Origin of the sequence: Paraburkholderia sediminicola, assembly GCF_046026855.1 — a bacterium.
Lineage (GTDB): Bacteria > Pseudomonadota > Gammaproteobacteria > Burkholderiales > Burkholderiaceae > Paraburkholderia > Paraburkholderia sediminicola_A.
This window is the reverse complement of sequence record NZ_JAQQET010000020.1, coordinates 1-55,955: the sequence shown is the minus strand read 5'-3', so window position 1 is coordinate 55,955 and position 55,955 is coordinate 1. Positions and strand designations below refer to the sequence as shown.

55 protein-coding genes and 1 tRNA gene (1 of these 56 running past the window's edge) are annotated in these 55,955 nt (G+C 61.6%); 21 read left to right on the top strand and 35 right to left on the bottom strand.

Going from position 1 to position 55,955, the window contains the following annotated elements:
- The 4 genes from PQR40_RS22120 to PQR40_RS22105 form a co-directional block, all read left to right on the top strand.
- Positions 1–219 carry the end of a glutathione S-transferase N-terminal domain-containing protein gene (locus PQR40_RS22120; protein WP_006052302.1) on the top strand. Its footprint begins 393 nt before the window's first position, so the window shows 219 of its 612 coding nt (coding positions 394–612); its start codon lies beyond the left edge, outside the window; its stop codon occupies positions 217–219.
- Positions 220–293: 74 nt separating this feature from the next.
- Entirely contained in the window at positions 294–821 is a 528-nt protein-coding gene (locus PQR40_RS22115) for a ClpXP protease specificity-enhancing factor (RefSeq protein WP_408235979.1), read from the top strand.
- A gap of 19 nt (positions 822–840) precedes the next feature.
- A tRNA-Thr gene (locus tag PQR40_RS22110) sits at positions 841–916 on the top strand.
- A 596-nt stretch (positions 917–1,512) separates the two neighbouring features.
- Positions 1,513–2,637 carry a methyltransferase gene (locus PQR40_RS22105; protein WP_408235976.1) on the top strand — a complete coding sequence of 375 codons (1,125 nt, stop codon included), beginning with the start codon at positions 1,513–1,515 and terminating at the stop codon, positions 2,635–2,637.
- A gap of 52 nt (positions 2,638–2,689) precedes the next feature.
- On the opposite strand, the gene PQR40_RS22100 is transcribed toward PQR40_RS22105, so the two are convergent.
- Positions 2,690–3,961 carry a TIGR03862 family flavoprotein gene (locus PQR40_RS22100; RefSeq protein ID WP_408509882.1) on the bottom strand — a complete coding sequence of 424 codons (1,272 nt, stop codon included), beginning with the start codon at positions 3,959–3,961 and terminating at the stop codon, positions 2,690–2,692.
- Between the two features lie 415 nt (positions 3,962–4,376).
- Between PQR40_RS22100 and PQR40_RS22095 the strand changes: the two genes are divergently transcribed.
- Positions 4,377–4,586, top strand: a complete 210-nt coding sequence (locus PQR40_RS22095; RefSeq protein WP_201079526.1) for a DUF1059 domain-containing protein — start codon at positions 4,377–4,379, stop codon at positions 4,584–4,586.
- A 92-nt stretch (positions 4,587–4,678) separates the two neighbouring features.
- On the opposite strand, the gene PQR40_RS22090 is transcribed toward PQR40_RS22095, so the two are convergent.
- Positions 4,679–4,999: a type II toxin-antitoxin system HicA family toxin gene (locus PQR40_RS22090; protein WP_074282059.1), complete on the bottom strand. Its 321-nt coding sequence runs from the start codon at positions 4,997–4,999 to the stop codon at positions 4,679–4,681.
- 384 nt (positions 5,000–5,383) lie between these two features.
- On the opposite strand from PQR40_RS22090, the gene PQR40_RS22085 reads away from it, so the two are divergent.
- Positions 5,384–6,226, top strand: coding sequence for a class I SAM-dependent methyltransferase (locus PQR40_RS22085; protein WP_408235970.1), 843 nt, complete (start codon positions 5,384–5,386; stop codon positions 6,224–6,226).
- A gap of 41 nt (positions 6,227–6,267) precedes the next feature.
- Here PQR40_RS22085 and PQR40_RS22080 read toward each other — a convergent pair whose 3' ends face one another.
- Positions 6,268–6,822 (bottom strand): DUF1415 domain-containing protein, encoded by a 555-nt coding sequence (locus PQR40_RS22080; RefSeq protein ID WP_408235967.1) that lies wholly within the window; start codon positions 6,820–6,822, stop codon positions 6,268–6,270.
- A gap of 84 nt (positions 6,823–6,906) precedes the next feature.
- Positions 6,907–7,548, bottom strand: a complete 642-nt coding sequence (locus PQR40_RS22075) for a TetR/AcrR family transcriptional regulator (RefSeq protein ID WP_408235964.1) — start codon at positions 7,546–7,548, stop codon at positions 6,907–6,909.
- 154 nt (positions 7,549–7,702) lie between these two features.
- Between PQR40_RS22075 and PQR40_RS22070 the strand changes: the two genes are divergently transcribed.
- Positions 7,703–8,986, top strand: coding sequence for an MFS transporter (locus PQR40_RS22070; RefSeq protein ID WP_408235961.1), 1,284 nt, complete (start codon positions 7,703–7,705; stop codon positions 8,984–8,986).
- A 185-nt stretch (positions 8,987–9,171) separates the two neighbouring features.
- Complete coding sequence (locus tag PQR40_RS22065) at positions 9,172–9,765, top strand: nitroreductase family protein (RefSeq protein ID WP_408235958.1); 594 nt, start codon at positions 9,172–9,174, stop codon at positions 9,763–9,765.
- A gap of 135 nt (positions 9,766–9,900) precedes the next feature.
- On the opposite strand, the gene PQR40_RS22060 is transcribed toward PQR40_RS22065, so the two are convergent.
- Entirely contained in the window at positions 9,901–11,376 is a 1,476-nt protein-coding gene (locus PQR40_RS22060; RefSeq protein ID WP_408509881.1) for an MFS transporter, read from the bottom strand.
- A 190-nt stretch (positions 11,377–11,566) separates the two neighbouring features.
- Here PQR40_RS22060 and PQR40_RS22055 point away from each other — a divergent pair, with 190 nt between their 5' ends.
- A complete protein-coding gene (locus PQR40_RS22055) occupies positions 11,567–12,817 on the top strand; it encodes an Hsp70 family protein (protein WP_408509880.1) in 1,251 nt (416 codons plus the stop codon).
- 111 nt (positions 12,818–12,928) lie between these two features.
- Here the strand turns inward: PQR40_RS22055 and PQR40_RS22050 are convergent, their stop codons facing one another.
- Positions 12,929–13,132, bottom strand: a complete 204-nt coding sequence (locus PQR40_RS22050) for a cold-shock protein (protein WP_035554962.1) — start codon at positions 13,130–13,132, stop codon at positions 12,929–12,931.
- 482 nt (positions 13,133–13,614) lie between these two features.
- Between PQR40_RS22050 and PQR40_RS22045 the strand changes: the two genes are divergently transcribed.
- Positions 13,615–15,210, top strand: a complete 1,596-nt coding sequence (locus tag PQR40_RS22045; protein ID WP_408235949.1) for an APC family permease — start codon at positions 13,615–13,617, stop codon at positions 15,208–15,210.
- A 146-nt stretch (positions 15,211–15,356) separates the two neighbouring features.
- Here PQR40_RS22045 and PQR40_RS22040 read toward each other — a convergent pair whose 3' ends face one another.
- From PQR40_RS22040 to PQR40_RS22010, 7 genes are all read right to left on the bottom strand, one after another.
- Complete coding sequence (locus PQR40_RS22040; protein ID WP_408509879.1) at positions 15,357–16,142, bottom strand: DODA-type extradiol aromatic ring-opening family dioxygenase; 786 nt, start codon at positions 16,140–16,142, stop codon at positions 15,357–15,359.
- 137 nt (positions 16,143–16,279) lie between these two features.
- Positions 16,280–16,879 (bottom strand): UbiX family flavin prenyltransferase, encoded by a 600-nt coding sequence (locus PQR40_RS22035; protein WP_408338252.1) that lies wholly within the window; start codon positions 16,877–16,879, stop codon positions 16,280–16,282.
- A 49-nt stretch (positions 16,880–16,928) separates the two neighbouring features.
- A complete protein-coding gene (gene grxD, locus PQR40_RS22030; RefSeq protein WP_012434475.1) occupies positions 16,929–17,240 on the bottom strand; it encodes a Grx4 family monothiol glutaredoxin in 312 nt (103 codons plus the stop codon).
- A 115-nt stretch (positions 17,241–17,355) separates the two neighbouring features.
- A complete protein-coding gene (gene prmC, locus PQR40_RS22025) occupies positions 17,356–18,198 on the bottom strand; it encodes a peptide chain release factor N(5)-glutamine methyltransferase (protein WP_408509878.1) in 843 nt (280 codons plus the stop codon).
- A gap of 6 nt (positions 18,199–18,204) precedes the next feature.
- The gene (prfA, locus tag PQR40_RS22020; RefSeq protein WP_408235937.1) at positions 18,205–19,287 is read right to left on the bottom strand and encodes a peptide chain release factor 1; all 1,083 of its coding nucleotides are present in this window, start codon (positions 19,285–19,287) and stop codon (positions 18,205–18,207) included.
- 120 nt (positions 19,288–19,407) lie between these two features.
- A complete protein-coding gene (gene hemA / locus PQR40_RS22015; protein WP_408509877.1) occupies positions 19,408–20,694 on the bottom strand; it encodes a glutamyl-tRNA reductase in 1,287 nt (428 codons plus the stop codon).
- A 62-nt stretch (positions 20,695–20,756) separates the two neighbouring features.
- Positions 20,757–21,467: a response regulator transcription factor gene (locus PQR40_RS22010; protein ID WP_408509876.1), complete on the bottom strand. Its 711-nt coding sequence runs from the start codon at positions 21,465–21,467 to the stop codon at positions 20,757–20,759.
- Positions 21,468–21,692: 225 nt separating this feature from the next.
- Between PQR40_RS22010 and PQR40_RS22005 the strand changes: the two genes are divergently transcribed.
- From PQR40_RS22005 to PQR40_RS21995, 3 genes are read left to right on the top strand one after another with little or no spacing between them, the layout of a single operon-like run.
- Positions 21,693–21,947, top strand: a complete 255-nt coding sequence (locus PQR40_RS22005) for a hypothetical protein (RefSeq protein WP_408235928.1) — start codon at positions 21,693–21,695, stop codon at positions 21,945–21,947.
- A 19-nt stretch (positions 21,948–21,966) separates the two neighbouring features.
- Positions 21,967–23,781, top strand: coding sequence for an aminopeptidase P family protein (locus tag PQR40_RS22000; protein WP_408509875.1), 1,815 nt, complete (start codon positions 21,967–21,969; stop codon positions 23,779–23,781).
- Between the two features lie 33 nt (positions 23,782–23,814).
- The gene (locus PQR40_RS21995; RefSeq protein WP_408338260.1) at positions 23,815–24,438 is read left to right on the top strand and encodes an HAD family hydrolase; all 624 of its coding nucleotides are present in this window, start codon (positions 23,815–23,817) and stop codon (positions 24,436–24,438) included.
- 70 nt (positions 24,439–24,508) lie between these two features.
- On the opposite strand, the gene PQR40_RS21990 is transcribed toward PQR40_RS21995, so the two are convergent.
- From PQR40_RS21990 to ychF, 8 genes are all read right to left on the bottom strand, one after another.
- Positions 24,509–25,630, bottom strand: a complete 1,122-nt coding sequence (locus PQR40_RS21990) for a DUF748 domain-containing protein (RefSeq protein WP_408509874.1) — start codon at positions 25,628–25,630, stop codon at positions 24,509–24,511.
- A 351-nt stretch (positions 25,631–25,981) separates the two neighbouring features.
- Positions 25,982–27,646, bottom strand: a complete 1,665-nt coding sequence (ettA, locus tag PQR40_RS21985) for an energy-dependent translational throttle protein EttA (RefSeq protein ID WP_408235916.1) — start codon at positions 27,644–27,646, stop codon at positions 25,982–25,984.
- A gap of 234 nt (positions 27,647–27,880) precedes the next feature.
- The gene (locus PQR40_RS21980) at positions 27,881–28,180 is read right to left on the bottom strand and encodes a DUF3761 domain-containing protein (protein WP_408509873.1); all 300 of its coding nucleotides are present in this window, start codon (positions 28,178–28,180) and stop codon (positions 27,881–27,883) included.
- Between the two features lie 55 nt (positions 28,181–28,235).
- Positions 28,236–29,324: a sn-glycerol-3-phosphate import ATP-binding protein UgpC gene (locus PQR40_RS21975; protein WP_408338266.1), complete on the bottom strand. Its 1,089-nt coding sequence runs from the start codon at positions 29,322–29,324 to the stop codon at positions 28,236–28,238.
- Between the two features lie 91 nt (positions 29,325–29,415).
- Positions 29,416–30,261, bottom strand: a complete 846-nt coding sequence (ugpE, locus tag PQR40_RS21970; protein ID WP_408509872.1) for a sn-glycerol-3-phosphate ABC transporter permease UgpE — start codon at positions 30,259–30,261, stop codon at positions 29,416–29,418.
- Positions 30,258–31,142 (bottom strand): sn-glycerol-3-phosphate ABC transporter permease UgpA, encoded by an 885-nt coding sequence (ugpA, locus tag PQR40_RS21965; protein ID WP_408338268.1) that lies wholly within the window; start codon positions 31,140–31,142, stop codon positions 30,258–30,260. The genes ugpE and ugpA overlap by 4 nt, the downstream gene beginning before the upstream one ends.
- 71 nt (positions 31,143–31,213) lie before the next feature.
- Positions 31,214–32,539: a sn-glycerol-3-phosphate ABC transporter substrate-binding protein UgpB gene (ugpB, locus tag PQR40_RS21960; protein ID WP_408235902.1), complete on the bottom strand. Its 1,326-nt coding sequence runs from the start codon at positions 32,537–32,539 to the stop codon at positions 31,214–31,216.
- Positions 32,540–32,833: 294 nt separating this feature from the next.
- On the bottom strand, positions 32,834–33,928 hold the full coding sequence (gene ychF / locus PQR40_RS21955; RefSeq protein WP_408235899.1) for a redox-regulated ATPase YchF: 1,095 nt from the start codon (positions 33,926–33,928) through the stop codon (positions 32,834–32,836).
- Between the two features lie 294 nt (positions 33,929–34,222).
- On the opposite strand from ychF, the gene PQR40_RS21950 reads away from it, so the two are divergent.
- The 5 genes from PQR40_RS21950 (at position 34,223) to PQR40_RS21930 (ending at position 39,308) form a co-directional block, all read left to right on the top strand.
- Positions 34,223–34,585: a hypothetical protein gene (locus PQR40_RS21950; protein WP_408235896.1), complete on the top strand. Its 363-nt coding sequence runs from the start codon at positions 34,223–34,225 to the stop codon at positions 34,583–34,585.
- Positions 34,586–34,650: 65 nt separating this feature from the next.
- Positions 34,651–35,823 carry a UbiH/UbiF family hydroxylase gene (locus PQR40_RS21945; protein ID WP_408509871.1) on the top strand — a complete coding sequence of 391 codons (1,173 nt, stop codon included), beginning with the start codon at positions 34,651–34,653 and terminating at the stop codon, positions 35,821–35,823.
- A 122-nt stretch (positions 35,824–35,945) separates the two neighbouring features.
- Positions 35,946–36,671: a DsbC family protein gene (locus PQR40_RS21940; RefSeq protein WP_408216649.1), complete on the top strand. Its 726-nt coding sequence runs from the start codon at positions 35,946–35,948 to the stop codon at positions 36,669–36,671.
- Positions 36,672–36,766: 95 nt separating this feature from the next.
- Complete coding sequence (locus PQR40_RS21935) at positions 36,767–38,557, top strand: M61 family metallopeptidase (protein WP_408509870.1); 1,791 nt, start codon at positions 36,767–36,769, stop codon at positions 38,555–38,557.
- Between the two features lie 154 nt (positions 38,558–38,711).
- Positions 38,712–39,308, top strand: a complete 597-nt coding sequence (locus PQR40_RS21930) for an FMN-dependent NADH-azoreductase (protein WP_408338274.1) — start codon at positions 38,712–38,714, stop codon at positions 39,306–39,308.
- Positions 39,309–39,505: 197 nt separating this feature from the next.
- Here the strand turns inward: PQR40_RS21930 and PQR40_RS21925 are convergent, their stop codons facing one another.
- From PQR40_RS21925 to rpe, 8 genes are all read right to left on the bottom strand, one after another.
- Positions 39,506–40,345 carry a uracil-DNA glycosylase gene (locus PQR40_RS21925; protein ID WP_408235884.1) on the bottom strand — a complete coding sequence of 280 codons (840 nt, stop codon included), beginning with the start codon at positions 40,343–40,345 and terminating at the stop codon, positions 39,506–39,508.
- A gap of 173 nt (positions 40,346–40,518) precedes the next feature.
- The gene (locus PQR40_RS21920; protein ID WP_408509869.1) at positions 40,519–41,145 is read right to left on the bottom strand and encodes a CYTH domain-containing protein; all 627 of its coding nucleotides are present in this window, start codon (positions 41,143–41,145) and stop codon (positions 40,519–40,521) included.
- Positions 41,146–41,184: 39 nt separating this feature from the next.
- A complete protein-coding gene (gene trpC / locus PQR40_RS21915; RefSeq protein WP_408338278.1) occupies positions 41,185–41,970 on the bottom strand; it encodes an indole-3-glycerol phosphate synthase TrpC in 786 nt (261 codons plus the stop codon).
- An 18-nt stretch (positions 41,971–41,988) separates the two neighbouring features.
- On the bottom strand, positions 41,989–43,020 hold the full coding sequence (gene trpD, locus PQR40_RS21910) for an anthranilate phosphoribosyltransferase (protein ID WP_408390960.1): 1,032 nt from the start codon (positions 43,018–43,020) through the stop codon (positions 41,989–41,991).
- A 17-nt stretch (positions 43,021–43,037) separates the two neighbouring features.
- The gene (locus PQR40_RS21905; RefSeq protein WP_325045500.1) at positions 43,038–43,625 is read right to left on the bottom strand and encodes an aminodeoxychorismate/anthranilate synthase component II; all 588 of its coding nucleotides are present in this window, start codon (positions 43,623–43,625) and stop codon (positions 43,038–43,040) included.
- Positions 43,626–43,638: 13 nt separating this feature from the next.
- Positions 43,639–45,132 (bottom strand): anthranilate synthase component I, encoded by a 1,494-nt coding sequence (trpE, locus tag PQR40_RS21900; protein WP_408235872.1) that lies wholly within the window; start codon positions 45,130–45,132, stop codon positions 43,639–43,641.
- A 370-nt stretch (positions 45,133–45,502) separates the two neighbouring features.
- Positions 45,503–46,219 (bottom strand): phosphoglycolate phosphatase, encoded by a 717-nt coding sequence (locus tag PQR40_RS21895; protein WP_408235869.1) that lies wholly within the window; start codon positions 46,217–46,219, stop codon positions 45,503–45,505.
- A gap of 37 nt (positions 46,220–46,256) precedes the next feature.
- Complete coding sequence (gene rpe, locus PQR40_RS21890) at positions 46,257–46,940, bottom strand: ribulose-phosphate 3-epimerase (RefSeq protein ID WP_408235866.1); 684 nt, start codon at positions 46,938–46,940, stop codon at positions 46,257–46,259.
- A gap of 276 nt (positions 46,941–47,216) precedes the next feature.
- Between rpe and apaG the strand changes: the two genes are divergently transcribed.
- Positions 47,217–47,591, top strand: coding sequence for a Co2+/Mg2+ efflux facilitator ApaG/CorD (apaG, locus tag PQR40_RS21885; RefSeq protein ID WP_325043016.1), 375 nt, complete (start codon positions 47,217–47,219; stop codon positions 47,589–47,591).
- A 46-nt stretch (positions 47,592–47,637) separates the two neighbouring features.
- Here apaG and PQR40_RS21880 read toward each other — a convergent pair whose 3' ends face one another.
- Positions 47,638–47,811 carry a hypothetical protein gene (locus PQR40_RS21880; protein WP_216675258.1) on the bottom strand — a complete coding sequence of 58 codons (174 nt, stop codon included), beginning with the start codon at positions 47,809–47,811 and terminating at the stop codon, positions 47,638–47,640.
- Positions 47,812–47,827: 16 nt separating this feature from the next.
- Between PQR40_RS21880 and mltA the strand changes: the two genes are divergently transcribed.
- Positions 47,828–48,952, top strand: a complete 1,125-nt coding sequence (gene mltA, locus PQR40_RS21875; RefSeq protein ID WP_408235863.1) for a murein transglycosylase A — start codon at positions 47,828–47,830, stop codon at positions 48,950–48,952.
- 271 nt (positions 48,953–49,223) lie between these two features.
- On the opposite strand, the gene paaK is transcribed toward mltA, so the two are convergent.
- From paaK to paaN, 5 genes are all read right to left on the bottom strand, one after another.
- Positions 49,224–50,528: a phenylacetate--CoA ligase PaaK gene (paaK, locus tag PQR40_RS21870; protein ID WP_408235860.1), complete on the bottom strand. Its 1,305-nt coding sequence runs from the start codon at positions 50,526–50,528 to the stop codon at positions 49,224–49,226.
- A 139-nt stretch (positions 50,529–50,667) separates the two neighbouring features.
- Entirely contained in the window at positions 50,668–51,129 is a 462-nt protein-coding gene (gene paaI, locus PQR40_RS21865) for a hydroxyphenylacetyl-CoA thioesterase PaaI (protein WP_408509868.1), read from the bottom strand.
- 1 nt (position 51,130) lies between these two features.
- Positions 51,131–51,922 carry a 2-(1,2-epoxy-1,2-dihydrophenyl)acetyl-CoA isomerase PaaG gene (gene paaG, locus PQR40_RS21860; protein WP_408509867.1) on the bottom strand — a complete coding sequence of 264 codons (792 nt, stop codon included), beginning with the start codon at positions 51,920–51,922 and terminating at the stop codon, positions 51,131–51,133.
- A gap of 58 nt (positions 51,923–51,980) precedes the next feature.
- The gene (gene pcaF / locus PQR40_RS21855; RefSeq protein ID WP_408509866.1) at positions 51,981–53,183 is read right to left on the bottom strand and encodes a 3-oxoadipyl-CoA thiolase; all 1,203 of its coding nucleotides are present in this window, start codon (positions 53,181–53,183) and stop codon (positions 51,981–51,983) included.
- 126 nt (positions 53,184–53,309) lie between these two features.
- Positions 53,310–55,010 (bottom strand): phenylacetic acid degradation protein PaaN, encoded by a 1,701-nt coding sequence (gene paaN, locus PQR40_RS21850; RefSeq protein WP_408509865.1) that lies wholly within the window; start codon positions 55,008–55,010, stop codon positions 53,310–53,312.
- A 132-nt stretch (positions 55,011–55,142) separates the two neighbouring features.
- Between paaN and PQR40_RS21845 the strand changes: the two genes are divergently transcribed.
- Complete coding sequence (locus PQR40_RS21845) at positions 55,143–55,919, top strand: enoyl-CoA hydratase (RefSeq protein WP_408509864.1); 777 nt, start codon at positions 55,143–55,145, stop codon at positions 55,917–55,919.
- Positions 55,920–55,955 lie beyond the last annotated feature (36 nt).

The following is a 55,955-nucleotide window of genomic DNA, read 5'->3' as shown; positions in this document are numbered from 1 at the left end:
ACGCAGCTCGCACCGATCTTCCTGAAGAACAAGTACATGCTTGGCGAAGAGTTCTCGATGCTGGACGTCGCGATCGCGCCGTTGCTGTGGCGTCTGGATCACTACGGCATTGAGCTGTCGAAGAACGCTGCGCCGCTGATGAAGTACGCCGAACGCATTTTCAGCCGCCCGGCTTATATCGAAGCGCTGACGCCTTCGGAAAAGGTGATGCGTCGTTGAGTTTGGCTTTGGGGTGAGGGCGCCGCGTCTCGATTGTTTTCCGTGCGCGCCCAAACCCGGTAAGAGGACTGTTGATGCAAGAGATTTCCACCAAGCCCTATCTGCTGCGCGCGCTGTACGAGTGGTGCACGGATAACGGCTACACGCCGCATATTGCGGTCCGGGTCGACAATCAGACGCGCGTGCCGCGTCAGTTCGTGCGCGATAACGAGATCGTGTTGAACATCAGCTTCGAGGCGACCAGCCAGTTGCAGATGGGCAATGAATGGATCGAGTTCAGCGCGCGCTTCTCCGGCAAGTCGCACAAGATCGAAGTGCCGATCGCCAATATTCTCGCGATCTATGCGCGCGAAAACGGGCAGGGTATGGCGTTCCCGGTCGAGTCGGCAGGCGGCGAAGCGCAGGATTCAGGCGCCGACGCGGAACTGGCGGACGAGACAGAGGCGCTAGCTGCACCACGCGCCACGGCGCCGCGCGCGGTCGAAGCGTCGCCGGCAACCGATGCCGCTGCCGCCAAAGCGGATAGCGCGACGGATGGCCCGCAGCCTGACGATGATGGATCAAAAGGTGGCGGAAGGGCTCGCCTCAAGATCGTGAAATGAAGTAGAATCACGGCCTCATGCCGGCTTAGCTCATCAGGTAGAGCGCTTGACTTGTAATCATGAGGTGGCGGGTTCGAGTCCTGCAGCCGGCACCAGTTGTAAGAAAACGGGTTTCTGAAGAATTTCAGAAACCCGTTTTTTTATTCCTGGCGAGAAATCAGGCTGGTGGCGGTACTGATGGTGCCCGGCGCAATGCGGCGCGAGAGTGAGAGTAAAAGCGAGCGCTCGGCGTCCAAAAAAATATTGGCGTCAAGGGTCGCGATATTGCTCGATGGGACAACACGGGGGCCGTGCAAATAGACGACCGTGGGAGCTTCGCCGCGAATAACCAGAATGCTGTCTGAGCCCCGCTGGGCTTGCGTTCGGCGGCCGCTGCCTGACGGTCTGGAAACGCGTAGGCCTGTCGAAGCAGGGTGCTGAGCGAGACGGGAAATGGCTCATTTTTGCCAGATCTCATTCACCTTGTCGATTGTGGACTTTTTAGTCCACCGCTTGCCGGCAGGCCGTAGTAAAAGGCGCTCGCATCGGCCTTATCCCGGCGGCGGCCAACAGATACCGTCCCGCGAATCCAGCCGGGAGAGGTACTATTCGGGCGTCAGTCGGCATCACTATCCGTTCAGTTCGGCGGGCAACGCCCCCGAGACGCGAGATTTCACCGCGTCACTCCCGCACAACACATCCCACCTTCACCATGACCAGCCCCGCAACTATCACCTGGCCCGAAGCCGACGGCCCCCGCACCGCGCGTTGGCGCTCCGAAGCCGCGGTGCCGCCGCCCAAACGCGTCGTCGTCGCGGATGACCGCACAACGGCTGACTCAGCCTACCGCCTCGCCTGCGAAGGTACGGCGCTGCTGTGGAACGGCGACTTCCAGAACGCTCGCCAACTATTGCAGGCGGTCACGCGCCGCCTGGAACGCAAACCGCGCAAGCAGGGCGAAACGCCGATCGACGTGTTCAACCTGCATCGTCAGGCGCAGTCGCAACGTGCCCGCACGCTCGGCATGATCCTGATCCCGCTCGACGCCGCTTACGGCATCCCGCTGCGCCGCGCGCCTGAAGTGCAGCAGGCGTGCATGGAGACTTATGGGCCGTCTGCCGACGAACCGTCTGTCGTGTCGCTGCGCGAATTGCTCGGTCTGATCGGTGCGCACGAGTGGCGTAAGAAGGGCGTGGAAATTCCCGCGCTGGGCGAGCGCATTCATCCGCACTACGGCGTGTTCTCGCCGGTGCGTGGCGAATATGTGGATCTGGTCGCGCGCACGCCGTTGCCGTCTCTGAACAAGGCGTTCGATATCGGCACTGGCACGGGCGTGCTGGCTGCGCTGCTCGCCAAACGCGGCGTGAAGAAAATCGTCGCGACCGATCAGGATCCGCGAGCACTTGACTGTGCGCGCGAGAACCTCACGCGTCTCGGCTACGTTCAGCAGGTCGAGGTCGTGCAAGCCGATCTGTTTCCGGAAGGCCGTGCGCCACTGGTGGTCTGCAATCCGCCGTGGGTGCCGGCGCGACCCGCATCACCGATCGAATATGCGGTCTACGATGCGGAAAGCCGTATGTTGCTCGGTTTCCTGAACGGCCTCGCGGAGCATTTGTCGCCGGGTGGGGAAGGCTGGCTGATCATGTCGGATTTCGCCGAGCATCTTGGATTGCGCACACGCGAGTGGTTGCTTGCGGCCATTGAAAAGGCCGGGCTGACCGTGGTGGGTCGCGAGGACATTCGTCCGCGGCACCCGAAGTCGACCGACGAGACCGATGCGCTGCACACGGCGCGCGTGGCTGAAATGACGTCGCTCTGGCGTTTGAAGGCGCGCTAAATGATGGCGCGCAAGGAAGCGCGCTGCGTGTAAGCCATTGAAACACGGCGCGTCAGACCGGCACGCCGCGCGCCTTGAGATACGCTAATGCGCCGCGGCCTGCTACTAGCCCGCTGGCGAAGCAGGCGGTGAGCAGATAGCCACCCGTCGGCGCTTCCCAGTCGAGCATTTCGCCCGCGCAGAACGCGCCGGGCAGACGCTGGATCATCAAATGTTGATCCAGCGCTTCGAAGGGGATGCCGCCAGCGGTGCTGATCGCTTCCTCGATAGGCCGGGCGCGCGTGAGCCGTACCGGCAGTGCCTTGATCGCATGCGCAAGACCGTTCGCGTCGGCGAAGGCTTCCTTCGACAGGATCTCGTGCAGCAAGGCCAGTTTTACGCCACTAACCCCGATTCTGCCGTGCAGGTGAGTCGACATGGAACGCGAGCCACGCGGTCGCGTGACCTCGGTCACGACACGCTCCAACGTCAAGCCTGGCGCCAGATCCAGCGCTATCGTGACGTCTCCGTCGGCCAGAATCCGCTCCCGGATGGCTGCCGACAATGCATAAATCAGACTCCCCTCAAGGCCGGTTTCGGTCAGAAGTATTTCACCTTGTCGATTGTGGACTTTATTGTCTACGTCGGTGAGCGTGATCGCTATCGATTTCACGGGCTGGCCGGCGAAACGCTCACGCAGATAGGGGCTCCAGTCTGCGTCGAAGCCGCAGTTCGCGGGCCGCAGCGGCGCCACCGGCACCTCGCGTGCGCTCAGCAGCGGCACCCAGGCGGCGTCGGATCCGAGCCGCGGCCAGCTTGCACCGCCTAGTGCGAACACCACGGCATCGCAGCTCACGCTTTGCTCGCCGTGGGGTGTTTCGAAGCGCAACTTTTGCGTCGCGGTGTCGCCGTTATCGTTGTCCCAACCGGTCCACTTGTGGCGCATGTGAAAGCGCACGCCAGCTTCTCTCAACCGGTGCAACCACGCACGCAACATCGGCGCCGCTTTCATATCGGTCGGAAAAACCCGGCCCGAACTGCCGACGAAGGTTTCTACGCCAAGCCCATGCAGCCAGGCCCGCAAGGCGTCGGGACCGAATAGGTCGAGTAGCGGCGCAATCTGTTCGCGGCGCGCGCCGTAGCGACCAAGAAACGGCTCGAGCGGTTCCGAATGCGTGATGTTCATGCCGCCTTTGCCCGCCATCAGGAATTTGCGGCCAACGGACGGCATCGCGTCGTAGACGTCGACTTGTACGCCGTGCTGGGCGAGCGCCTCGGCGGCCATCAAGCCGGCGGGGCCGCCGCCGATCACGGCGACGCGGGCGAAATCGAAGGAGGATGACATGCGATCCTGCGGATGAGCGGATGAGCGGGTGAGCGGAGGGTCGGCGCGTTGGCCTGATCTGACAATCGGGCGGCGTGAAGGGCGCTATTTTCACACCGCCGGCAACGCAGGGCAAACGGCGCGCGGCGAACGGCCAACGAGCTAACGGGCCAGCGCGAGCTAGTGGCCGAAAAGAGCTGGGTTCGGGCGTGTCGCAAACCTCTGCGCTCACGTTCGCTCCTTTGCTATTCACACGTGCGAACTATACTTTTCAAACACCATCCACCGGACGCAGTCTGCTTCTTCCCCCGCGTCACACTACCCCACCACTCTCATTTCGCCCACACGGCCAATGCAGCCGCGCCCGTGGCTGGCGACGTGGTCTGCGCGCCCGCTGTTTGTCTGGATGTTTCGACGTTTGATCAAGGAGATTGCCATGACTCGCAAATACATCGACTGCCGCGAGTTCCCGAGCGAAATGAATTGCACGGTTGCCCTGTCCGCCGACAGCGAGAGCGAATTGCTCGACGCGGCCGTGCAGCATGCCGTCACGGTGCACAAACATACGGACTCGCCGGAACTGCGCTCGCAGCTCAAGACGCTCTTTCATGAAGGCACGCCACCGGTCGAGGCGCCACGCGCGTGATTCGTTGTTTCTTTTCCTTGAGGATGAGGGCCGGCTAACCAGCGCGAGCGGCGGCGCGCCGCTCGCGCTGGTCGCGGCGTTGTCTGGGCGTCCTAGCCGGGATAAGCCTCATCAACCTTCAGGCCGGCCAGCTTGAAAATGACGCGCAGCGTTTGCGGTTTGATGTCGCGGCGCGAAGCGAGCGTCGTCATGACGAAGTCGAGCACTTTCGCGTACTTGAGCATCGTCAGGCAGGTTTCCATGTCAACGCTGCCGTCGCGCATGACTTCGGCCAGCCGCAGCATTTCGGTGGATATGTCGCGCGCCATTTCCAGTTCGAGCTGTTGCTTTTCCGACCACGCGGGCGCGGCGGTGAGCTTCGCCAGCATTTCCTGAAATTTCTGTTCGACGTTTCCGTTGGGTACCGTATCCATTGCTGCCTCTTCTATTATCCAGGGCGCGCGTCCGTTTGAGATCGCGGCGCGCTGCTGGTTACGTAACGTTCGGTCCGTGTTCCGGGACCGCCCTCCCCACATGCATTCGGTTCGCGTGACTGGAGCCACGGCCGGCAGCCTGTTGTTATGCGCGACACGGCTTACGCCATCGTGTGAGCCGGCCCGCAAGATGCTTCAAGCCACGTCGAGAACGTCCCGCATACCGCCTTTTGAGCAGGAAGTGTTCCAGGTTTGCGGTGTTTCTCGCATGGTCAACGCGGCTTCTTAGGTGAGTGGCCTGCGCTTTGGGTAAACTGGCAGCAACTTTTCCCTTTTTCCGTCATCTGTCGCACGTTCGCGTTGCAATCGATGGCGGTCCCCACGATGTCCAGCAAAACCCACGAAATCCGTCCGAACCAGTCCGTCGAACTGTTGAAGGAGCTTCATATCCTGACGCGCGACGGCAAGATGAACCAGGACAGCCGCCGCAAACTGAAGCAGGTCTACCACCTGTTCCAGTTCATCGAGCCGCTGCTGAAAGACCTCAAGGACCAGCAGGGCGCGGTGACGCTCGTCGACCATGGCGCGGGCAAGTCATACCTAGGTTTTATCCTGTATGACCTTTTCTTCAAGGAGTTTCAGGACGCCGCTGGTGGTGCTTCGCACATTTATGGCATCGAGACGCGCGAGGATCTCGTGACGAAATCCGAGGAACTGGCCGACCGGCTGGGCTTCAAGGGGATGTCGTTCCTGAATCTGTCGGTGGCGGAGTCGATTACTTCGGAGCGTTTGCCGGCGCAGATCGATATCGTGACGGCGTTGCATGCCTGCAATACCGCGACTGACGACGCGCTTCGGTTTGCTCTGGAAAAGCATGCGAAGTACATCGTGGTCGTGCCGTGTTGCCAGGCTGAGGTGGCCGGGGTTTTACGGCAGAACAAGGGTAAATCGCTGGGAAATGCTTTGACCGAGATATGGCGGCATCCGCTGCATACCCGGGAATTTGGAAGCCAGATTACCAACGTGCTGCGCTGCCTGCAGCTGGAAGCACATGGCTATCAGGTGAGTGTGACTGAGCTGGTCGGGTGGGAGCATTCCATGAAGAATGAACTGATTATTGCGCAGTTCAAGGATCTACCGAGACGGCGGCCGACCGAGAGGCTCAATGAAGTGATGGAGACACTCGGGATCGAGGAACTGAAAGACAGGTTTTTTGTTTCTGCCTGATCGGTCCTGCAGCGGTGGCTTTTTCCTGGCCACCGCTCGAACTACATTTTCATCAATTCATTCCAGCCTTTAAGACCGATCCGCCGAAGGGTCTCCTGATTCCGCTCGTAAATATCTTCAGCATCGGGAAAAGCCTGAACCGCGCGTTCAATACTATTCTCGCGAAGCAGATGCAAAATAGGATAGGGTGCACGATTCGTATAATTCTCGATATCATCGGGGTCATTGCCTTCAAACTGATAATGCGGGTGAAAGCTGGCAATCTGAATAATGCCTTCCAGCCGAAGTTGCTTGATCATTCTTTCGGCAAAGAAAAGACTATCGTTATAGTCGAGAAAATCACCGAGTACCTGCGGTAAAATCAGAAGCGTGGTATCCACCGCTTCAGGATTTGCCGCGATCAGCGCCTGAATCTCGGTTTCTAGATCGGTTAAAACCCCTTCCATATCCACAGCGTCGCTAACTGCGTAGCGAATCTGCCCCTTCACATGCACGGCCTTGGCGAAAGGACACAAATTGAGCCCAATCACGGCCTCTGTCAGCCAATGGCGAGTGGCGGCGATAACAGCATCATGAGATTCGGCAGGCGACGGCATGGCGAGCAGCGAAAGGGGAAAGTGTCATTCTAACGGCGCGGAACGGCACCGATCCGCGCCGGCCGCAACAGGACGGCAAAAACCTTAACGAGCGGGCGACCCGCCGCACGCCGCGGCCATCAACTGCGCCGCCATCTTCGGTGCGACAAGAATCGGCCCGCAGCCCGGGCCGTAGGTCTGGCTGGCCGCGTACACGCCTTCGATCATCAAACCCAGACCATTGGCCAGCTCCACCGGATCATCAGCGCCTGCCGCGGTCGTCAGTTCCAGAAGCCGCGCCATCAGCCGTTCCTTGTTGCGAACCACGAATTGCCGCGCCGGGTGCGCCGCGTCGGGAAACTCCACCGACACATTCACGAAAGGACAGCCCCGGTAGTCGTCGATCGATGCACGCACGGCCAGGTCGTCGAAATATTGCTGAAGCTGCTTTGCCGGCTCGCCCGGGTGCTTTGCAAAACTCTTCTCAACGTAGCCGAAGAATTGCTCGTCCTTTTGCTCCAGATACGCCATCACCAATTCGTCCTTCGACGAGAACTGGCGGTACAGGCTCATCTTGTTCACGCCCGCGCGTTCCACGACCGCGTCGACGCCGACCGCCCGCACACCCTCGCGATAAAACAGTTCGGCCGCGGCGCGCAACAGGTGCTGCTGCGCCTGCGGACCGGCTGTTTGCGCGCCGCGCGCGCGCCGTGCACTGGCCAGCTTGGGGGTTTCACTATCGGACATGGGCTACCACCTGAATTGAATTGACGCCTTGACATGTTACCGACCAGTCACTAATATCGCAACACTCATTGTGACTGAGCTGTCACAAGTCCTTTACCGAAGTCGTAACAATGCGAGCGGCGCGGCCTGCGGGCAGGCGTCGATTGGAGAACCGATGAACTGGGCAGCGAGACTGATTGGCGGACGTTTTCACTACGGCTGGTTGACCGTGGCGGTGGTATTTCTGGTGTTGCTGGCGGCGGCCGGCACGCGCGCCACGCCGAGCGTGATGATGCTGCCGCTGGAGCATCAATTCGGCTGGAGCCGCGCGACGATTTCGCTCGCGATCTCCGTGAACATCGCGCTGTACGGCCTGATGGGGCCGTTCGCGGCCGCGGCAATGCAACGCTTTGGCGTGCGTCCCACTTTGCTGATCGCGCTCGGCACGATGGCGGCGGGCGTGGCGCTGTCGTCGCTGATGACGCATCCGTGGCAGATGATTCTGATCTGGGGCGTAATGGTCGGCGGCTCGACGGGGGTGGCGGCGCTGTCGTTGTCCGCGACGGTCGTGACACGGTGGTTCACCACGCATCGCGGCCTCGTGATGGGAATTCTCACCGCCAGTTCGGCGACCGGCCAACTGGTATTCCTGCCGATGCTTGCGGCCATCGCCGAGCATTACGGCTGGCGCCAGGTGGTGTGGGTCGTCGCGGGCGCGGCGGCGATTGTTTTGCCGTTGGTCGCGTTTCTGTTGCCGGAGCGGCCCGCGGATATGAAGTTGCGCCCGTTCGGCGAACCGGCCGACGCACCGATCTCCGCCTCAGTGACGAAGCAGAATCCGCTGGCCATCGCCTTTGGCACACTCGCGATGGCGAGCAAGACGCGTGATTTCTGGCTGCTGTTCTTCAGTTTCTTTATCTGCGGTGCCAGTACCAACGGTTACGTCGGCACGCACCTGATCGCGATGTGCGGCGACTACGGCATGACCGAAGTGCAGGGCGCATCCTTGCTCGCGGCAATGGGCATCTTCGATCTGTTCGGCACGACGTTGTCCGGTTGGCTGTCGGACCGTTTCAATAGTCGCGTGCTGCTGTTCTGGTACTACGGCCTGCGCGGTTTGTCGCTCATGTATCTGCCGCACGCGTTCGGCATCGATTTCTTCGGCCTGCCGTTGTTCGCGGTGTTCTACGGTCTCGACTGGATCGCCACCGTGCCGCCCACCGTACGTCTCGCAACCGATGTCTACGGCAAGGAAGCGGCGCCGGTCGTGTTCGGCTGGATCGTTGCCGGCCACCAACTCGGCGCGGCCTTTGCGGCACTCGGCGCGGGCATGCTACGCGCGAGCCTCGGCACGTACACGGTGGCGTCGATGATTTCCGGCGGGCTGTGCCTGGTTGCCGCCGTGATCGTGCTGCGGATCAACCGGCCGGCCAAGGTACCGGAGCCGCAAGCGGTATAAAGCCGCGCCTCAGAGCACGGCGAACAACGCGAACCAGCGCAAACGGCCTCATACGGTCCGTTTGCCATTGCAGCCGACGTGAAAACTAACTGCGCACTTGTTGGAGCGCGAGCGGCCCAGCCCGGTTATGCTATGAGACCCCGGGCAGCCGCCCGTCGATCATGAATTTCGACCGAGAGAAGCGCATGACCAACAAACCCGCCCCTACCGCAGTTGCCATTCACGAGCTGATTGCAGGTCGCTGGAGCCCGCGCGCGTATTCGAGCGAGCCGGTGAGCCGCGAGCATCTGCATTCGGTGCTCGAAGCGGCACGCTGGGCGCCGTCTTCGTATAACGCGCAACCGTGGCGTTTCCTCGTATTCGACCGCAGCGTCGATGAAGTCTCGTTCAAGCAGGCTTTTGCCACGCTGGTGCCGTTCAACCAGGGCTGGAATGCACCGGCGCCGGTGTTGATCGCGGTGACCACGCACACGCTCACCAACAAGGGCGAAGTGAACCGTTGCGCGCCGTACGACGCGGGTGCCGCGGCGATGGCGCTGGTGTTGCAGGCGCACGCACTGGGTCTCGCCGCGCATCAGATGAGTGGCTTCGATCCGGCCGCGTTCCGCACGGCGTTCAAGCTGCCGAACGACGTCGACGTGATCGCCATGATTTCGCTTGGCCACTACGGCGACGTCGATAAGCTCGATCCGGTGCTGCGCGAGCGCGAGAAGTCGGTGCGCCAACGTCTGCCGCTTGCCGACATCGCTTATGGCGGCGGCTGGAAGAAGGCGTTCTGAGCGTCTTGCAGCCTTGGTGGTGACAAAAACGCGCGGCGCTGACCGCGCGTTTTTTTATTCCGCATCGCATTTGCTGCGACTTCGGAGGGGCGTTGGTCCAGTCCGCGCCTTCCTCGACACGTTAATGGGCGTGATTCATTCCGCGCCGTCCGTGACGCTCGAAAGTGGCGCGGCGACATTCTCGAGCGACTTCCGCTCCGCATCCACGCCCCATATCGCAGCGATCACCGCGGCTGCGAGCATCAGCCCCGAGCCGACCAGATAGCCCGAAAACACTTCGCTGCGCTGATGCGTATCGATCAGCCGGCCGAAGAACGCCGGGCCAATGATGCCGCCTAGCGCTGTACCGAATGCGTAGAACACCGCGATCGCCAGCGCGCGGATCTCCAGTGGAAACGATTCGCTGACCGTCAGATATGCCGAACTCGCTGCCGCCGAGGCGAAGAAGAAGACCACCATCCACGCAATCGTCTGCGTCACGACGGTGAGCATATGCTGCTCGAACAGGTAGCCGCTCAGCGTCAGCAGGATGCCGGACAGCGCGTAAGTCGTAGCGATCATTTTGCGTCGCCCGATGACGTCGAAGAGCCGGCCGAGCACCAGCGGTCCAAGAAAGTTACCGAGTGCGAACGGCAACAGATACCAGCCAATGTGGTCACCTGGCACGTGATAGAAATCGGTCAACACCAGCGCGTAGGTGAAAAAGATCGCGTTGTAGAAAAACGCCTGAGCGGTCATCAGCGACAGGCCAACCAGCGCGCGCCGTCGGTGCACATTGAACAGCGTGTGAAACACCTCGCGCAACGGCGTATGTCCGCGTGCGCGCAGTTTTAGCCGCGCGAGGTCGTGGTCGGAGAGTTCATGGCCTTCCTTGCGAAGGCGTGTTTCGATGCCTTCCACGATCGAGCGCGCATCGCGTTCGCCGCCGTGTGTAAGCAGCCAGCGAGGACTTTCGGGTACCCAGATGCGCATCGGCAGAATCGCCAGCGCCAGCACCGCGCCGATGAAGAAACAGGCGCGCCAGCCCCAGTCGCCCGGTAGTAAATTCGGATCGAGCAGGATCAGTGAGCCCGCCGCGCCGAGTCCCGCACCGATCCAGAAAGTGCCGTTGATGCCGAGATCGGTCCAGCCGCGCACCCGCGCCGGCGTGAATTCCTGGATCGTCGAATTAATCGCCGTATATTCGCCGCCGATGCCTGCGCCGGTCAGAAAGCGAAACAGCAGAAAGCTGGCGAGATTCCACGACAACGCGGTCGCCGCGGTGGCGGCCAGATATAGCGCGAGTGTGATGAAGAACAGCTTGCGGCGGCCGAGCCGGTCGGTCAGCCAGCCGAAGCCGAGCGCGCCGAGCACGGCGCCGGCAATGTAGGCGCTGCCGGCAAGCCCCACGTCGGCGTTGGTAAAGTGCAACGATTGGCTAGACTTCAGCGCACTGGCCACAGCGCCCGCGAGCGTGACCTCAAGACCGTCCAGCAGCCACGTTATGCCCAGCGCGACAACGATCAGCGAGTGGAAGCGCCCCCAGGGCAAACGGTCGAGCCGCGAGGGCAGGTCGGTTTCAATGACAGCGGCGTTTTTCTCGTGAACAGCGGCGGTAGGCGGCGCGCTCATTGCTGTAAGTCTCCTGATTGTCGAAAATTGGCGGCGTATCCTGTCGAATCCAGCAATTTTTGTTCCGTCGAGCGGGCTTGGGACATTATTGCGGGCGTCCCGGAAAGCGTCAGTTGATGCTGATTGGGCTTTCGTGTTACAAAGCCGCTCCCCTTTCTGTCCGCGCCAGCCGTGAGCGGCGATTCCTGCCATGAACTATTGCGCGATTGATTTCGGTACTTCCAATTCGGCCGTAGCCGTCCCTGACGGCGCTGCGCTTAGGCTTGCGCCGGTCGAGGGCGCCTATACGACGCTGCCGACCGCCGTCTTTTTCAACACCGACGAGAACACCCACGAGTTCGGGCGCTCGGCGCTTGCGGCGTACATCGACGGTTTTGACGGCCGTCTGATGCGCTCGATGAAAAGTATTCTCGGCTCGCCGCTCGCCGAGAATTCGACCGATCTCGGCGACGGCTCGGCGATCAAGTACACGGACATCATCGCGATTTTCGTCGACCACCTGAAGCGCTCCGCCGAGAAGAGCGTCGGTGGACCGATCAGCCGTGCCGTGTTGGGCCGCCCGGTGTTCTTCGTCGACGACGATCCGCGCGCGGACCAGATGGCGCAGCAGCAACTCGAAGCCGCGGCGCATTCAGTCGGTTTGCGGGAGATTCACTTTCAGTATGAGCCGATCGCGGCCGCGTTCGACTACGAATCGCATCTGACAGAAGAGGGACTCGTGCTGGTGGCCGATATCGGCGGCGGCACGTCGGACTTTTCGCTGGTGCGAGTGGGGCCGGAGCGGGTGACGCGCGTCGAGCGGAAGGACGACGTGCTGGCTCACCACGGTGTGCACGTTGCAGGCACCGATTTCGACCGCCGCGTCGAACTGGTGACGATCCTGCGCGAACTCGGCTACCAGACGCTTGACCCCGAAGGCCGTGAGATTCCTAGCCGCATCTATTTCGACCTGGCGACCTGGCACCTGATCAACACCGTCTACGCACCGAAGCGCGTCAGCGAACTCGCGCTCATGCGGCATCTGTTCATCCAGGCCAAACATCACGATCGCCTGATGCGCGTCGTGGAGCGCCGCTTGGGGCATGCGCTGGCGGCTCATGCGGAAGAGGCGAAGATTGGCGTGGCGGCGGGTGGCGAAACCGTGATCGACCTCGACGAGGTGGAAGACGACTTACGCCTCGCATTCGACGAAGCGCAACTCATCAAGGCCGGTCAGGATGAGACGCAGCGCATCGTGCAGGCGGCGCGCGATACGGTGCAGGCGGCTGGCGTCGCCCCGCGTGACGTCAACGCGATTTATTTCACGGGTGGCTCGACCGGATTAGCGTTTCTATCGAGTGCCTTGGCGGCCGCATTTCCGGATGCCAAAGCGGTATTCGGCGACCGTCTTGCCAGCGTTGCGACAGGTCTCGGTATTCACGCGCGACGTCTATTCGGATAACCAGACCAACCAATCGCATACTGCCGGGATAATCACTGTATGCAATGGCGATGGATATAAAAAACCCCGCCGAGGCGGGGTTTTTTTGCGTCCAGAAGGAAGCGTGCCTGCTTACGCCGGCTTGATGTCAGCAGCTTGCTTGCCCTTCGGGCCCGTCTTCACTTCAAACGTAACCTTTTGGTTTTCTTGCAGCGTCTTGAAGCCTTCCGTACGGATTTCCGAGAAATGCGCGAACAGATCTTCGCCACCGCCGTCCGGCGTGATGAAGCCAAAGCCCTTTGCGTCATTGAACCACTTGACGGTACCGGTTTCCATATTACTTGTTCCTAAAGATGGTAAATAAGGCCGAAGCCCAATGGGTGCGCATGAAAATCAAGGAAGGGGGTAATGGGACCAACCGGAGTACCGTTGATGGGCGAACTACGAAAGACCAATTCACTCGCCGCTTGAAATCCTGCCCGAACGTTATACGGCCATTTCAGGCCAAGGTCAACACTCCGGGCCGAACTTTACGATATTTTGATAGATTGGCGCAAAAGTTGCTTACAAAGCTTGCTATTCGCCCGAGAATTTTGCTAGGGAGAACCCTTGGTTTCGCTGCAACGTACGGGTGCAACCGTTAAACTACGCGCCGCGCGTCGGTTGCACCTGATTGGAATGGGCCGTCGCGTATGCATGCGCGTCACCCGTCTCCAGCGCCACAAGCGTTGTCACGCGGTGCCGACATGGTCTGCTGCAACTCGCATGGGACCGGAGTAAGTGCTAAAGCACGCACTCCGGCCGACACAGGAGAAGATGTGAAAAGTTCTATACAACGGAACATCGGGCCAGTCGCGCTCTTGCTGACCGGCTTGGGTTCGATCATCGGATCGGGCTGGCTGTTCGGCGCGTGGAAGGCTGCAAAAATTGCCGGGCCGGCTGCCATTTGTGCATGGGTCATTGGGGCGGTCGTGATTCTCGCGATTGCATTGACGTACGCAGAACTCGGCGCGATGTTCCCCGAGTCCGGCGGCATGGTGCGTTACGCGCGCTATTCGCACGGTGCACTGGTTGGTTTCATCAGTGCATGGGCCAACTGGATCGCCATTGTCTCGGTGATTCCAATCGAGGCTGAAGCCTCCATTCAATATATGAGTACATGGCCGTATCCATGGGCGCATGCGCTATTCGTGGACGGGTCATTAACGACCCCCGGGCTATTGCTGTCCGCGGTGCTCGTGATCATTTACTTCCTGCTCAACTACTGGGGCGTGAAACTGTTCGCGCGCGCCAATTCGGCAATCACGATCTTCAAGTTCCTGATTCCGGGGGCGACGATCCTCGGTTTGATGCTGACGGGCTTCCACAAGGAAAACTTCGGCGAAGCGAGCACCTTTGCGCCGTATGGCTGGTCGGCTGTGCTGACGGCAGTGTCGACGAGCGGTATCGTGTTTGCCTTCAACGGTTTCCAGAGCCCGATCAACCTCGCGGGTGAGGCGCGCAATCCGGCCAGGAGCGTACCGTTTGCGGTGATCGGCTCGATCCTGCTGGCGCTGGTGATCTACGTGCTGCTGCAGGTCGCGTATATCGGCGCGGTGAGCCCGGGCGACGTGATGAAGGGCTGGAGCCACTTCAACTTCGCTTCGCCGTTCGCCGAACTGGCGATCGCGCTGAACCTGAACTGGCTGGCTATCCTGCTGTACGTCGACGCGTTCGTCAGCCCGAGCGGCACGGGCACGACCTACATGGCCACCACTACCCGCATGATCTACGCGATGGAGCGCAACAACACGATGCCGAAGATGTTCGGCAACGTGCACCCGTTCTACGGCGTGCCGCGTCAGGCGATGTGGTTCAACCTGCTGGTGTCGTTCATTTTCCTGTTCTTCTTCCGCGGCTGGAGCTCGTTGGCGGCGGTGATCTCGGTTGCGACCGTGATCTCGTACCTGACCGGCCCGATCAGCCTGATGGCGCTGCGCCGCGCGGCGACGGATCTGGAGCGCCCGCTGCACATTCCGGGCATGAAGATCATTGCGCCGTTCGCGTTCGTGTGCGCGTCACTGATCCTGTACTGGGCAAAGTGGCCGCTGACCGGCGAAATCATTCTGCTCATGGTCGTCGCGCTGCCGGTGTACTTCTACTTCCAGGCCAAGTCGGGTTTCGGCGGCTGGGGGCGTGATCTGAAGGCCGCATGGTGGCTCGTGGCCTACCTGCCGGTGATGGCGATCCTGTCGCTGATCGGCAGCAAGGAATTCGGTGGCCGTGGCGTCCTGCCGTATGGCTGGGACATGCTGGTGGTGATCGCGTTCTCGCTGGTGTTCTACTACTGGGGCGTGCATAGCGGCTATCGCTCGGACTACCTCGAGGAGCGTCAGACGCACGACGAAGTTCTCGAAGGCATGGGCGCACATTAAGAGTTGCTGCGCTAAGTCTTCCGCCGGATCAGCTTGATCCGGCACAGTACGAAAAAGCCCGCCTGGTTGCTCAGGCGGGCTTTTTTGTTTGCGACGGCGCTCAGATCCTGTTTGGGTGTTTCCGATGGCGCTGGGTTGCCGTCGAATCAGGCCGTGCCGAACACGTAATTCGTCATGGCGAGCGACCGTTGGTAGGTCCCAAGCGACTGGATTGCCAGCGAATAATCGTCGTCCGCCGCCCCAAGGGCCGCGAATACGGGCAGCAGGTGCTCGTCGGTGGGATGCATCAGCACCGCGTGCGGCGCCTGACGGCGGTAGTCGAGCAACGCCTCGATGTCATACGCAGCGAGCTTTGCCTCGAACCAGCCGGTGAATTCGGCCACGCGCGGGTCGGCGTCCTCCGGGCGCGCGGAAAAGTCGGCTGCGCGCAGGTTGTGCGTGATCTGGCCCGAGCCGATCACCATCACGCCGTCGTCTTTCAGTGAGCGCAGCGCGCGACCCACGCGGAAGTGATGGGCGGCGTCCTGGCGCGGCTGAATCGACAACTGCGCGACCGGCACGTCGGCGGCCGGGAACATCAGCAGCATCGGCACCCACGCGCCGTGATCGAGCCCATGCGGCTGGGCGTTGGTAAGGATGCCGTGTTCACCGAGCAGTACGGCGGCACGGCGCGCCACAGCGGGCGCACCCGGAGCCGGATACTGTATTTCATACAACTGACGCGGAAAGCCGTAGAAATCGTGGATGGTTTCCGGTGCGATGGAAGTGCTCACCTCAGGCTGTGCCGTGCCCCAATGGGCCGACAGCATCAGCACGGCTTCAGGACGCGGCAATTGCGCCGACAGTGCGCCGAATTCGGCGGACGGCATGGATGGGTCGATTGGCAGCGTAGGTGCGCCGTGGGAAAGGAAAAGCGACGGTAAGCGATTCATGGCAGCAACGCCGCCGCAGGGATGCGGCGCGGAAGTGGGGTTGCTATCAATATAGGTCCGTACCGACGTTTGATAAACGGGTGAAAACGGAATTGATTGTGTCGCCGGTGTTATTAATCGATATCCCGCCGTGCGTGTTATTCCTGCTGGCCGCGCAATCCTTGCCACGCCGGCGACAAAGCAGGTCCAAGCGCGAAGAGATCCAGCACACGCGCCACCGTGTGATCGACCATTTCGTCGATCGAGGTGGGGTGGTTGTAGAAGGCAGGTAAGGGCGGGAAGATCACGCCGCCCATTTCGGTCACGGCCGTCATATTGCGCAGATGCGCGAGATTGAACGGCGTTTCGCGCACGAGCAGCACGAGCCGACGGCGCTCTTTGAGCGTGACATCGGCGGCGCGGGTGATCAGGTTGTCGGAAAAGCCATGTGCGACGCTGGCGAGCGTCTTCATCGAGCAGGGAGCGATCACCATGCCATCGGTCGCAAATGAGCCGGACGCGATGCTCGCGCCGACATCGCGTACCGAATGAACGACATCCGCGAGCGGATGCACGTCTTCTTTGCTCAACTGGAGTTCATGCTGGATATTGAGCCAGCCTGCGCTCGAAATCAGCAGATGGCTTTCGACGCCGCCCAGCCTGCGCAACGTCTCGAGCAACCGGATGCCGTAGATGGCGCCGGTCGCGCCGGTAATCGCAACGATCAGCCGGCGTGGCGCCGCAGCGCGTGTTTCCATGGCTCGCGGCGCCTTATCGGAGGACAACAAACGTTCGGACAGCGGCCGCTTAAGCCGCGGCAAACAGCTGCTGCAGTTCGCCCGATTCGTACATTTCCATCATGATGTCCGAGCCGCCGACGAATTCGCCCTTCACATAGAGCTGCGGAATGGTCGGCCAGTTCGAGAACTGCTTGATGCCCTGGCGGACTTCGTCGTCTTCCAGCACGTTGACGGTTTTGATTTCGCCGACGCCACATGCCTTCAGAATCTGGATGGCGCGGCCGGAAAAGCCGCACATCGGGAACTGAGCGGTGCCCTTCATGAAGAGCACGACATTGTTTTCGTCGACGATTTGCTTGATGCGTTGTTGCGTATCCATGACTGACCTTGCGGTTCCGTTATGTGTAGGGAATAGGCTGAAATGATAGCGGATTTCGGTACGACCGGCCGAGGGCCGCTTTGTCACCCTTGGAGATTGAGGCCATTCATCGAGGTCAACCGTGCAACAGGCCGCCGCTGATTCGCTCGATGCCGGCCAGATCCTGCTCCGAGCGGACTTGCTCAAAACCTTGCGCCGTCAGCAGGCCGCGTACGGCTTCCGCCTGATCGTACCCGTGTTCGATCCACAATACGCCGTTGGCGGCCAAACGCGCGGGCGCCCCGGCGATGATCGCGCGGATCGCGCTGAGTCCGTCGGACTCGTCGGTGAGTGCGCCGCGCGGTTCGAAGCGCAGATCGCCTTCCGACAAATGCGGATCGTTGCTCGCGATGTACGGTGGATTGCTGACGATCACGTTAAAGTGCAATGCTGCGTCGAGCGAGCTGTACCAGTTGCTTTGCTGCAATACCACGGCCCCGCCGGGGCGTTTGGTATCCAGCAGACGTGCGGCGTTGCGTGTGGCTACCGCCAGCGCTTCGGCGGAACGGTCCAGCGCCCAGACCTGCGCGTCGGGCCGCATCGAGGCAATCGCCACGGCAATCGCGCCGGTGCCCGTGCCGAGATCGAGCACGCACGGCCGCGCGATGTTTTCCATTGCCGCTAACGCCGTTTCGACCAGCAATTCGGTTTCTGGACGTGGAATCAGCACGTCGGGCGTCACTTCGAAATCAAGGCCAAAAAATTCGCGTACGCCGACCAGCTGCGCCACCGGCTCTCCGGCGACACGTCGCGCTTCCAGCAACCGGTATCGTTCAACTAGCGTGCCGTCGAGCGCTTCATCGCAGCGTGTAATCAATTGCGTATGCCGCCAGCCGAGCACGTGCGTGAGCAGAATCCGCGCTTCGAGCGACGGCAGTGGCGAGGCGCGCAACAACGCGGCAGGGGTGACCGGATCCATCCGCGCTTAGTCCGCGTCGCCCAGCGATGCCAGCAACTCGGCCTGATGCTCGCTGACCAGGGCCGCGATCAATTCATGGAGATCGCCGTCCATGATTGCGTCGAGGCGATACAGCGTCAGATTGATCCGGTGATCCGTCAGACGTCCTTGCGGGAAGTTGTAGGTGCGAATCCGTTCCGACCGATCACCCGAGCCGATCAGGCTCTTGCGCGTTGCGGCTTCCTTCTGCTGCTGCTCGTGTGATTGCTTGTCCTTGATGCGCGCAGCCAAAACCTTCAGCGCCCGATCCTTGTTCTTGTGCTGCGACCGGTCGTCCTGACATTCGACGACGATACCCGTCGGCAAGTGTGTGACGCGCACGGCCGAGTCCGTCTTGTTGATGTGCTGGCCGCCCGCACCGGACGCGCGGAACGTGTCGATGCGCAGATCGGCCGGATTGATCTCGACTTCGCCGATTTCGTCCGCTTCCGGCATTACCGCGACCGTGCACGCCGACGTGTGAATGCGGCCCTGCGTTTCGGTGGCCGGCACGCGTTGCACGCGATGGCCGCCGGACTCGAACTTGAGCTTGGAATAGGCCGCTTCGCCGGCGATCCGCACGATCACTTCCTTGTAGCCACCCAGATCCGATTCGCTCGCCGACATCATCTCCACTTGCCAGCGATTGCGCTCGGCAAAACGCAGGTACATGCGCAGCAAATCGCCCGCGAACAGCGCCGATTCGTCGCCACCTGTTCCGGCACGGATTTCGAGAAAGATGTTGCGGTCGTCGTTGGGGTCTTTGGGCAGCAGCATTTTCTGCAATTCGGCGCCGAGTTTTTCCATCCGCTCGCGCGCCGCGCGGATTTCCTCTTCCGCAAAGTCGCGCATCGACACGTCCGCCAGCAGTTCCTGCGCGGTCGCTGCGTCGTTCATTGCGTGGCGCCACAGCGCGTAGTGCTCGACGACCGGCCCGAGCTCGGCGTGTTCACGCGTGAGCTTGCGGTATTGGTCGAGATTCGAGGTGATGTCCTCGCGGCTCAACAGGTCGTTCAGTTCGGCCAGCCGGGTAGTGAGCTGGTCGAGCTTGCGTTGCATGCTCGTTTTCATCGGACGGGTATCGGAGCGGACTCCGGCAAAGACGACGACTAGGGAAGTGGGCGGATGCCCTGGTCAGAAGCACGTCGCGGGCCACAGGGTGGCGCGGACGTTGCGGCAGTGGCTGCGCCGCTAACGCTCCGTAGAACCGGAGTGTTTGTAGAAGCCGCTCATCAACTCGATGAGCGTGTCACGGTTCTCGCTGCTCGCGCGATTGAGCGCGTGCGTGGGGCCGTGGATCAGTTTGTTGGTGAGCGATTGCGACAGCGCTTCGAGCACCGCCGCCGGGTCGTCGCCGCGCGCGAGCATTTTCTGTGCGCGTTCGACTTCGGCGCGACGCAGCACGTCGGCCTGAGTATGCATGTGACGGATCACTGGCACGATGCTGCGCGCGTCGAGCCATTGCATGAAATTCTGCACACGCGTTTCGATGATTGCCTCGGCCTGGGCAACCGCGGCTTGCCGCGACGCGTTGCCTTCGCGCACGATCGCGCCGAGGTCGTCGACGGTGTAGAGGAACACGTCTTCCAGCTGGCCGACTTCGGGTTCGATATCGCGTGGCACGGCCAGATCGACCATGAAAATCGGCCGGTGACGGCGCGCTTTCACCGCTCGCTCGACCGCGCCCAGACCGATGATCGGCAGGGTGGAAGCCGTACACGACACGATGATGTCGAACTCATGCATGCGCGTGGGCAGTTCCGAGAGCGGAATGGCCCGGCCGTTAAAGCGTTCGGCAAGGCGGGTGCCACGCTCTGCGGTGCGGTTTGCAACCACGAGTTCACGTGGCTGCTGCGCTGCGAAGTGCGTAGCGCACAACTCGATCATTTCGCCCGCGCCGATGAACAGCACGCGCTGGTTCGAGACCTTGTCGAAAATCCGCTGCGCGAGCCGTACGGCGGCTGCCGCCATGGAAACCGACTGCGCGCCGATTTCGGTCGTGCTGCGCACTTCCTTCGCAACGGCGAAGGTGCGCTGGAACAACTGGTTCAGATAGGTGCCAAGCGCGCCGGCTTCAGACGCCGTACGCACCGCATCCTTCATTTGTCCGACGATTTGCGTCTCGCCGAGCACCATCGAATCGAGGCCCGATGCGACGCGGAACGCATGGCGCACGGCCTCCGACTGCGGCAGCGCATATACATGCGGCGCGAGTTCGTCGACGGGCAGGTTGTGGTACTTCGAGAACCACTGGATCGCGGCTTCCCGCGCGGCCTGGTCGTCGGTCGCACAATAGAGTTCGGTGCGATTGCAGGTGGACAGAATTGCCGCTTCCGGCGCCGTGCGGGCGGTGCGGCCGAGCCAGATGCTCTTGAAGGTGTCCAATGCAGGCTTGATCTGTTCGAGCGGAAACGCCACGCGTTCGCGCAAGGCGACAGGCGCAGTGTGGTGATTGATTCCGATCGTTAGAAGCTGCATATGGGGAGCTATGGTTTAGCCCAATATTATAGCGTTTTCATCATTCTTACATTGTTCACACGTCATTTGGCCTCTACAACGGCCTCTGGCGGGATTGCATCGAGTTGATAGCCGTAGCCGTAAAGCGGTGTCAGGCAATAACCATACTCCGGGCGCAACTGCAGTTTGGTCCGCACGCGCGACGCGTGGGTGTCGACGGTGCGCGACTTTACGTCGCGGCGGCGTGTCCAGACGGTTTCGAGAATATGCGCGCGCGACACCGGCCGTGACAGATTGGTAAATAGCAGCAATGCGAAGCGAAATTCCTTCGGCGTCAGGGCGACCGTATGGTCACGAAATGTGACGGCGAGGCGCGCCGCGTCGAACGCATAGCCGCCGATCGTGTCACGCCGCCGGTTGGGCGGCCGCCGCAGGCCCGCCCGTCGCAGCAGTGCGTCCACTCGGGCCAGCATTTCCGGGCCGCGGACCGGTTTGGTCAGGCAGTCGTCGGCGCCAGCGTGCAGCGCGGCAACAATCTGGCTCTCGCGTGGCTCCGACAACAGCACGATCACCGGCAAGCTCGGCAGGATAGAGCGGGCACGCGGGATCAAGTCTTCAGCGGAAAGGTCGCCGGCCCAGCCGTCAGTAATGAGAAGATCGAAGAATTCGTCGGCGGCGCGATGCAGGAACGGGGCGCTCGCAGTGAAGTGTTGGCACATATGGCCGCCGGCAAAGATCAGTCGGCCGACTAATGTGGCGTGCCGAAGGTCCGGCTCGATAAGGGCGATTCGCATGGCGCGCTTTCAGCCTGGCAATAATCGAGGACCGGGATTCTCCGTAAGGCTTACAGCTTGCCTAACATCACCCCGACCCCTAAACTCAACCGCTATGCGGAAAGCGCCGTGCTGAACCTTTATAGTTAATGAGACAAAAATGCTAGCTGCCCAAACCTCCGGCGCCCATGAGACGAATCTGAAACTGCGCGGGACGAATCTAAAACTGCGCCAGACCCGCCGCTAATGGGTTGGTCCGGAATCCTGGTACTGGGCGCCGTGATCGGCCTGGCGGGATGGTGGCTGCATCCGCTGCGCCGTTCGAGCCGTGCCCAATGGTGGGTCGCGCTACTGGCCGGCTTGTTGGGCGCGGGTGTCGCACGCATGGCCGGCAACGTGGTCGGTCTCTTTCATGATGGCGGTATGCTCGAATGGCCGGTATGTACCGCCATCGCGCTGGTCGCCGTTGCCGTGACGGTCGGCTTGCTTTCCCGTCGATGAATACTTGCAGGTGACTCTGATGAATGCCCGACTTCCCGAAACTTCCTCCATCCCTGAACGACTCGCGACATTGCGCAATGCGATGGCGCGCGAAGGCGTAGCCGCTTATCTGGTGCCGTCCGCGGATCCGCATCTTTCCGAATATCTACCCGGGCGCTGGCAAGGCCGGCAGTGGCTGTCGGGTTTCACCGGATCGGCCGGCACGCTGGTCGTGACCGCCGATTTCGCCGGCGTGTGGACCGACAGCCGCTATTGGGAACAAGCCAATGCGCAGCTGGCCGGCACCGGCGTTCAGTTGATGAAGATGACCGGCGGCCAGCAGACCGTGCCGCATTTCGAATGGCTCGCGCAGAACGTCGCAACCGGTGGCACGGTTGGCGTGGACGGGGCCGTGCTCGGTGTGTCGGCGGCGCGTGCTTTGAGCCAGGCGCTCACCGCGCATGGCGTGAAACTGCGCACCGACGTCGATCTGTTCGACGCGATCTGGCCGCAGCGTCCGTCGCTGCCTGTCGCCGCCGTGTTTGAGCATGCCGCCCCGCACGCAAGCGTCGCCCGTTCGGAAAAGCTCGCGCAGATTCGCCGGGCGATGGCGGAAAAGGGCGCGCAGTGGCACTTTATTTCCACGCTCGACGACCTTGCATGGCTTTTGAATCTGCGCGGCGCCGACGTCAGCTATAACCCGGTGTTCGTGGCGCACGCGCTGGTTGGTCAGGAGAGCGCGTCGCTGTTCGTCGCCGACGGCAAAGTGCCACAGGCGTTGGCCGATGCGCTCGCGCTTGATGGCATCAGCGTCGAGCCGTATGCAAAGGCGGCCGATGCACTGGCCGCGCTGCCGGCCGGCAGCACACTGCTGATCGACCCGCGCCGCATTACGTATGGCTCGCTGCAACTGGTGCCGTCTACGGTGAATGTCGTCGAGGCGGTCAATCCGTCCACGTTCTTCAAGTCGCGTAAGACCGAGGCAGAAGCAGAGCACGTGCGCGAGACGATGGAGCAGGACGGCGCGGCACTTGCTGAATTCTTCGCGTGGTTCGAGGGCGCGTTGGGCCGTGAAACGATCACTGAACTGACGATCGACGAGCGCCTGACGGCAGCCCGCGCGCGCCGTCCGGGCTTCGTATCCCTGAGCTTTGCGACGATCGCCGGCTTCAACGCGAACGGCGCAATGCCGCACTACCGCGCGACCGATGATGCGCATCTGGTGATCGATGGCAATGGCCTGTTGCTGATCGACTCGGGCGCACAGTATCTGAGCGGCACGACCGACATCACCCGCGTTGTGCCGGTCGGCACCATCAGCGAGGCACAGCGGCGCGATTTCACGATCGTGCTGAAAGGCACCATGGCGTTGTCGCGCGCGAAATTCCCGCGCGGCATCCGTTCGCCGATGCTTGACGCGATCGCCCGCGCGCCGATCTGGGAAGCCGGTGCCGATTACGGTCACGGCACAGGTCACGGCGTGGGCTATTTCCTGAACGTGCACGAAGGCCCGCAGGTGATTTCGCACTACGCGCCGGCTGAACCATGGACGGCGATGGAAGAAGGCATGATCACGTCGGTCGAGCCGGGCATTTACCGGCCGGGCAAGTGGGGCGTGCGGATCGAGAACCTGGTGCTGAACGTGCCCGCGGAGAAAACCGAGTTCGGCGATTTCCTCAAGTTCGAAACGCTGACGCTATGCCCGATCGACACACGTTGCCTCGATCTGTCGCTGTTGCGTGACGACGAGCGCGCATGGCTCAATGCGTATCACGAGATGGTGCGCACGCGCCTGTCGCCGCATGTGTCGGGTGAGGCCAAGGCGTGGCTGGAGTTGCGCACACAGCCTATCTGATCGTGTCGCCACGACCTTACTGACGGAGAGTGCATGGGTATCAAGGCAGTCGTGTTCGATTTTGGTGGCGTGCTGATCGACTGGAACCCTGAGTATCTATATCGTCAGTTGATTCCCGACGAAACGGAGCGCCGCTGGTTTCTGACTCACGTCTGTTCGATGGACTGGGTGGTCCGTCAGGACGGCGGTCAATCGATCGTCGAGGCAACAGACGAACTGATCGCGAAGTTTCCCGATCACGCGCCGCTGATCCGTGCGTTCTACGAGCGCTGGCACGAGATGGTGGCCGGCGTGCTGGAAGAGGGCGTGGCAATCATGGAAAAGCTCGAAGCCGCCAATGTGCCGCTTTTCGGGCTGACGAACTGGTCGGCGGAGACGTTTCCCTATGCGTGGGAGCATTACCCCGTGCTGCGGCGGTTCCGCGATATCGTCGTATCGGGCAGGGTGAAGCTGGTAAAGCCTGATCCGGCGATCTTCGCGGAAATGCGTCAGCGGATCGAGGCGCAACTGCCGGGCATCCAGCCGGACGAACTTGTCTTCATCGACGACAATCTGAAAAACGCCGAGGCCGCAACGGTGCTCGGCTGGCACGGCGTGCATCATACGGACGCCGCGCAAACCGAAGCGAAATTGCGCGAACTGGGGTTGCCGGTTTAAGCGCGGGACGCCGGTTAAAGTGGTGACGCGGCGCGACTTCGCTTTAACGGCGCCGTCGGCCTCGGCCCGCTTACTGACCAAGCAGATTCTTCAACGCGTTACCCAATCCTTTCACTGTCTCCCCGGCACCCTTCGCCACGCCTTCGACGCTCACGCCCATCGCTTTCGCAAACCCGGCGCCGAGGCGCGTCATCAGACTTTCCTGAACCGAAAACTTCGGATCGCGCAAATTCCCATCCAGCACGAAATGCAGCGTGATGTCGCCATCGTGCGTCTTGAGCGCGGCGATGGCGGCTTTGGTCGGAATCGACATGAAGGTGTCGAGCGGGTTGTCGCTGTCGGCGAGTTGCAAATGGTGGATCGTCACCGTGCCAGGCGCGTGCAACTGATAGTTGCGCACCGTCGAGTCGACCGTCAGGTCGATCGTGCCGCCCGTCACCTGTGCCTTTGCGCCGGTTTTTTTCAGCAGGTACGGATCGAGCATCACGACATCGACGTCGCGCAGTTTGCTGGTGGTCTGCGAATCCTTGCTGGCGATCTTGATCCACCCGTCGAACGAAACCGTGCCCGTGTTTGCCGGGCCCTTGATTGAACCGGTGACGCTGACGTTGGTCGGTTCGGTGAGCGCCGGCAGATGCAGGTGGTCGACGGTCGCGTTGGCGTTACTGACCGTCACTTTGAATGCCGGCGGACCGACCGTCATGTCGTAGAAATGGAAGTTGCCTTGCTCGAAGCTGATGTGGTCGATCAGTTTTTCGCGGGGAGCGGTTGCCGCTACGCCGCTGGCTTCTTCGTCGGACTTGTTGACGGATTGCCGTAGATTCGGCAGCAGGCGGATCGCGCCGTCCTTGGTGCGCAGTACTGCGAGGTCGAAGCCACGCACCACCACGCTACGAATATGCATGCGCCGCACGAGCAGATCGCGAATATCGGGCGTGAGCGTGATTTCGTCGGCGCGTAGCGGATCACCGGCGGGCCAGCCGGGCGGCGCTTTGAGCAGAACGTTGGTGAGATGGACTGAGGTGAGGCCGACCCGGATGCTTTCGGCGCTGCCTAATGGACCGAGCGCCGCAATCACCCGCTCTTTGACTTCGCGCTGCGCGAACTGCAGCGCACCGACCGCGACGACGATTAGCACCAGCAGCACGCTGCCTATCGCAATGGCCCAGCGCTTGCCCTTCGACATCGCCATGCTTGCCTCCTCGTCGCCGCGCTGTGCACGGTGTGGATGTGATTGGCCCGAGCGTGCGCCGGTTGAACGCACATTGGTTTGATATAGCGGAGTTGTCGCATCCCGCCGGGACGACGTGTATCACGCGGTGGCACGCAATGCGTGTGCCCTACCGCCTATCCGGCAAACGCAAGGCGTTTCCGGCGTGTGCCATGGAGGGCAGAAGGACCGGCTGGTTGGCCAGGAGCTAACCGAGACCCGCAAACCGGCCAACCTGGCGTTCAATAAAGCGGATAGCAATCCTGTCAGCAAGAAAACGACCAGCAAAATAGCCCACTCATCGACTGATGAGCGGGCTGCAAAGCTTGCGATTTATCGTGCGATCGGCTTGTAACGTAGACGCTTCGGACGTGCAGCTTCTTCACCGAGACGTGCGCGCTTGTCCGCTTCGTATTCCTGGTAGTTGCCGTCGAAGAACGTGATTTGCGAGTCGCCTTCGAATGCGAGGATGTGCGTCGCGATCCGGTCGAGGAACCAGCGATCGTGCGAGATCACCATCACGGAGCCGGCGAATTCCAGCAATGCATCTTCGAGTGCGCGCAGCGTTTCGACATCGAGGTCGTTCGACGGTTCGTCCAGCAGCAGTACATTGCCGCCCGCGATCAGCGTCTTCGCCAGATGCAGCCGGCCGCGTTCACCGCCCGACAGATTGCCGACGGTCTTCTGCTGGTCGCCACCCTTGAAGTTGAAGCGGCCGATATACGCACGCGACGGCGTCTCATACTTACCGACCGTCAGCACGTCAGCACCGCCGGAGATTTCCTCGAATACGGTCTTCGAGCCGTCGAGCGCGTCGCGGCTTTGGTCGACGTAGGCGAGCTTGACCGTCGGGCCCTGCACGATTTCGCCCGAATCCGGCTGTTCGCGGCCGGTCAGCATGCGGAACAGCGTCGACTTACCGGCGCCGTTCGGTCCGATGATGCCGACGATCGCGCCCGCCGGAATCTTGAAGCTGACGTCGTCGAGCAGCAAACGGTCGCCGTACGACTTGCTGACGTTCTTGAACTCGATCACTTCATTACCGAGGCGATCGCCGACCGGGATGAAGATTTCCGAGGTTTCATTGCGCTTCTGGTAGTCCTGGCTGTTCAGTTCCTCGAAGCGGGCAATACGCGCCTTCGACTTCGCCTGACGGCCCTTCGGGTTCTGGCGCACCCACTCCAGTTCCTTCTTGATCGCCTTCTGCCGCGCCGATTCCGACGATTCTTCCTGCTTCAGGCGCTCTTCTTTCTGATCGAGCCAGCTGCTGTAGTTGCCCTTCCACGGAATACCGTGGCCGCGGTCGAGTTCGAGAATCCACTCGGCGGCGTTATCGAGGAAGTAGCGATCATGGGTCACGGCGACAACGGTGCCCGGGAAGCGTGTGAGGAACTGTTCTAGCCAGTCGACCGATTCCGCGTCCAGGTGGTTGGTCGGTTCGTCGAGCAGCAGCATGTCCGGCTTTTCGAGCAGCAGCTTGCAGAGTGCCACGCGACGCTTTTCACCGCCCGACAGGTGCTCGATTTTCGCGTCCCACGCCGGCAGACGCAGCGCGTCGGCGGCGATTTCGATTTGCTGTTCGGCGCTGCCATCAGTGGTGGCGAGAATGGCTTCGTACTTTGCCTGATCGGCGGCGAGCGCGTCGAAATCGGCGTCTGGCTCCGCGTAGGCGGCATAGATTTCGTCGAGTTTCTTCTGCGCGCCGAAGACGTCGCCGAGACCTTCTTCGACCGCTTCACGCACCGTCTTGTTCGGATCGAGTTGCGGCTCCTGTGGCAGATAGCCGATGTTCAGGTTCGGCATCGGCGTGGCTTCGCCTTCGATGTCTTTGTCCACACCGGCCATGATGCGGATCAGCGTCGACTTGCCCGAGCCGTTCAGGCCGAGCAGGCCGATCTTCGCGCCGGGGAAGAACGACAGCGAGATGTCTTTCAGGATTTGACGCTTGGGCGGCACGATTTTGCCGACCCGGTTCATGGTGAAGACGTATTGGGCCATTTGCTTGCAATAGACGTTGACGACGCCGGCCGCATGGGGGCGGGCGGTCGTGGGTGGATGGGTAATCGGTGTGTTGGCCGGGCAGTGCGCCCGGCGCCGGCCGGCGGGGCGTCGAGCGCGGCTTCGAGCCCCGCGACGCCCCGCGCGCGGGCGGGTGGTTCAGGTGGCATTGTACTTCGGGGCGGGGGTGGGACGGCAACGCGAATGGAAACGGGGCGGCTCGCCGGCCGCCCATTACAACCAGTCCGATACGCCGCCGTGCCGTGAGCAGGTGCCGCTGCGATGCCGGCTGAAACTGTAGGTGCCGTCCCGGCAGCGTGCGGTCGCGCCGTCTGGCGCCTTGCCCGATAGGGAGCGCGCTGGCGCATGCACCGTGTTGCCGTCGCGATTGGTGTAGGTGTTGTGATTGCTGAGGTTCGCTTCGTCGGGCGACGTTCCGGGCGCGACGTAGGCGAACGCAGAGGTCGCGGTGAAGAGAAGCGCAGCGGTGAGCGCTGCTGTGCGGCGCAAGCAGTGGAGGGCGATGCCTTGCATGGTCTTAAAGTCTTTATTGTTTTTGGGTACGTCGGGTTCGGCCGAGGCGGGGGCGTCAGTTCACGCGCCGTCCCGTCGACGGATCGAAGAAATGCAGATGGTGCGCGGGCAGCGCGACTTGCAGCGCTTCGCCTGCTGCGGGGCGATGCGTGTGCGGCAGCCGCACGGTCACGTCGTGCTTGCCCCAGCGGCCGTGCGCGAGGTTGTCCGCGCCGAGCAGTTCGCAGGAATCGACAGTCAAGGTGGCGTGAGACGCGCCCGCTTGACCCGGCGTCATATGCTCCGGGCGAATGCCGAGTGTCCATTCGCGGCCCTTCGCAACTTCCCGGCCGATCGACGCCGCGCCTGTGAGCGGCAGCTTCGGCCCGTTGCCAGCGACCTCGAATGTAGAACCGTCTTCCGACACCCGGCCTTCCAGCAGATTCATCCCCGGCGAGCCAATGAAGCTCGCGACGAACACCGTCGCCGGCCGCTCGTAGACCTCGGTCGGCGCACCGATCTGCTCGGCGTGACCCTTGTTCATCACGATCACGCGTTGCGCCAGCGTCATTGCTTCGATTTGATCGTGGGTGACGTACAGGCTGGTTGTGGCAAGCCGCGCATGCAGGCGCTGGATTTCGAGGCGCATCTGTACCCGTAAGCGGGCATCCAGATTCGACAGCGGCTCATCGAACAGAAACACGGCCGGCTCGCGCACGATCGCGCGACCCATGGCGACGCGTTGCCGTTGACCGCCGGACAACTCGCGCGGCTTGCGTGCGAGCAGCGGTCCGAGCTCGAGAATCTGCGCCGCAGCTTCCACCCGCTTCGTAATCTGCGCACGATCGACGCCCGCAATCTTCAGCGCATAGCCCATGTTCTCGGCGACGCTCATATGCGGATACAGCGCGTAGTTCTGGAACACCATCGCGATGTTGCGATCCTTCGGCTCCAGTCGGTTGACTACTTTGCCGGCGATCGAGATGGTGCCTTCGGAAATACCTTCGAGTCCGGCCACCATCCGCAGCAGGGTCGATTTGCCGCAACCGGACGGGCCGACCATCACGACGAACTCGCCATCCGTGACGTCTACGTCGATGCCGTGCAACACGAACTGTTTGCCGTCGTAGGTCTTTTTAACGCCTTGCAGAGTCAGTGCAGCCATGCTGTTTTAGCCTTTTCGTTGCTTGCCGCGCTTACTACGCCTGGCGCGGTGCGTTCCATTTCAATTCACGAGCCCGCCCAAACGGCGCAGCTCATTTTTCTGAGTCCACCAGTCCGCGCACGAACCAGCGCTGCATCGTCAGCACGACGGCGAGCGGCGGCAGCATGGCGAGCAGCGTCGCGGTCATCACTAGATGCCATTCGGTCGCGGTGTCGCCAGACGCGATCATGCTTTTGATGCCGACCACAGCCGTGGTCAACGATTGCTGGCTAGTAATCAGGATCGGCCATAGATACTGATTCCAGCCGTAAATGAACGTGATGACGAACAGCGCCGCCATATTCGTTTTCGACAGCGGCAGCACCACGTCCCAGAAGAACCGCATCGCGCCGGCGCCGTCGATACGCGCCGCTTCCATCAATTCGTCTGGCAGCGTCATGAAGAACTGGCGGAACAGGAATGTCGCAGTGGCCGAGGCGATCAGCGGCAACGTCAACCCGCTATAGGTATTGCTCAGATGCATCGACGACACGACCTGCACGGTCGGGAAAATACGCACTTCGACCGGCAGCATCAGCGTGATGAAAATCAGCCAGAACGCGAGATTGCGAAACGGAAAGCGGAAGAACACGATCGCGTACGCGGAGATCATCGAGACAGCAATCTTGCCGATCGAAATCACCAGCGCCATCACGAGGCTGTTGAAGAGCATGCGGCCGAACGGCGCTGCCGCATTGCCGCTGCCTTGTGACCAGACAGTCGCGATGTTCTCGAACAGATGCGTGCTCGGCACCAGCGACAGCGGCACGCTGAACACTTCATGCTCGCTCATCGTCGCCGCGCAAAACGCGACATACACCGGAAACACCACCAGCACGACGCCCAGAATCAGCACCGCGTGGCAGAAGAGGTCAAAACCGCGGCGGTTCTCGATCATGAGTATTGAACCCTGCGTTCGATAAAGCGGAACTGCACGACCGTCAACGCGACAACGATCACCATCAGGATGACGGACTGCGCACCCGAGCTGCCGATGTCCAGCCCCTGGAAACCTTCGGCGAAGATCTTGTAGATCAGCGTACGGGTGGATTGCGCCGGGCCGCCGCCGGTGGCGGCGTCAATCACCGGGAAGGTGTCGAAGAACGCGTAGGTAATGTTGATCACCAGCAGGAAGAAGCTGGTCGGTGAGAGCAATGGCAGTGCGATACCGAAGAAACGCCGCACCGGCCCGGCGCCGTCGATGGCCGCCGCTTCGATCAGCGAACGTGGGATTGCCTGCAAGCCGGCATAGAAGAACAGAAAGTTATAGCTGACCTGTTTCCATACGGAAGCCAGCACGACCAGAAACATCGCCTGTCCCGAATTCAACGCGTGATTCCACACGATGCCGTACTTCGCGAGCGTATAGGTGACGAGGCCGATGCTCGGGTTGAACAGGAACGACCACAACACGGCGGCGATCGCGGGTGCGACCGCATACGGCCAGATCAGCAGCGTCTGGTAGGCCCTCGCGCCGCGCGTCACGCGATCCGCACAGACTGCCAGCAACAACGAAATCACCAATCCGGACACGGTGACAAGCGCGCAGAAAATCAGCGTCGTATTGAACGACGACAAGTAGAGCGGATCGGCGAGTAACTGCTTGAAATTGGCCAGACCCACAAACTCGCTGGACGTGCCGAACGCGTCCTGGCTCTGCGTGGATTGCCACAGCGCCTCGCCCGCCGGCCACAGAAAGAACAGCAGCGTAATCGCGAGTTGCGGCGCAACGAGCAGATAGGGCAGGACGCTGGTGCCGAAGCTAGAGCGCTTTTCCATCGAAAATTCCCAAGGTTCTGCTGCAACATCGGGTTTCGGCGCGAGCGCACCGAAACCCTGCTGGCGAGTACTTAATTACCGGCTTTCTCGAAGCGGCGCAGCAACTCGTCGCCTCGCGACACGGATGAATCGAGCGCCTGTTGCGGCGTCTTTTTCCCCGCCCAGACCTGTTCGAGTTCTTCGTCGATGACGGTGCGGATCTGCGGCATGTTGCCAAGACGCAAGCCCTTCGTATACGGCAGCGGCGGCTTGTTGAGCATCTGTTTGATCGCCGTGTCGCTGCCCGGATTCTTCTCGTAGAAGCCTTGCTGCTGCGTCAGTTGATACGCTGCGGTCGTGACCGGCAGATAGCCCGTGTCCTGATGCCACTTCGCGGCAACCGGCGCCGAAGACAGATACGCGAGGAATTTCGCCACGCCCTTGTAGACGGCCGGGTCTTTACCCGAGAGCACCCACAGACTTGCGCCACCGATGATCGCGTTCTGCGGCGCACCCTTCACGCTCGCGTCGTACGGCATCATGCCGGTGCCGAAGTTGAATTTGGCGTACTTCTTGATCGTGGCAAGCGAGCCCGACGAGTTCGTGATGATCCCGCAGTCGCCGCTATAAAACTTCGACACCGGCTCGTCTTTGCGCCCGACATACGTGAAGGTGCCTTCCTTCTGCATGTTCTGCAGGAACTGGATGTGCGCGACCTGCAGCGGCTTGTTGAATTCGAGCTGCGCGTCGAGGCCGTCGAAACCATTGTTCTTCGACGCGAACGGCGCGCCATGCCAGGCGCTATAGTTTTCGAGCTGAATCCAGCTTTGCCAGCCCGACGAATAGCCGCACGCCATGCCCGACGCCTTCAGTTTCTGCGCGTCCACCTGCAACTCGGCCCAAGTTTTCGGCGGCTGATTCGGATCGAGCCCCGCTTTCTTGAACGCGTCCTTGTTGTAGTACAGCACCGGCGTCGAGCTATTGAACGGCATCGAAATCAGTTCGCCGGTTTTGGCGTCGCTGTAATAGCTCGCGATGGTCGGCACGAAGGCCTTTTCGTCGAGCGGCACGCCAGCTTGTTTGAACACTTCCGAAACCGGGATGACGGCCTTTTTCGCCTGCATCATCGTGGCGGTGCCGACTTCGTAGACCTGCAGAATGGCGGGCGCATTGCCGCTACGATAAGCGGCGATGCCGGCGGCGAGAGTCTGGTCGTAGGTGCCTTTGAACACCGGCACGATCTTGTAGTCGCTTTGAGACGCGTTGAACGCGTTGGCGATGTCGTTCAGACGCTCGCCGAGGGCGGCTTCCATGCCGTGCCAGAACTGGATTTCAGTGGCGGCGTGGGCGGCCTGGCTAATGCCGAAGCTCAATACGGCAGCAACGGAAAGCGAACGGAACAGCGGCTTGCAACGCATCGATTTGTCTCCTGATCGGAACGGGCGCGGATGGGAATCGCGCGATTCTAGTTGTGTTCGATGACAGTTCGGCGTCGGCTACCGGGCGGCGGTCCGCTTTTGACCGGTGCCGAATGCCGCAATTTAACACCGGCTGTCATGAAACGGAAACAATGCGGATCTGAGGCGGCAGGTTTGCACGACGTGCGGAAGTCAAAGCGGGGTGGCGCAAAAAAGCCCGCATTTAGCGGGCCTTCTTTGAGTTTGGCGGCGCTCAGCGTTTCGCTGGTTGCCGCCCCGAGCAGAGACTGAACGTCAAACGTTGAACAGGAAGTTCATCACGTCGCCGTCGTGCACGACGTATTCCTTGCCTTCCGCACGCATCTTGCCGGCTTCCTTCGCGCCTTGCTCACCCTTATAGGTGATGAAGTCATTGAAGGCGATGGTCTGTGCGCGAATGAAGCCGCGCTCGAAGTCGGTGTGGATCGCGCCGGCTGCTTGCGGTGCGGTATCGCCGACATGGATCGTCCATGCGCGTACTTCCTTCACGCCTGCCGTGAAGTAGGTTTGCAGGCCCAGCAACTTGAAACCCGCACGAATCACGCGGTTGAGGCCAGGCTCTTCCATGCCCATGTCGGCGAGGAACACTGCCATGTCCGCTTCTTCGAGGTCGGCGATTTCCGCTTCGATTGCCGCGCACACGGCGACGACCGGTGCGCCTTCGGCTGCCGCGAACTTCGTGACTGCGTCGAGGTGCGGGTTGTTGTGGAAACCGTCGTCCTTCACGTTGGCGACGTACATGGTCGGCTTGGCGGTGATCAGGCAGAACGGCTTGAGGGTGGCCTTTTCTTCATCCGACAGATCGAGCGCGCGGACCGGCTTGGCCTGGTCGAGCTGAGCGCGTACTTTTTCCAGCACCGCGGCGTTCTTGATGGCTTCCTTGTCGTTACCCGACTTGGCGGCTTTCGAATAGCGCGACAGCGCCTTTTCGACGGTCGCGAGGTCGGCCAGCGCCAGCTCAGTGTTGATCACTTCGATATCCGAGAGCGGATCGACCTTGTTCGCGACGTGGATCACATTTTCGTCTTCGAAGCAGCGCACGACGTGCGTGATCGCGTCGGTTTCGCGGATGTTCGCGAGAAACTGGTTGCCCAGACCTTCGCCCTTGCTCGCACCGGCCACGAGGCCGGCGATGTCGACGAACTCCACCACGGCCGGCAGGATACGCTCCGGTTTGACGATTTCGGCGAGCGCCTTCAGACGTGCATCCGGTACTTCGACGATGCCGACGTTCGGCTCGATCGTGCAGAACGGATAATTTTCGGCGGCGATGCCCGCCTTGGTCAGCGCGTTGAACAGGGTGGACTTGCCGACGTTAGGCAGGCCAACGATGCCGCATTTGAGGCTCATGGAAATCCTTCAGTGAATCAGTAAGTTGCGTGATGCGCTCGACGCTGTGTGCAGGATTCGAAAAGCCTTCGCGCCTGGCGTGGCGGAGGAAGCGCAGCGGAGCGGGACAAGACACCAGATCGGGGCGTTGCCTCGACGATTCTGGGCGAGTTTTGTCACGGAAAGCGCAATTGTAACCCGTTCGGATAGGGTTCCTGGGAAGGGGGCGGGAAACCGGGCTTACCCGGAAATATTCTGTCAGAACATTGTAGTATGCGGGTCCGGGGCCGCTAGAGCCCTTTCCGGGGAAGCACGATGACAATAAAAACATGGGCCAGATGGGTAGTGTGGGCAGCGCTGATTGGCGCCGGCGTGATTGCCTGGCTGTCGCCGAACTACGAAGACGCTCAGGCGGCGACCGATCGCCAGACGGTGAACTGCATGGTGAAGCAGCTCACTCAGGACGATAAGCGCAGCATTGCGCAGTTCGCCGATACCAATGATTTCGACTCGCTGTGGCGCGTGTACGACCGGGTTTTCCCAGACTGCACGGTACGAGGAGACCAGCGGGACCGTAAGAGCGAGTTGGTGATGAGCGCGTGGAACGTCCTCTCAACAGACCGTGAATTCATGCGTTTTCGCGAAGCCGATGCGGCGCACGCCGCGCTGGGACACTAGGTTTCAGGCCGAAATGCCGCACGCCTCGATCCGTCCCCCGCAACCCCCGCAGCTATAATGCGCGGATGAACGCACACCACCAGACCTTTGATGCTGCCGTGATCGGCGGCGGCCTCGTCGGCAAGACCGCGGCGCTGGCGCTGACGCAAGGCGGGCTGCGCGTGGCGCTGCTCGCGCAACCCTGCGCGGCGCTGCCGCCGGGTGCTGCCTTCGACTCGCGGGTCTACGCGTTGTCGTCGAGTTCGCAGGCTCTGCTGGAGCGGTTGCGGGTCTGGCAGGCGCTTGATCTGTCGAAGCTTGGGCCCGTCTACGACATGCGCGTCTACGGGGACGCGCACGCCGAACTTCATTTCTCCGCGTTCCAGGCATCCGTGCCGCAGTTGGCGTGGATTGTCGAGTCGTCGGTCATTGAGTGCGCGTTGGACGCAGCGCTGCGCTTCCAGCCGAATCTCACCTGGATCGACACGCGCGCGCAGGCACTCGACTTTACCGCCGACGGTGCCAGCGTCGGTCTTGCCAATGGCAATGTGCTCGAGGCCGATCTGGTGGTCGGTGCGGATGGGGCGCATTCGTGGGTGCGCGCGCAGATCGGCTCGAAGATGAACCGGCGCGACTATAAGCAAACCGGCGTGGTCGCGAATTTCAAAGCCGAAAAACCGCATGGCGAAACCGCTTATCAGTGGTTCAAGGACGGCGAAATCATCGCGCTGCTGCCTATGCCGGACGGCCACGTGTCGCTGGTCTGGTCGGCACGCACCGAGCACGCCGAACAACTGCTCGCGCTCGACCCTGCGCAACTCGCGGCGGAAGTCGAACGTATGACAGGCGGTCAGTTCGGCGCACTGGAATGCGTGACGCCCGCCCAAGGCTTTCCGCTCGCGCTGCAAACCGTCGATAAGCTCGTGGCGCCGCGCGTTGCGCTGGTCGGCGATGCCGCGCATCTGATTCACCCGTTAGCGGGCCAGGGTATGAACCTCGGCTTGCGCGATGTCGCGGCGCTCGCCGAGACGGTCGCAGGCAAGGAAGCGTTTCGTGATCTCGGCGACATGGTGCTGCTGCGCCGCTATGAACGCGCTCGCCGCGAAGACATCCGCGCGCTGATGATCGCAACCGACGGCCTGCAAAAGCTCTTCTCGGCGCCCGGTCCGTTTGCCAAGGTGCTGCGCAATACCGGTATGGCGTTCGTCGGCGCCCAGCCGTTCATCAAACGCTGGCTGGTGTCGGCCGCGCTGGGGTAAAGCCTCCAGCCCGCATGCCCGTTCGGCGAGACGGGTATCATGAACGGATGGACGCCATTCCGGTCAGACCAGAAACGTCCCAGAAACGCGCATCGCGCGCGATTGAACTCCAGGAATTCAGCATGAAAAAATCCTTCCGCATTGCGGCCGTCGCGCTCGCGATCGCTGCCGTGACGATCGGTTGCTCCGCACAGGCCGACCAAACCACCGACAAGCTCAAGGCCACGCTGCAAACGCGTCTGGCCGACGTGACGATCAAGAGCGTGACAAAGTCGCCGATTGCCGGCCTCTATGAAGTGAATCTCGGCACACAGATCATCTATAGCGACGCAAACGGCGACTATCTCATGCTCGGCGACATGGTCGACGCGAAGACCCGCAAGAATCTGACTGAAGCGCGTCTGTCGGAGACCAATCGCATCGACTTCGCGAGCCTGCCGTTCGCGAACGCGGTGAAGGTTGTGAAGGGCAACGGCGCGCGCAAGATCGCGGTGTTCTCCGATCCGAACTGCCCGTACTGCAAGCAGCTCGAAACGACGCTCAAGTCGATCGATAACGTTACGGTCTACACCTTCCTGTACCCGGTGCTGTCGCCTGACTCGACTGCCAAGTCGAAGTCGATCTGGTGCTCGACCGACCGCGCGAAGGCGTGGGAATCATGGATGCAGAACCATCAGGCGCCCACCGCCGCCGGTACCTGCGACACCGCCGCGATCGACAAGAACCTTGCACTCGGCCGTGCGATGAGCGTTGACGGCACGCCGACCGTGTTCCTCGCCGACGGGCGCCGCCTGCCTGGCGCCGTGCCGGCAGACCGGTTGGACAAGGAAATGTCTGCCGTGCACTGAGCACGCAACGTCAGTCGAGGAAAGGAGGCGCGAAGTGCGCCTCCTTTCACATCAAGCCCCGAACATCCCCGCCAGAAAACTTCTAATCGCCGCCGATGAAGCCGATCCGCTACACCATCGTTCCGAAGCAACCCGCCGCCCACCTGTTCGAAGTCACCGTCACCGTCGCCGATCCCGATCCGGCCGGCCAGCGTTTCATGCTGCCGGTGTGGATTCCGGGCAGCTATATGGTGCGCGAATTCGCTCGCAACATTGTCACGCTGCGCGCCGTCAACGACGCGGGGCGGAAGGTGCGCGTCGAAAAGACCGACAAGCACACGTGGCAGGCAGCGCCGGTCAAAGGCGCGCTAACACTGCGCTACGAAGTGTATGCATGGGATCTGTCGGTGCGCGCGGCGCATCTTGACGACACGACGGGCTTTTTCAATGGCACTAGCGTGTTTCTGTCGCCGCTCGGTCACGAGGAAGCACAATGCGTGGTCGACATCCAGAAGCCGGAAGGCGCGGCGTACCGCAACTGGCGCGTCGCGACTGCGTTGCCGGAAGCGCGTGGCACGAAGCGCTACGGCTTCGGCGAGTATCGCGCGCAGAACTACGACGAGCTGATTGATCATCCGGTTACGTTGGGGGAGTTCGCGCTGGCGACGTTCAAGGCGCACGGCGTGCCGCACGACATCGTGATCGCGGGGCACGTAATCGGGCTCGATATGGCGCGTCTGTCCGCCGATCTGAAGCGCATCTGCGAAGCGCAGATCGCATTGTTCGAGCCGAAGTCGAAGAAGGCGCCCATGGATCGCTACGTGTTCATGACGCAGGCCGTCACCGACGGTTATGGCGGACTGGAGCATCGCGCTTCGACGGCCCTGATCTGCAATCGCGGCGATCTGCCGGTGGAAGGCCGCGACGCGCCCACCGAAGGTTACCGAACCTACCTCGGTCTGTGCAGCCATGAATACTTCCACACCTGGAATGTGAAGCGTATCAAGCCGGCCGTGTTTGCGCCGTACGACCTGAGCGTCGAAAACACCACGTCGCTGCTGTGGCTGTTCGAAGGCTTCACGTCTTACTACGACGACTTGATCCTCGTACGCAGCGGCCTGATCTCGCAAGACGACTATCTCGTCCTACTCGGCAAGGTAGTCGGTGGCGTGCAGCGTGGCAGTGGCCGTCTGAAGCAGACGGTGGCCGAAAGCTCGTTCGACGCGTGGGTCAAATACTATCGGCAGGACGAAAACGCGCCGAACGCGATCGTCAGCTATTACACCAAGGGTTCGCTCGTCGCGCTCGCATTCGATCTGACGATTCGCGCGCAGACCAATAACCGCAAATCGCTCGACGACGTGATGCGTCTGCTTTGGCAGCGGTTTGGGCGCGACTTCTATCGCGGCAAGCCCGTTGGCGTCGAAGAAGGCGAGATCGAGGCGATTTTTGCCGAAGCGACCGGCGTGCAACTGGGCGAATTGCTCGCCGAAGCCGTGCACGGCACGCGCGATCTGCCCCTCGACACGTTGCTCACGCCGTTCGGCATCACGCTCGCGCCGGAGCTGGACAAGAACGGCAAGCCGTCGCTCGGCGCGCGCATGCGCGGCGGCGCGGATTGCACGCTGGCGGCGGTTCACGAAGGTAGCGCGGCGCAAAAAGCAGGGCTTTCGGCGGGCGACGTGCTGATCGCGCTCGACGGTCTGCGTGTGACGGGCTCGAATCTTGATTCCCTGCTGTCGCGCTATCTGCCGGGCGCAAAGGTCGAAGTCCACGCCTTCCGCCGCGATGAACTGCGTACCGCACAAGTCAAGCTGGACGGGCCAGAGGTGTCGCGCTACAAGCTGACTGTGAGCGATAAACAGCCGGCGGCGCGCAAGGCGCGGGAGCGCTGGCTGACAAGCTGATCGTAATCCGGAACGATGTTAATCGCTGTTTCAAAGCGGGGGATTGTTCTACCAGTGCAACAATCCTTCGCTGCCACACGGCTTTTTCCCGGGTTGGTAAAAAATCACAATGGCTCCACTCGCGCAAAACTGCGCGCCCCTACTGGAGTCAACCATGACCACGATCCTGCAAATCAACTCGGCAGCCCGCTCGCAAGGCGCGAACTCGACCCTGCTCCTCAACGAGCTGACCGCAAAGCTGCAACAATCGAATCCGGGCGCGCAAGTCGTCGTCCGTAACCTGCAAGCCGAACCGCTGCCGCATCTGGACGACACCGTCCTCGGCGCGTTCTTCACGCCGGCTGACCAGCGCACGCCGGAACAAGCCGCGATCTCTGCTCGCAGCGAAGCGCTGATCGCCGAACTGCAAGCCGCCGACATCGTCGTGATCGGTGCACCGATGTACAACTTCGGCATCTCGTCGCAACTGAAGACGTATTTCGACTTCATCGCACGCGCCGGCATCACGTTCCAGTACACGGCAAATGGTCCGGAAGGCCTCGTGAAGGGTAAGAAGGTTCACGTGGTTTCGGCACGCGGCGGCAAGTATGTCGGTACCCCGAACGACAGCCAAACACCGTACCTGAAGGCCTTCCTTGGCTTCCTCGGCATGACCGATGTGAACTTCATCTACGCCGAAGGCCTGAACATGGGCCCGGACGCTGCTACCGCTGCGCTGGCTGGCGCACGTGAAGCGATCGCTGCTGCGTAAGGTGTGAGGTTGGTCCCCTGCGCTGCGTGATCGCGGCGGGATGTATGAAAAAACGCCACGGAATGTGAGTTCTGTGGCGTTTTTGTTTTTGCGACGGCTGCGATCTCTGGTTCCCGACACAGGATCCTTGGCCTTTTGGTTCCCGGTTGCTGGTTTCCGGTCTCTGGCTAGTGTTGGTGCGTTTCGCGCGATAGGCTTTACGCCAGCATCTGCGCTTCGTCGGGCAGACGCCAGTCGATCGGTGTGCGGCCATGCTTCACGAGATATTCGTTGGCCGACGCAAAGTGCCCGCAGCCGAGAAAGCCGCGATGCGCTGACAGCGGCGACGGATGCGGCGCCTCCAGCACGTAATGCGACTTGCCGCCAAGCAGCGCGCGTTTGGCTTGTGCATGCGCGCCCCACAGCATGAACACGAGTCCGTCATGGTGCATGGCCAGCTCATGGATCAGCGTGTCGGTGCATTTTTCCCAACCGCGTTTCGCATGACTCGCGGCCGCATCGCGCTCGACGGTCAGCACCGTGTTCAACAGCAGCACGCCCTGTTTGGCCCACGTGTCGAGGCAGCCATGGCGTGGCGGCTCGTGGCCGAGGCTCGCGGCGATTTCCTTGAAGATGTTGCGCAGCGACGGTGGCGTGCGCACGTTCGGCGCCACTGAAAACGCTAGTCCGTGCGCTTGCGGCGTGCCGCGGTCTTCGCCGTGATACGGGTCCTGCCCGAGGATCACGACTTTGACTTCGTCGGGGCTGGTGAGGCGCAGGGCCCGGAAGACGTCGGCGGGATAGACGGTTTTGCCCGCCGCGCGTTCACCGTCGACGAAACGGCATAGCGGCGTGTAGGCGTCGCTTTCGATGAACGGTTTAAGGTGCGCGCCCCAGGCCGGGGGCAGGGCGGCGAATTGGGCTTCGAGCGTCGGCGGTGGCGAGCCAGCGGCCGTTTGCGGCTGCGGCTGGGCGGTGGTATCAGACGGCGTGGCCGAGGCGTCGCCGAACAGCGAGGCTTGCGACGGATTGGAGCGGGTGCGGGAAGCGGAGGTCATGGCGAGGAAGTGTCGCAGCAAACGCGAGCTAGCTCAAGTTTGCGTCGCGTGAGGACCTCGCATTTTGTTGGCGAGCGGCGAGCAGCGGGCAGCCTGGCTGGCGGTACCGAGAAAGGGTTCTGGCGCGCGGCGCAATCGGAGAAACAAACCCGCGCGTCGCACACGCCGAGGGCTTAACTTGCCCGCAATTGATAACCCCGTTGCGCTTTACTGATGTTGTCCGGCGCAAGACCGGTTACCTGTTTGCCGAGTTCTGTCGAGAGCGTGTTGAGCGTTGCTTCGTTGCCGGACTTCAGTTCCAGTTCGACTTCGGAGATCGGCGCGCGGCGCGTCTCGCCGTTCACCTCCGCGATAACGTCGCCCTGATCGATTGCGGCTTCAACTTCCGAACCGTCCAGTTCGACATTCCACAGCGTGCGCGTGAAATTCGTGCGAAACAGTTCGATCAGGTCCGGCGCGGCCTGACGCAGGGCTTCAGCGGCTGTCGGTTCGTCACACTCACGCAGCAGTGCGTCGATTTCGAGTTTCTCGCCCGCAACGGGCATTTCCCATTCGTGCCGGCTGTGCAAACCGTCTTTGGCATTGCCCACAGTCTTGAACGTTTGCAGCCAGCCGTCCGGCGTGTGCCGCAGTCGCAGCGCGCTTTTCGAAGTGGCCAGCGCCAGCTTCGGCGTATCGAAGTAGATATTCGCCAGCTTGATGGGGCGGCCCTCGTCACCGGTGCGCGCGACGAACCACTGCGTCGCCGCTTTCACCTGGCTCACCGGCAGTGCCAGCTTGATTTCACGTTCCATGGCCATTGTGGGCTCCGCTGCGTGCGCTAAATGTTGAAACTGTGCTTAGAAAAACATGCGTGCAAGTTCCACACCCGGCTCTTCCGCGCGCATGAACGCCTCGCCGACGAGGAACGTATGCACGTCCATCGCCCGCAGACGTTCGACATCGACGCGCGACAGAATGCCTGACTCCGTGACCACGATGCGGTCGTCGGGAATCGATTCGAGCATGTTGATGGTCGTCTCGATCGACGTTTCGAACGTACGCAGATTGCGGTTGTTGATGCCGATCAGTGGTGTCTTCAGCGTGAGCGCTTCCATCAGTTCGTTGCTGTCATGCACTTCGACCAGCACCGCGAGGCCCAGCGAATGCGCGAGCGCCTCGAGGTCCTGCATCTGTGAAGTTTCGAGTGCGGCGGCGATCAGCAGGATCGCGTCGGCGCCCATCGCGCGGGCTTCGACGATCTGGTACGGGTCGACGATGAAGTCTTTGCGCAGCACCGGCAAATTGCAGGCGGCGCGCGCCTCTTCGAGATACGCCACGCTGCCCTGGAAGAATTGCACGTCGGTGAGCACGGACAAGCAGGCCGCACCGTGCTTTTCGTACGAACGGGCAATGTCGGCAGGGACAAAGTTTTCGCGCAGCACGCCTTTCGACGGACTCGCTTTCTTCACTTCGGAAATGACGGCGGCCAGACCGGCTGCGTGCTTCGCGCGCAATGCGCCGACGAAATCGCGGATGTCGCGCGACGATGCTTCGAGGCGCAGTTCTTCGAGCGGCGCGCTTTGTGCGGCCGCGCGGACTTCTTCGCGTTTGACCGCGATGATGCGGTCGAGAATGTCGCTCATGAGTGTCTCGCTACGTAGTTACTGCTTGAATTGCTGGGTGAAGCGGATCAGATCGTCGACCTTGGCGCGTGCCTTGCCGCTCGCGATCGCTTCACGCGCCAACTGGATGCCGTCCGCAATCGACGCCGCCACGTTCGCCGAATAGAGGGCCGTGCCCGCGTTCAGCGTGACGATTTCACGTGCGACGCCCGGTTTGTTGTCGAGCGCTTCGAGCAGCATCGCTTTCGATTCAGCGGCGTCGGCCACTTTCAGCGTACGGTTCGACACCATCTGCATGCCGAAGTCTTCCGGATGGATTTCGTACTCGTGGATCTGGCCGTCGCGCAACTCGCCGACCTGCGTGGCCGCGCCGAGCGAGACTTCGTCCATGCCATCCATACCGTACACCACCAGCACGTGCTTGGCGCCCAGACGCTGCATCACGCGCACCTGAATGCCGACGAGGTCGCCGTGGAACACGCCCATCAGTTGATTCGGCGCGCCGGCCGGATTGGTCAGCGGTCCGAGAATGTTGAAAAGGGTCCGCACGCCGAGTTCGCGGCGCACCGGCGCGATGTTCTTCATTGCCGGATGATGGTTCGGCGCGAACATGAAGCCCATGCCGGTTTCCGCAATCGAGGCCGCCACCTGTTCCGGCTGCAGATCGATATTCACGCCGAGCGCTTCGAGCACATCTGCGCTGCCCGACTTGCTCGACACGCCGCGATTGCCATGTTTCGCAACCTTCGCGCCGGCCGCGGCGGATACGAACATCGTCGCCGTGGAAATGTTGAAGGTGTGCGAGCCGTCGCCGCCGGTGCCGACGATATCGACGAAGTTTGAGTTGTCCGGTACCTCGACGTGCCGGGCAAATTCACGCATCACCGTGGCGGCAGCGGTGATTTCGCCGATGGTCTCTTTTTTGACGCGCAGGCCGGTGATGATCGCCGCCGACATCACGGGCGACAGTTCGCCGCGCATGATGAGCCGCATCAGATGCAGCATTTCGTCGTGGAAAATTTCGCGATGCTCGATCGTGCGTTGCAGCGCTTCCTGGGGCGTAATCGACATGATTTCGTCTCTCTTTATCAAGCGGTGCGATGAGCTGACTTCGACTGCTTCACGAAGTTTTCGAGCAAGGCGTGGCCGTGTTCGGACAGGATTGATTCCGGATGGAACTGCACGCCTTCAACGGCTAGTTCCTTGTGACGCACGCCCATGATCTCGCCGTCTTCGGTCCATGCGGACACTTCGAGACAGTCGGGCAGCGATTCGCGTTCGATCGCGAGCGAGTGATAACGCGTCACGACGAAATGCTTCGGCAGGTCGGCGAATACGCCTTTGCAGTCGGTTTCGATCGTGCTCACTTTGCCGTGCATGATGGTTTGCGCGCGCACAACGCGGCCGCCGAAGGCTTCGCCGATCGCCTGATGGCCGAGGCACACGCCCAGAATCGGCGTCTTGCCGGCGAACTCGCGCAGCACGTCGAGGGTAATGCCGGCGTGTTGCGGATTGCTTGGGCCGGGCGACAGACAAATGCGCTCCGGGTTGAGCTTCGCAATTTCATCCAGTGTGATTTCGTCGTTCCGGTAGGTGAGCACGTCTTCGCCGAGTTCGCCGAAGTACTGCACCAGGTTGTAGGTGAACGAGTCGTAGTTGTCGATCATAAGCAGCATGGTGTGTCTCCGGTCAGAAGTCGCTATCGAGGCCGTCTTGAACCTGCTCGGCGGCGCGCAGCACAGCGCGCGCCTTGTTCTCGGTCTCTTGCCATTCGGATTCCGGCACCGAATCCGCGACTACACCCGCTGCCGCCTGCACATACAGATTGCCGTTCGCGATCACGCCGGTGCGGATCGTGATGGCCAGATCCATCTCGCCGGTGAACGACAGATAGCCAACTGCGCCGCCGTACAGGCCGCGCTTCACCGGCTCCAGTTCGTCGATCAGTTCCATCGCGCGGACCTTCGGCGCGCCGGACAGCGTGCCGGCTGGGAAGGTGGCGCGTAGCACGTCGAAATTAGTGGTGCCGGGTTTGAGCTTGCCTTCGACCGAACTCACGATGTGCTGCACGTGTGAATACTTTTCGATCACCATCTGGTCGGTGACGACCACCGAACCGATCTGCGAAATACGGCCCACATCGTTACGCGCGAGGTCGATCAGCATCACGTGTTCGGCGATTTCCTTCGGATCGTTCAGGAGTTCAGTGGCGAGCTCTGCATCGCGTTCCGGCGTGTTGCCGCGCGGACGGGTGCCGGCGAGTGGCCGGATTGTGACGATGCGATCCTCGCCGCGCTTTTCCTGACGCACCAGAATTTCCGGCGACGCGCCGACCACGTGGAAGTCGCCGAAGTTGTAGAAATACATATACGGCGACGGATTCAGTGAGCGCAGCGCGCGGTACAGCGACAGCGGATTGTCGCGGTAAGGCTTGATCAGACGTTGGCCGACCTGCACCTGCATCAGCTCGCCGGCGGCGATGTATTCCTTCGCCTTGCGCACGGCCGTCAGGTAATCGTCTTTCGCGAATTCGCGGTAGGTCTCGGTGCGTACGCTGGCCGATGTGACCGGCGGCTGCACGGTCGTGCGCAAACGCTGACGCAATTCACGCAGACGCTGCCTGGCTTTCGTGTAGGCCTCGGGTTGCGTCGGATCCGCGTACACGACCAGGTAGAGCTTGCCTGCGAGGTTGTCGATCACCGCGACTTCTTCGGTGAGCAGCAACTGAATGTCCGGCAGGTTCAGATCGTCTTTCGGCGCGGTGTGCGCGAGCTTTTTCTCGATGTAGCGCACCGCATCGTAGCCGAAGTAACCCGCAAGACCGCCCGCGAAGCGCGGCAGACCGGGGCGCTGCGCTACTTTGAAGCGGCCCTGGAATTGCTGGATGAACTCGAGCGGGTCACCTTCGTGCGTTTCGACGACTTTGCCGTCCCGTACCACTTCCGACACGCCGTCGCGGGTGCGCAGCAGCGTGCGCGCCGGCAGGCCGATGAACGAATAGCGGCCGAAGCGTTCGCCGCCCACCACCGATTCCAGCAGGAACGAATTGGCGCCATTGCGCTCGCTCTGCGCGAGCTTCAGGTACAGCGAGAGCGGCGTTTCGAGGTCGGCGAGTGCTTCGGCGATCAGCGGAATGCGGTTGAAACCCTCGTTGGCGAGGGACTGGAATTCGAGTTCGGTCATGTTCCGATCCTGTACGTACGTCAGACGGCACTATGCGTCGGACAAAGCGGGGCGTTGCGCGCCCGGTCAGGCGTTCGTTCGACGTTTCGACACGATGATACCGACCGGCGCGAGTTTCCCATCGACGCGTGCAAGGGGTTTCAGCGCACACATGTACTTTGCGGGTACACGAAGGCCGAATCAACCGGTGCAGCGAAACAAGATGATGGAAAAAACGCGTGAGCGCAGCGAAGTAAAAAACGGTTGCCGAAGATGAGCTTCAGCGTACCTCAGGCGAGGTTAGCGCGACCAGCGACGCCAGGGCCAGGCTCCCCGGTCGATGCTAATCAGACTCCGTTTTTTATTCAGAAACATGAGGATGAGGGACTTTTCAGGTCGTGGAATGGTGCGCTGCGATAGCCTTGGCGGCATCGAGCAGCGAGGCAACTATACCATCGGATTTTATTTCTTGTATAGCTCGGCCGTGGTTGTAGCCATACGGCAGCGTCAGCGTTGCCATGCCCGCCGCGCGGCCCGCCAGCGCGTCGTTTTCCGAATCACCAATGGCGACCGTGGCTTGCGGCAGAACGCCTAGCTGTTCGGCGGCGGTGAGCATGGGAAGCGGATCTGGCTTCTTTTTCGGCAAGCTGTCGCCGCCGAGCACGACGCTGAAATACTGGCTGAGCCCGTATTGCTCCAGCAAGTCGACCGCGAAACGGTGCGGTTTGTTGGTGACGCAGGCGAGTTTGAGGCCGGCTTTGCGCATGGCGCTGAGACCGGCTTCCACCTCGGGGTACAGCCGCGTGTGCACGCCGTTGATCTTTGCGTACTCGTCCTGATAAATGGCGAGTGCTTCGTCGAAACGGTCCTGTGCGTGGTCTGTTTCGAAGCGCTGGGCCAGCACGCTGCGGATCAGATTCTCCGAGCCCTTGCCGATATAACCGATCACTTCCTCGCGGGAGGTTTCCGCCGCGTCGAGTTGCGCGAGCATGCCGTTCAGGCCGGCAGTGAAATCGTCGGCGGTATCGATCATCGTGCCGTCCAGGTCGATGATCGCGGCCTGCAGGCGCGGGCTGGTGAAGGTCGGAGCGGAGTATGAGGTCGTCATTTTCAGTGCGGGATTCCGGTGATCGAGTGGTGCTCGATCAGTGCTGGATGTTGGCGAGGGCGGCGCGCATCTTGTCGATCACCACCTTGTGATCCGGCGCGCCGAAGATCGCCGAGCCTGCCACGAACGTGTCCGCGCCAGCTGCTGCAATTTCTGCGATGTTGTCGACTTTCACACCGCCGTCCACTTCGAGATGAATCTCGCGACCGGTCTTTTCCTTGTAGGCATCGATCCGCTTGCGCGCTTCGCGCAGTTTGACGAGCGCCTCAGGAATGAACGATTGACCGCCGAAGCCCGGATTCACCGACATGATCAGCACCAGATCGACCTTGTCCATCACGTAGTCCAGATGGTTCAGCGAGGTGGCCGGGTTGAACACGAGGCCGGCCTTGCAGCCATGGTCGCGAATCAGTGACAGCGTGCGGTCGATATGGTCCGAGCCTTCCGGATGAAAGCTGATCAGGTTCGCGCCGGCCTTGGCGAAATCCGGCACGATGCGGTCGACCGGGCGCACCATGAGGTGCACGTCGATCGGCACGTCCACGTGCGGGCGGATCGCTTCGCAGACGAGCGGGCCGATCGTCAGGTTCGGCACGTAGTGGTTGTCCATCACGTCGAAGTGAATCCAGTCGGCACCGGCGGCGACAACGTTGCGGACTTCTTCGCCAAGGCGCGAGAAATCGGCGGACAGAATGCTGGGGGCAATGCGGAATTGCGTCATGGCGGGGGCGGATGCAAGCGGGAAAACGCCATTTTACCGTTTTGTGCGCTTCTCAATCGTCTTACAGGTAGTTTGAGGCCGGTGCCGGGCCGTGCTGCAAAGGTGACAAAACGCCTTAGCGGCCCTTGGCCAGAGGGATTTGTCCGGTTGCGGGCGTGCCCCGCATCAAGCAGAATGCCAAACCATAAGCGCTGCTTCGCCAATGCGCCCGCAAACCATTGGCGTTCGGGGCTTCCCGCGATTTTTTACACCCCGTTTCACCAGACCGGAATCAGGATGAGCCAGTACGAATTCAGCGTCTCGGCGCAGGTGCAGTACCTGCCCGAAGAGTCGGACCCGGAGCGCCGCCAGTATGCGTTTGCATACACGCTGACTATCCGTAACAGTGGCCAGGTGCCCGCACAGTTGATTGCGCGGCACTGGGTGATCACCGACAGCGATAACAACGTGCAGGAAGTAAAAGGACTGGGCGTGGTCGGGCATCAGCCGCTGCTCAAACCGGGCGAGCACTTCGAGTATACGAGTTGGGCCGTGATCGCGACGCCTGTCGGCACCATGCGCGGCGACTATTTCTGCGTGGCGGAGGATGGCGAGCGCTTTGACGCACCCGTGCCCGAGTTCATTCTGCGTATGCCGCGTACTTTGCATTGAACCGCAGGCGCGGCTGGCGGTCTTTAAAAAGCTTTACGGCGCAGCTTTACTGAGATTTTTGCTGCTTTTGCTGTTCATTGGTGGCGGCGCGCGCGGCCTTTTTCTTGCCGGACGACGTCCATACAACGATAAAGACGAGCAGGAAGAGCGCGAGGAGCGATTCCAGCGCGAAGATGAGCATTGGGTATTCGTCGAACAGATCAGACATGGCGGTTTCCATCAAGAACGAACATTGTATGCGTTTTGTCCGCACGGCCGGAGCATGGCTCGGGGCGCTTTCGGTTGCGGTGATGCTGGCTTCCTGCGGTGGCGGCAGCGCGGTCCGGCCTTCGGTTTCGCCGCCCACGGGTGCCGCGATCATACCCGGGCAGATCGCAGCGACGCGACTCACTGCGGTAGCGTGGCAGCAGGTGCCGGGCTGGCAGGACGATTCGCTGATCGGCGCAACGGCTGCGTTGCGGCAAAACTGCGTGAGGCTTGCGCGTCAACCGAATTGGGCTCGCGCATGCGCGGCGGCCTCGCAGATCGACGATCTGGACGTCACCAGTGCGCGGGCGTTTTTTGAGGCGTATTTCACGCCGTTCCAGTTAGCCAATAACGACGGCACGCTCGATGGTCTCGTCACCGGCTACTACGAACCGTTGCTGCGCGGCTCGCGCACGCGGCATGGCGTGTATCAGACGGCGCTGTACCGCTGGCCATCCGGTTATCGCGCGGGTGCTCAGTTGCCGACGCGTGCGCAACTCGAGCGTGCGGGCGTGCTCAACGGCAATGAACTCGTGTGGGTAGACGATCCGATCGAAGCCTTCTTCCTGCAGGTGCAGGGCTCCGGGCGCGTCGTAATGGAAGACGGCAGCGTGATGCGGGTCGGCTTTGGCGGCACGAACAATCAGCCGTACAAGTCGATTGGGCGATGGTTGCTCGATCGCGGCGAACTGACGCCGGCGCAGGCAACCATGCAGGGCATCAAGGCATGGGCGCGTGCGAACCCCACGCGGGTCGACGCGCTGCTCGATATCAATCCGCGCTTCGTGTTCTTCCGCGAGATGCCCTCCGGCGAGAGTGCGCCGAGCGGCGGGGCGGATGGTCCGATCGGTGCACTGGGTGTGCCGTTGACGCCGGAGCGATCGATCGCGGTGGATCCGACTTCGATTCCTCTGGGTACGCCGGTGTTCCTGCAGACCACGCGTCCGTTGACGAACTCGCCGATGAATCGTCTCGTCTTCGCGCAGGATACGGGTTCCGCGATCAAGGGCGGTGTACGTGCGGACTATTTCTGGGGTCTCGGCGACGATGCAGGTGATCTGGCCGGCAAGATGAAGCAGGGCGGCCGGATGTGGTTGTTGCTGCCGAATTCGTGAGGGTTGGCGGGGCCGCAGCGGGTTTCCTGGTTCCTGGCTGAAACCCGCCGCGTGGCTAATTTGCCTGGCAGGTGGCATTTGTCAGCGGCACAGCTTGCAAATACGGACCCTCCCGCTGGGGTTGGCTCTCTCAGCCTTCGTTTGGCCGCGACACGCTGTGCTTTGCCCGGCGCACGGGTAATCCCCCTTCACGGCAAGCACATTTGATAGCGTCGTTGATGCCGATCAACTCCGCCATCAAGCATCAATCTTCGGCATTTGGGCGCATGGCTTAAAGCCCCGATTTCCGCTTGTCCACTACCCGCCGCGCTTTGCCGACCGAACGCTCGATCCCGTTTACACCCAGCACATTCACAACGGCGCTCACGCCGATCAGCGCCTTGATGTCATAGGTCAACGCCTGCTTCGCCGTGCTCAGTGCAGCAGTATCCGGCGCCGATTCCGGGCAGGGCTCGACGTTCAACGTCAGTACGTCGAGCGGCCCTTCCTTGGTTAGCACGATCTGATAGTGAGGCGCCAGGGCGTGCTGCTTGAGCAGCAATTCTTCGATCTGCGTCGGGAACACGTTGACGCCGCGCACGATCATCATGTCGTCCGAACGGCCCGTGATCTTTTCCATCCGGCGCATGGTGCGCGCGCTGCCCGGCAAGAGGCGGGTCAGATCGCGCGTCCGGTAACGGACGATCGGCAGCGCTTCCTTGGTCAACGACGTGAAGACCAGTTCACCGAGCTCCCCGTCCGGGAGCACTTCTCCGGTTTCAGGATCGATGATCTCCGGATAGAAATGATCTTCCCAGATGGTCGGACCGTCCTTGGTCTCCACGCATTCGGACGCGACGCCAGGTCCCATCACTTCGGATAGGCCGTAAATATCGACTGCGTCGATGCCCATGCGCTTTTCGATTGCCTGACGCATGTCATTGGTCCATGGTTCCGCGCCGAAGATACCAAGGCGCAGCGAGCAAGTCGCCGGATCGACGCCTTGGCGTTCGAGTTCGTCGGCGATCGACAACATATAGCTCGGCGTCACCATGATGATGTCCGGCCGGAAGTCCTGAATCAGTTGCACCTGCTTTTCAGTCTGGCCGCCGCCAAACGGAATCACCGTCAGCCCCGCGCGCTCGGCGCCGTAGTGTGCGCCCAGGCCGCCAGTGAACAGGCCGTAGCCGTAGCTCACGTGAACCTTATCGCCGCGCTTCGCGCCTGCGGCGCGGATTGAACGTGCGACGAGATTCGCCCACGTATCGATATCGCGTGCCGTGTAGCCGACAACCGTCGGCTTACCCGTCGTCCCAGACGACGCGTGGATTCGCGAGATCTGTTCCTGCGGCACCGCGAACATGCCGAACGGGTAGCTGTCGCGCAGATCCTTCTTGGTGGTGAAGGGGAAGCGTGCCAGGTCCGAGAGGGTCTTCACTTCGCTTGGGTGGACGCCGGCTTCATCGAATTTTCGCCGATAGACCGGCGAATTTTCATAAGCGTGGTTCAGCGACCATTTGAGCCGTTCGAGTTGGAGCGCGGCAAGTTCGTCGCGGCTGGCTGTCTCGATGGGATCGAGCGGGAGGGCGGTGGTCATCGAATGTCTCCTTGCTGCCTCAATGCTTGGGTCTGGTGTGTGGCGCGCTTGCGCGCAAAAACCGTGGACTTGCTGCTGTCTATGTAGGTGCTGCCAATGTGTCGCGAACGCGCCGCGACTCCGCTGTTCAATCTGTTGTTCAATCGCTCGCAGGAATCAGGTTGCCTTTGATCTGCGCAGATTTGCCGCGAAACATTGCCACGGTCTCCTCAGCGCGATTGGTGACGCGAATATCGTAAATGCCGGTGCGGCCGCTCAGCGTTTGCTCGACTGCTTCGGCCGTCAGCACGTCGCCGCCTTGTACGGGCCGCAGGAACTCAATCGAGCAGCCAGCTGCGACGGTGTTGATGTTGTACGTGTTGCACGCGAAAGCAAACGTCGAATCAGCAAGCGTGAAAATCAGGCCGCCGTGGCAGATCTGATGGCCGTTCAGGAAGTCGTCGCGCACGGCCATGCGCAGGCGCGCATACCCTGGGCGCACTTCTACGATTTCGAGTCCGAGCGCCCGGCTGCACGCGTCGTTTTCGTACATGGCTGCTGCGGTTGCGCGAGCGAGTTCGTCGGGTGTCATCTGGGCGGGGTGGTTCGGTTGTGCGGACATATCAGCGACCCTCGAAGCGCGGCGCGCGTTTTTCCACGAATGCTTGCACGCCTTCCGCGTAATCGTGGGACGCACCAAGTTCACGTTGCAGATCGCGTTCGAGGTCGAGTTGCTGATCCAGGGGCTGCGTCGTGCCCGCGCGCATTGCCTGCTTGATCGCTGCGATGGCGCGCGTGGGTTGCTGCGCCAGTTGTGCCGCGAGTTTGCTTGCTGTGGCGGCTAGCTCGGCGTCATCAACTGTTTGCCAGATCAGCCCCCAGCTTTCGGCTTTCTCCGCACTGAGTTTGTCGCCGGTGATAGCAAGACCCAAGGCGCGCGCCATGCCGACGCGTTGTGGCAGGAACCAGGTACCCCCTGAGTCCGGTACAAGACCGATCTTCACGAATGCCTGGATGAAGCTGGCTGAACGAGCAGCAAGCACGAGATCGCAAGCCAGCGCGAGATTGGCGCCAGCGCCGGCGGCCGTGCCGTTGACTGCAGCAATTACGGGCAATCGCAGCCCTTGCAGGCGGCGAATCAGCGGATTGAAATGCGCGTCGATCAGTTCGCCCAGATCGGTCATCGCGCCCGGCGTGAAGTCGAGATCCGCGAGATCCTGTCCCGCGCAGAAGCCGCGGCCCGCGCCCGTCAGCACGAGTGCACGGGCGCCAGAGGCTTCGACCTGGTCGAGTGCGGTGCTCAATTCCAGGTGCATTGCACGCGTAAAGCTATTGAGCTTGTCCGGGCGGTTCAGCGTGATGGTCGCTACATGGTTCGATGCGTCCAGGTCGACGCGAATCGCTTCATATGACATTGGGTGTCTCCTCAAAGTCTCTTTGACCGGTGGGGCAGTTGGTGAGACGGTTTTGGGGTCAGAGCCGTTCGATCACCAATGCGATGCCTTGACCCACGCCGATACACATCGTGCAAAGCGCAAAGCGGCCATTGATCCGCTCCAGCTGATAAAGCGCAGTGGTGATCAAGCGTGCGCCCGATGCGCCGAGCGGGTGGCCGAGCGCAATTGCTCCGCCATTCGGATTGACGCGCGGATCGTCGTCGCGCAGACCGAGCGTGCGCAAGACCGCCAGCCCCTGCGATGCGAAGGCTTCGTTCAACTCGATCACGTCGAACTGGTCGAGTGTCATGTTCAGTTGCTTCAACAGCTTTTGCGTGGCCGGCGCCGGGCCGATACCCATAATGCGCGGCTCCACGCCCGCTGTTGCCATGCCCACCACGCGCGCGCGGGGACGCAAACCGTATTGATCGGCAGCTTCCTTGTTCGCGAGCAGCAGTGCGCACGCACCGTCGTTCACGCCCGATGCATTGCCGGCGGTCACGCTGCCGTCGGGGCGGACCACGCCCTTGAGCTTGCTCAGGCTTTCGAGCGACGTTTCGCGTGGATGCTCGTCGAGCGTCACGCGTACGGGGTCGCCTTTCTTTTGCGCAATTTCAACGCCGACGATTTCCTGGGCCAAAGTGCCGTCGCGCTGTGCGCGGGCTGCCTTTTGCTGGCTCGAGAGTGCAAACGCGTCCTGATCCGCACGGCTTATGCCGAACTCCACGGCGACGTTTTCCGCGGTCTCCGGCATCGAATCGACGCCATATTGGCGCTTCATTAGCGGATTGATGAAGCGCCAGCCGATAGTCGTGTCGTAAATGTCGGCCTGCCGCGAGAACGCGCTGGTGGCCTTGCCCATCACGAACGGCGCGCGCGTCATGCTTTCGACGCCGCCGGCGATCATCAACCGCGCTTCGCCAGCCTTGATGGCGCGAGCAGCGGTGCCGACGGCGTCCATGCCCGAGCCGCACAGGCGGTTGATGGTTGCGCCGGGGGCATCTTTGGGCAAGCCGGCCAGCAACGCCGCCATGCGGGCGACGTTGCGGTTGTCATCACCGGCCTGATTGGCGCAGCCGTAAATCACGTCGTCAATTGCCCGCCAGTCGACGCCGGGATTGCGCTCGATCAGCGCCTTGATCGGCACCGCACCGAGGTCATCCGCGCGGACATCTTTCAGGGCACCGCCGTAACGGCCGATTGGGGTGCGAATCGCATCGCAAATGAAGGCGTCGTTCATGTGAGTTCCTACTGGGACGGATCGGCGGGACATGCCGATCCGATGTCTCATGTTAGTTGGAGCGCACGGCTCGGTCTATTCGGCCAAACGGCATAGGACGAAAGCCGTGCTTTTGTCTTATGCCATTCAGCCAGCTACCGCTGGTGCCGCTTTCGGTTCAACATGAATGCGACTTTGAACGACGCGGAAGCGGTTCGCGACAAAGGCTGCGTCGGCCAGTGCGGCATTTGCCGCCGGGTTTGCGCCCGTGCCATGGAAGTCGGAGAAGGCCGCAGACTGATTGACGAAAACGCCGCCCGTCAAATTGATCGAGAGTGCTACGCCACCGCGGATCGATGCTTCGTGCGCATCTTCGAGCACGGCTTCATCCGTGCTGTAGACCGACAGCGTCAGCGCGCCGTGCTCGGCGGCGATTGCGCCGGCAAGGTCGAGCGACTGCGCTGTCGAGTCCGTCGCGATCACGAACGAGATCGGGCCGAACCATTCTTTGGTGAACTGTGCGTGATCGGTGGCGGCATCCAGTTGGAGCACGAGCGGTGTGCGCACGCGGGCACCGGCAAACGCTGGATGTTCGAGCGATTGGCTTTCTACTAGAACGTGCCCAAGCTTGGCAGCTTCGTCGATGCGTTGGGTTACGCCTTCGTTCTGGATCGCGCCGAGCAGCTCGACGGCGCGCGCTGGGTCCGCAACCAGTTTTTGCACCGCGCCGGCGATAGCTTGGGCGACTTCGTCGAAACCGAGTTCGCCTTCAGCGGTGCGGATGCCGTCGCGCGGTACGTAGATGTTTTGCGGGGCGGTGCACATCTGGCCCGAGTACAAAGCAAGTGAGAAGGCGATATTGCGAGCGGCGGCTTTGATGTCGTCCACCGAGTCGATCACGATCTGGTTGACGCCGGCCTTTTCGGTGTAGACCTGAGCCTGATGCGCATTGCGCTCGAGCCACGCGCCGTTTTGCGTGCTGCCCGTGAAGTCGATGAGCTTGATTTCAGGGCGCAGTGCCAGGTCCTGGACGAGCGCGCCGTCGTTCGGTTCCGTGGCCAGCAACGTGACGACGTTCGGATCGAAACCGGCCTCGCGCAGCACATCACGTGCGATGCGGACAGTCAGTGCGAGCGGCAGAATTGCGCCCGGATGCGGTTTGACGATGACCGTGTTGCCCGTGGCCAGATCGGCGAAGAGGCCTGGGTAACCATTCCATGTCGGGAAGGTGCAGCAGCCGAGCACAAGACCGGTGCCGCGCGGCACGACGGTGTAGCGCTTGTGCATGGCGAGCGGCGGATTTTTGCCTTGCGGCTTTTCCCAGTGGGCGTTAGCAGGGATGCGGCGTAATTGGTCCCAGGCGTACACGACCGCTTCGAGCGCACGGTCTTGTGCATGCGGGCCGCCGGCCTGGAAGGCCATCATGAATGCCTGACCGGTTGTGTGCATCACGCTGTAGCCGATTTCGAAGCTGGCGCGATTAACGCGCGCGAGGATTTCGAGGCATACGCCGATCCATGCCTGGGGGCCGGCCGCGCGCCAATCGCGCTGCGCGACGGCGGCTGCGGAGATCAACGCGTCAGGATCGGCCTTCGGATAGCGCACGCCGAGCGGGAACCCGAACGGCGAGACTTCGGCGCCGACGGTTTCTCCGGTCGACGGTTGGTCCAATTCGAACGTTTTGTTCAGATGCGCCTTGAATGCGGCTTCGCCGTCTGCGCTAGCTGTTTCCCCGTACACTTTCGGACTGGGCATCTCGACGAACGGACTCCAGTAGCCGCGCGTTTCAATCGCGGTGAGTGCCTTTTGCAGCGTGTCTTCGTGCTTGGTGAATAGCGGATGTGTCATGGCAGAGGGGCTTTGCTATGCGTTGGGAAAAGCCTGTCGAATAATTGACCGACCGGTTGGTTGGTGAATGGTAGCATTATTAAGACGGCCGCGCGAAGCGTTTTCGCGTGCCATTAACCATTAGGAGGCGGCATGGTTTACGAGAACATCCTGGTTGAGATGCGGGGAAGGGTCGGTTTGGTCACGTTGAATCGCCCGAAGGCGCTGAACGCGCTGAACGACGCGTTGATGGACGAACTGGGCGCTGCGCTGCGCGAGTTCGATGCCGACGAGGCGATTGGTGCGATCGTGATCACAGGCAGTGAGAAAGCGTTCGCCGCCGGAGCCGACATCGGCATGATGGCGACCTATACCTATATGGACGTCTACAAAGGCGACTACATCACTCGCAATTGGGAAACGGTGCGCTCCATTCGTAAGCCGATCATTGCCGCAGTGGCGGGCTTCGCGCTCGGCGGCGGTTGCGAGTTGGCGATGATGTGCGACATTATTTTCGCCGCCGACACGGCGAAGTTCGGCCAGCCGGAAATCAAGCTCGGCATCATGCCGGGAGCAGGCGGCACGCAGCGACTGCCGCGCGCCGTCTCAAAGGCGAAGGCAATGGATCTTTGCCTGACCGCCCGCTTCATGGACGCCGCGGAGGCCGAGCGCGCAGGATTGGTCTCGCGGGTGATTCCCGCGGCTTCCCTGCTTGACGAGGCTATGGCCGCGGCCGCAACCATTGCAGAATTCCCGTTGCCGGCGGTGATGATGGTCAAGGAATCGGTTAACCGTGCGTACGAAACGACACTCGCTGAAGGCGTGCATTTCGAGCGCCGCCTCTTCCATTCGCTCTTCGCTACGGAAGATCAGAAGGAGGGGATGGCTGCGTTCGTTGAGAAGCGCAAACCGGTTTTCAAGCATCGGTAATACGCTTGTCAAAATAACGCTTGCAAGGCGTGGTCT

Coding starts and splice junctions, on each gene's coding strand:
- PQR40_RS22115 (WP_408235979.1), top strand. CDS start 294: ATGCAAGAGATTTCCACCAAGCCCTATCTGCTGCGCGCGCTGTACGAG.
- PQR40_RS22105 (WP_408235976.1), top strand. CDS start 1,513: ATGACCAGCCCCGCAACTATCACCTGGCCCGAAGCCGACGGCCCCCGC.
- PQR40_RS22100 (WP_408509882.1), bottom strand. CDS start 3,961: ATGTCATCCTCCTTCGATTTCGCCCGCGTCGCCGTGATCGGCGGCGGC.
- PQR40_RS22095 (WP_201079526.1), top strand. CDS start 4,377: ATGACTCGCAAATACATCGACTGCCGCGAGTTCCCGAGCGAAATGAAT.
- PQR40_RS22090 (WP_074282059.1), bottom strand. CDS start 4,999: ATGGATACGGTACCCAACGGAAACGTCGAACAGAAATTTCAGGAAATG.
- PQR40_RS22085 (WP_408235970.1), top strand. CDS start 5,384: ATGTCCAGCAAAACCCACGAAATCCGTCCGAACCAGTCCGTCGAACTG.
- PQR40_RS22080 (WP_408235967.1), bottom strand. CDS start 6,822: ATGCCGTCGCCTGCCGAATCTCATGATGCTGTTATCGCCGCCACTCGC.
- PQR40_RS22075 (WP_408235964.1), bottom strand. CDS start 7,548: ATGTCCGATAGTGAAACCCCCAAGCTGGCCAGTGCACGGCGCGCGCGC.
- PQR40_RS22070 (WP_408235961.1), top strand. CDS start 7,703: ATGAACTGGGCAGCGAGACTGATTGGCGGACGTTTTCACTACGGCTGG.
- PQR40_RS22065 (WP_408235958.1), top strand. CDS start 9,172: ATGACCAACAAACCCGCCCCTACCGCAGTTGCCATTCACGAGCTGATT.
- PQR40_RS22060 (WP_408509881.1), bottom strand. CDS start 11,376: ATGAGCGCGCCGCCTACCGCCGCTGTTCACGAGAAAAACGCCGCTGTC.
- PQR40_RS22055 (WP_408509880.1), top strand. CDS start 11,567: ATGAACTATTGCGCGATTGATTTCGGTACTTCCAATTCGGCCGTAGCC.
- PQR40_RS22050 (WP_035554962.1), bottom strand. CDS start 13,132: ATGGAAACCGGTACCGTCAAGTGGTTCAATGACGCAAAGGGCTTTGGC.
- PQR40_RS22040 (WP_408509879.1), bottom strand. CDS start 16,142: ATGAATCGCTTACCGTCGCTTTTCCTTTCCCACGGCGCACCTACGCTG.
- PQR40_RS22035 (WP_408338252.1), bottom strand. CDS start 16,879: ATGGAAACACGCGCTGCGGCGCCACGCCGGCTGATCGTTGCGATTACC.
- grxD (WP_012434475.1), bottom strand. CDS start 17,240: ATGGATACGCAACAACGCATCAAGCAAATCGTCGACGAAAACAATGTC.
- prmC (WP_408509878.1), bottom strand. CDS start 18,198: ATGGATCCGGTCACCCCTGCCGCGTTGTTGCGCGCCTCGCCACTGCCG.
- prfA (WP_408235937.1), bottom strand. CDS start 19,287: ATGAAAACGAGCATGCAACGCAAGCTCGACCAGCTCACTACCCGGCTG.
- hemA (WP_408509877.1), bottom strand. CDS start 20,694: ATGCAGCTTCTAACGATCGGAATCAATCACCACACTGCGCCTGTCGCC.
- PQR40_RS22010 (WP_408509876.1), bottom strand. CDS start 21,467: ATGCGAATCGCCCTTATCGAGCCGGACCTTCGGCACGCCACATTAGTC.
- PQR40_RS22005 (WP_408235928.1), top strand. CDS start 21,693: ATGGGTTGGTCCGGAATCCTGGTACTGGGCGCCGTGATCGGCCTGGCG.
- PQR40_RS22000 (WP_408509875.1), top strand. CDS start 21,967: ATGAATGCCCGACTTCCCGAAACTTCCTCCATCCCTGAACGACTCGCG.
- PQR40_RS21995 (WP_408338260.1), top strand. CDS start 23,815: ATGGGTATCAAGGCAGTCGTGTTCGATTTTGGTGGCGTGCTGATCGAC.
- PQR40_RS21990 (WP_408509874.1), bottom strand. CDS start 25,630: ATGGCGATGTCGAAGGGCAAGCGCTGGGCCATTGCGATAGGCAGCGTG.
- ettA (WP_408235916.1), bottom strand. CDS start 27,646: ATGGCCCAATACGTCTTCACCATGAACCGGGTCGGCAAAATCGTGCCG.
- PQR40_RS21980 (WP_408509873.1), bottom strand. CDS start 28,180: ATGCAAGGCATCGCCCTCCACTGCTTGCGCCGCACAGCAGCGCTCACC.
- PQR40_RS21975 (WP_408338266.1), bottom strand. CDS start 29,324: ATGGCTGCACTGACTCTGCAAGGCGTTAAAAAGACCTACGACGGCAAA.
- ugpE (WP_408509872.1), bottom strand. CDS start 30,261: ATGATCGAGAACCGCCGCGGTTTTGACCTCTTCTGCCACGCGGTGCTG.
- ugpA (WP_408338268.1), bottom strand. CDS start 31,142: ATGGAAAAGCGCTCTAGCTTCGGCACCAGCGTCCTGCCCTATCTGCTC.
- ugpB (WP_408235902.1), bottom strand. CDS start 32,539: ATGCGTTGCAAGCCGCTGTTCCGTTCGCTTTCCGTTGCTGCCGTATTG.
- ychF (WP_408235899.1), bottom strand. CDS start 33,928: ATGAGCCTCAAATGCGGCATCGTTGGCCTGCCTAACGTCGGCAAGTCC.
- PQR40_RS21950 (WP_408235896.1), top strand. CDS start 34,223: ATGACAATAAAAACATGGGCCAGATGGGTAGTGTGGGCAGCGCTGATT.
- PQR40_RS21945 (WP_408509871.1), top strand. CDS start 34,651: ATGAACGCACACCACCAGACCTTTGATGCTGCCGTGATCGGCGGCGGC.
- PQR40_RS21940 (WP_408216649.1), top strand. CDS start 35,946: ATGAAAAAATCCTTCCGCATTGCGGCCGTCGCGCTCGCGATCGCTGCC.
- PQR40_RS21935 (WP_408509870.1), top strand. CDS start 36,767: ATGAAGCCGATCCGCTACACCATCGTTCCGAAGCAACCCGCCGCCCAC.
- PQR40_RS21930 (WP_408338274.1), top strand. CDS start 38,712: ATGACCACGATCCTGCAAATCAACTCGGCAGCCCGCTCGCAAGGCGCG.
- PQR40_RS21925 (WP_408235884.1), bottom strand. CDS start 40,345: ATGACCTCCGCTTCCCGCACCCGCTCCAATCCGTCGCAAGCCTCGCTG.
- PQR40_RS21920 (WP_408509869.1), bottom strand. CDS start 41,145: ATGGCCATGGAACGTGAAATCAAGCTGGCACTGCCGGTGAGCCAGGTG.
- trpC (WP_408338278.1), bottom strand. CDS start 41,970: ATGAGCGACATTCTCGACCGCATCATCGCGGTCAAACGCGAAGAAGTC.
- trpD (WP_408390960.1), bottom strand. CDS start 43,020: ATGTCGATTACGCCCCAGGAAGCGCTGCAACGCACGATCGAGCATCGC.
- PQR40_RS21905 (WP_325045500.1), bottom strand. CDS start 43,625: ATGCTGCTTATGATCGACAACTACGACTCGTTCACCTACAACCTGGTG.
- trpE (WP_408235872.1), bottom strand. CDS start 45,132: ATGACCGAACTCGAATTCCAGTCCCTCGCCAACGAGGGTTTCAACCGC.
- PQR40_RS21895 (WP_408235869.1), bottom strand. CDS start 46,219: ATGACGACCTCATACTCCGCTCCGACCTTCACCAGCCCGCGCCTGCAG.
- rpe (WP_408235866.1), bottom strand. CDS start 46,940: ATGACGCAATTCCGCATTGCCCCCAGCATTCTGTCCGCCGATTTCTCG.
- apaG (WP_325043016.1), top strand. CDS start 47,217: ATGAGCCAGTACGAATTCAGCGTCTCGGCGCAGGTGCAGTACCTGCCC.
- PQR40_RS21880 (WP_216675258.1), bottom strand. CDS start 47,811: ATGGAAACCGCCATGTCTGATCTGTTCGACGAATACCCAATGCTCATC.
- mltA (WP_408235863.1), top strand. CDS start 47,828: ATGCGTTTTGTCCGCACGGCCGGAGCATGGCTCGGGGCGCTTTCGGTT.
- paaK (WP_408235860.1), bottom strand. CDS start 50,528: ATGACCACCGCCCTCCCGCTCGATCCCATCGAGACAGCCAGCCGCGAC.
- paaI (WP_408509868.1), bottom strand. CDS start 51,129: ATGTCCGCACAACCGAACCACCCCGCCCAGATGACACCCGACGAACTC.
- paaG (WP_408509867.1), bottom strand. CDS start 51,922: ATGTCATATGAAGCGATTCGCGTCGACCTGGACGCATCGAACCATGTA.
- pcaF (WP_408509866.1), bottom strand. CDS start 53,183: ATGAACGACGCCTTCATTTGCGATGCGATTCGCACCCCAATCGGCCGT.
- paaN (WP_408509865.1), bottom strand. CDS start 55,010: ATGACACATCCGCTATTCACCAAGCACGAAGACACGCTGCAAAAGGCA.
- PQR40_RS21845 (WP_408509864.1), top strand. CDS start 55,143: ATGGTTTACGAGAACATCCTGGTTGAGATGCGGGGAAGGGTCGGTTTG.